The 57,671-nt window shown below is 64.6% G+C and carries 50 protein-coding genes, 4 tRNA genes and 1 pseudogene (1 of these 55 running past the window's edge); 24 read left to right on the top strand and 31 right to left on the bottom strand.

All coding sequences use genetic code 11. The features are described from left to right. From A5785_RS05195 to A5785_RS05145, 10 genes are all read right to left on the bottom strand, one after another. A protein-coding gene (locus tag A5785_RS05195; protein ID WP_005205060.1) for an undecaprenyl-diphosphate phosphatase crosses the window boundary here: on the bottom strand, window positions 1-229 show its start. 665 nt of this gene lie to the left of the window's left edge; 229 of the gene's 894 nt are visible here — the first part of the coding sequence; the start codon lies at window positions 227-229; its stop codon lies off the left edge, out of view. Between the two features lie 102 nt (window positions 230-331). Next, window positions 332-763 (bottom strand): DUF4233 domain-containing protein, encoded by a 432-nt coding sequence (locus A5785_RS05190; protein WP_005205062.1) that lies wholly within the window; start codon window positions 761-763, stop codon window positions 332-334. After that, complete coding sequence (gene folC / locus A5785_RS05185; protein WP_197500801.1) at window positions 760-2,205, bottom strand: bifunctional tetrahydrofolate synthase/dihydrofolate synthase; 1,446 nt, start codon at window positions 2,203-2,205, stop codon at window positions 760-762. Before folC ends, A5785_RS05190 begins: the two co-directional genes overlap by 4 nt. A gap of 167 nt (window positions 2,206-2,372) precedes the next feature. After that, window positions 2,373-5,021: a valine--tRNA ligase gene (locus A5785_RS05180; protein ID WP_064864792.1), complete on the bottom strand. Its 2,649-nt coding sequence runs from the start codon at window positions 5,019-5,021 to the stop codon at window positions 2,373-2,375. Window positions 5,022-5,099: 78 nt separating this feature from the next. Then, window positions 5,100-5,735 (bottom strand): molybdenum cofactor guanylyltransferase, encoded by a 636-nt coding sequence (gene mobA, locus A5785_RS05175; RefSeq protein WP_064864789.1) that lies wholly within the window; start codon window positions 5,733-5,735, stop codon window positions 5,100-5,102. A 127-nt stretch (window positions 5,736-5,862) separates the two neighbouring features. Beyond that, on the bottom strand, window positions 5,863-7,143 hold the full coding sequence (gene clpX / locus A5785_RS05170; protein WP_064863244.1) for an ATP-dependent Clp protease ATP-binding subunit ClpX: 1,281 nt from the start codon (window positions 7,141-7,143) through the stop codon (window positions 5,863-5,865). 343 nt (window positions 7,144-7,486) lie between these two features. Then, window positions 7,487-8,176 (bottom strand): ATP-dependent Clp protease proteolytic subunit, encoded by a 690-nt coding sequence (locus A5785_RS05160; protein WP_005207743.1) that lies wholly within the window; start codon window positions 8,174-8,176, stop codon window positions 7,487-7,489. Between the two features lie 60 nt (window positions 8,177-8,236). Further along, complete coding sequence (locus A5785_RS05155) at window positions 8,237-8,842, bottom strand: ATP-dependent Clp protease proteolytic subunit (RefSeq protein WP_064863254.1); 606 nt, start codon at window positions 8,840-8,842, stop codon at window positions 8,237-8,239. A 269-nt stretch (window positions 8,843-9,111) separates the two neighbouring features. After that, window positions 9,112-10,509 (bottom strand): trigger factor, encoded by a 1,398-nt coding sequence (gene tig, locus A5785_RS05150; RefSeq protein ID WP_064863243.1) that lies wholly within the window; start codon window positions 10,507-10,509, stop codon window positions 9,112-9,114. 42 nt (window positions 10,510-10,551) lie between these two features. Continuing rightward, window positions 10,552-10,625 (bottom strand) — tRNA-Pro (locus A5785_RS05145). 285 nt (window positions 10,626-10,910) lie between these two features. On the opposite strand from A5785_RS05145, the gene A5785_RS05140 reads away from it, so the two are divergent. From A5785_RS05140 to A5785_RS05130, 3 genes are all read left to right on the top strand, one after another. Beyond that, a tRNA-Gly gene (locus A5785_RS05140) sits at window positions 10,911-10,981 on the top strand. Between the two features lie 144 nt (window positions 10,982-11,125). Further along, entirely contained in the window at window positions 11,126-11,323 is a 198-nt protein-coding gene (locus tag A5785_RS05135; RefSeq protein ID WP_049697046.1) for a hypothetical protein, read from the top strand. A gap of 247 nt (window positions 11,324-11,570) precedes the next feature. After that, entirely contained in the window at window positions 11,571-12,278 is a 708-nt protein-coding gene (locus tag A5785_RS05130; protein ID WP_064864782.1) for a L,D-transpeptidase, read from the top strand. A 78-nt stretch (window positions 12,279-12,356) separates the two neighbouring features. Here A5785_RS05130 and sthA read toward each other — a convergent pair whose 3' ends face one another. Beyond that, window positions 12,357-13,817, bottom strand: a complete 1,461-nt coding sequence (gene sthA / locus A5785_RS05125; protein ID WP_064864779.1) for a Si-specific NAD(P)(+) transhydrogenase — start codon at window positions 13,815-13,817, stop codon at window positions 12,357-12,359. A 52-nt stretch (window positions 13,818-13,869) separates the two neighbouring features. Next, on the bottom strand, window positions 13,870-14,847 hold the full coding sequence (locus A5785_RS05120; RefSeq protein WP_005207748.1) for a PE-PPE domain-containing protein: 978 nt from the start codon (window positions 14,845-14,847) through the stop codon (window positions 13,870-13,872). Window positions 14,848-15,071: 224 nt separating this feature from the next. On the opposite strand from A5785_RS05120, the gene A5785_RS23460 reads away from it, so the two are divergent. Further along, a complete protein-coding gene (locus A5785_RS23460) occupies window positions 15,072-15,215 on the top strand; it encodes a hypothetical protein (RefSeq protein WP_168431298.1) in 144 nt (47 codons plus the stop codon). A gap of 103 nt (window positions 15,216-15,318) precedes the next feature. Here A5785_RS23460 and A5785_RS05115 read toward each other — a convergent pair whose 3' ends face one another. Continuing rightward, window positions 15,319-16,122 (bottom strand): Fpg/Nei family DNA glycosylase, encoded by an 804-nt coding sequence (locus A5785_RS05115; protein WP_064864776.1) that lies wholly within the window; start codon window positions 16,120-16,122, stop codon window positions 15,319-15,321. A gap of 81 nt (window positions 16,123-16,203) precedes the next feature. Further along, window positions 16,204-16,677, bottom strand: a complete 474-nt coding sequence (locus tag A5785_RS05110) for a ribose-5-phosphate isomerase (RefSeq protein WP_064862478.1) — start codon at window positions 16,675-16,677, stop codon at window positions 16,204-16,206. Between A5785_RS05110 and A5785_RS05105 the strand changes: the two genes are divergently transcribed. Continuing rightward, window positions 16,651-17,706, top strand: a complete 1,056-nt coding sequence (locus A5785_RS05105) for a M48 family metallopeptidase (protein ID WP_197500797.1) — start codon at window positions 16,651-16,653, stop codon at window positions 17,704-17,706. The genes A5785_RS05110 and A5785_RS05105 overlap by 27 nt on opposite strands. A 39-nt stretch (window positions 17,707-17,745) precedes the next feature. Here the strand turns inward: A5785_RS05105 and A5785_RS05100 are convergent, their stop codons facing one another. After that, window positions 17,746-18,354, bottom strand: a complete 609-nt coding sequence (locus tag A5785_RS05100; RefSeq protein ID WP_064864773.1) for a mycothiol-dependent nitroreductase Rv2466c family protein — start codon at window positions 18,352-18,354, stop codon at window positions 17,746-17,748. Between the two features lie 154 nt (window positions 18,355-18,508). Between A5785_RS05100 and pepN the strand changes: the two genes are divergently transcribed. After that, on the top strand, window positions 18,509-21,082 hold the full coding sequence (pepN, locus tag A5785_RS05095; RefSeq protein WP_064864770.1) for an aminopeptidase N: 2,574 nt from the start codon (window positions 18,509-18,511) through the stop codon (window positions 21,080-21,082). Between the two features lie 21 nt (window positions 21,083-21,103). Here pepN and A5785_RS05090 read toward each other — a convergent pair whose 3' ends face one another. Together A5785_RS05090 and A5785_RS05085 are read right to left on the bottom strand one after the other, a co-directional pair. Beyond that, the gene (locus A5785_RS05090) at window positions 21,104-21,796 is read right to left on the bottom strand and encodes a response regulator (protein WP_039856545.1); all 693 of its coding nucleotides are present in this window, start codon (window positions 21,794-21,796) and stop codon (window positions 21,104-21,106) included. A 5-nt stretch (window positions 21,797-21,801) separates the two neighbouring features. Beyond that, window positions 21,802-23,357, bottom strand: a pseudogene (locus A5785_RS05085) (sensor histidine kinase). Window positions 23,358-23,546: 189 nt separating this feature from the next. Between A5785_RS05085 and A5785_RS05080 the strand changes: the two are divergent. Beyond that, a complete protein-coding gene (locus tag A5785_RS05080) occupies window positions 23,547-25,013 on the top strand; it encodes a cation:dicarboxylate symporter family transporter (RefSeq protein WP_039856546.1) in 1,467 nt (488 codons plus the stop codon). 103 nt (window positions 25,014-25,116) lie between these two features. On the opposite strand, the gene A5785_RS05075 is transcribed toward A5785_RS05080, so the two are convergent. Beyond that, window positions 25,117-25,617: a DUF5130 family protein gene (locus A5785_RS05075; RefSeq protein ID WP_005207759.1), complete on the bottom strand. Its 501-nt coding sequence runs from the start codon at window positions 25,615-25,617 to the stop codon at window positions 25,117-25,119. After that, window positions 25,604-25,852, bottom strand: a complete 249-nt coding sequence (ctaJ, locus tag A5785_RS05070; protein WP_005207760.1) for an aa3-type cytochrome oxidase subunit CtaJ — start codon at window positions 25,850-25,852, stop codon at window positions 25,604-25,606. Before ctaJ ends, A5785_RS05075 begins: the two co-directional genes overlap by 14 nt. A 206-nt stretch (window positions 25,853-26,058) precedes the next feature. Here ctaJ and A5785_RS05065 point away from each other — a divergent pair, with 206 nt between their 5' ends. Then, entirely contained in the window at window positions 26,059-26,499 is a 441-nt protein-coding gene (locus A5785_RS05065) for a globin (RefSeq protein ID WP_049697035.1), read from the top strand. An 82-nt stretch (window positions 26,500-26,581) separates the two neighbouring features. After that, window positions 26,582-28,432 (top strand): glycoside hydrolase family 13 protein, encoded by a 1,851-nt coding sequence (locus tag A5785_RS05060; RefSeq protein ID WP_039856532.1) that lies wholly within the window; start codon window positions 26,582-26,584, stop codon window positions 28,430-28,432. A 7-nt stretch (window positions 28,433-28,439) separates the two neighbouring features. On the opposite strand, the gene A5785_RS05055 is transcribed toward A5785_RS05060, so the two are convergent. From A5785_RS05055 to ettA, 4 genes are all read right to left on the bottom strand, one after another. Further along, on the bottom strand, window positions 28,440-29,141 hold the full coding sequence (locus tag A5785_RS05055; RefSeq protein ID WP_064864767.1) for a hypothetical protein: 702 nt from the start codon (window positions 29,139-29,141) through the stop codon (window positions 28,440-28,442). Then, window positions 29,138-29,599, bottom strand: a complete 462-nt coding sequence (locus A5785_RS05050) for an acyl-CoA thioesterase (RefSeq protein ID WP_005207764.1) — start codon at window positions 29,597-29,599, stop codon at window positions 29,138-29,140. The genes A5785_RS05055 and A5785_RS05050 overlap by 4 nt, the downstream gene beginning before the upstream one ends. A 65-nt stretch (window positions 29,600-29,664) precedes the next feature. Then, window positions 29,665-34,476, bottom strand: a complete 4,812-nt coding sequence (locus A5785_RS05045) for an NAD-glutamate dehydrogenase (protein WP_039856547.1) — start codon at window positions 34,474-34,476, stop codon at window positions 29,665-29,667. A 66-nt stretch (window positions 34,477-34,542) separates the two neighbouring features. After that, a complete protein-coding gene (gene ettA, locus A5785_RS05040) occupies window positions 34,543-36,219 on the bottom strand; it encodes an energy-dependent translational throttle protein EttA (RefSeq protein ID WP_269449443.1) in 1,677 nt (558 codons plus the stop codon). A gap of 297 nt (window positions 36,220-36,516) precedes the next feature. On the opposite strand from ettA, the gene A5785_RS05035 reads away from it, so the two are divergent. Continuing rightward, window positions 36,517-37,374 carry a formylglycine-generating enzyme family protein gene (locus A5785_RS05035; protein WP_197500799.1) on the top strand — a complete coding sequence of 286 codons (858 nt, stop codon included), beginning with the start codon at window positions 36,517-36,519 and terminating at the stop codon, window positions 37,372-37,374. Between the two features lie 55 nt (window positions 37,375-37,429). Here the strand turns inward: A5785_RS05035 and ssb are convergent, their stop codons facing one another. Next, complete coding sequence (gene ssb, locus A5785_RS05030) at window positions 37,430-37,870, bottom strand: single-stranded DNA-binding protein (protein WP_005207768.1); 441 nt, start codon at window positions 37,868-37,870, stop codon at window positions 37,430-37,432. 220 nt (window positions 37,871-38,090) lie between these two features. On the opposite strand from ssb, the gene A5785_RS05025 reads away from it, so the two are divergent. Beyond that, a tRNA-Arg gene (locus A5785_RS05025) sits at window positions 38,091-38,167 on the top strand. 106 nt (window positions 38,168-38,273) lie between these two features. Here A5785_RS05025 and A5785_RS05020 read toward each other — a convergent pair. Both A5785_RS05020 and A5785_RS05015 read right to left on the bottom strand, forming a co-directional pair. Beyond that, window positions 38,274-38,774, bottom strand: coding sequence for a hypothetical protein (locus A5785_RS05020; RefSeq protein WP_005207769.1), 501 nt, complete (start codon window positions 38,772-38,774; stop codon window positions 38,274-38,276). Between the two features lie 111 nt (window positions 38,775-38,885). Then, window positions 38,886-39,920, bottom strand: a complete 1,035-nt coding sequence (locus A5785_RS05015) for a linear amide C-N hydrolase (protein ID WP_005207770.1) — start codon at window positions 39,918-39,920, stop codon at window positions 38,886-38,888. Window positions 39,921-40,575: 655 nt separating this feature from the next. On the opposite strand from A5785_RS05015, the gene A5785_RS05005 reads away from it, so the two are divergent. Beyond that, window positions 40,576-41,100, top strand: coding sequence for a GNAT family N-acetyltransferase (locus tag A5785_RS05005; RefSeq protein ID WP_005207771.1), 525 nt, complete (start codon window positions 40,576-40,578; stop codon window positions 41,098-41,100). 27 nt (window positions 41,101-41,127) lie between these two features. Here the strand turns inward: A5785_RS05005 and A5785_RS05000 are convergent, their stop codons facing one another. Further along, on the bottom strand, window positions 41,128-42,375 hold the full coding sequence (locus tag A5785_RS05000) for a uracil-xanthine permease family protein (RefSeq protein WP_039856549.1): 1,248 nt from the start codon (window positions 42,373-42,375) through the stop codon (window positions 41,128-41,130). 325 nt (window positions 42,376-42,700) lie between these two features. Between A5785_RS05000 and A5785_RS23215 the strand changes: the two genes are divergently transcribed. From A5785_RS23215 to A5785_RS04965, 8 genes are all read left to right on the top strand, one after another. Further along, window positions 42,701-42,838 (top strand): hypothetical protein, encoded by a 138-nt coding sequence (locus A5785_RS23215; RefSeq protein WP_156527355.1) that lies wholly within the window; start codon window positions 42,701-42,703, stop codon window positions 42,836-42,838. Between the two features lie 106 nt (window positions 42,839-42,944). After that, complete coding sequence (locus A5785_RS04995; RefSeq protein WP_064862091.1) at window positions 42,945-44,657, top strand: ABC transporter ATP-binding protein; 1,713 nt, start codon at window positions 42,945-42,947, stop codon at window positions 44,655-44,657. Between the two features lie 119 nt (window positions 44,658-44,776). After that, complete coding sequence (locus A5785_RS04990; RefSeq protein ID WP_039856536.1) at window positions 44,777-45,361, top strand: PadR family transcriptional regulator; 585 nt, start codon at window positions 44,777-44,779, stop codon at window positions 45,359-45,361. Window positions 45,362-45,402: 41 nt separating this feature from the next. Continuing rightward, a complete protein-coding gene (locus A5785_RS04985) occupies window positions 45,403-47,481 on the top strand; it encodes an NADPH-dependent 2,4-dienoyl-CoA reductase (RefSeq protein WP_064864765.1) in 2,079 nt (692 codons plus the stop codon). A 100-nt stretch (window positions 47,482-47,581) separates the two neighbouring features. Further along, window positions 47,582-48,091, top strand: a complete 510-nt coding sequence (locus tag A5785_RS04980; RefSeq protein ID WP_005207782.1) for a nitroreductase/quinone reductase family protein — start codon at window positions 47,582-47,584, stop codon at window positions 48,089-48,091. 54 nt (window positions 48,092-48,145) lie between these two features. Then, entirely contained in the window at window positions 48,146-48,964 is an 819-nt protein-coding gene (gene cmrA, locus A5785_RS04975) for a mycolate reductase (RefSeq protein ID WP_005207783.1), read from the top strand. 7 nt (window positions 48,965-48,971) lie between these two features. Continuing rightward, entirely contained in the window at window positions 48,972-49,547 is a 576-nt protein-coding gene (gene def, locus A5785_RS04970) for a peptide deformylase (protein ID WP_005207784.1), read from the top strand. A 130-nt stretch (window positions 49,548-49,677) separates the two neighbouring features. Further along, window positions 49,678-50,328 carry a hypothetical protein gene (locus A5785_RS04965; RefSeq protein WP_005207785.1) on the top strand — a complete coding sequence of 217 codons (651 nt, stop codon included), beginning with the start codon at window positions 49,678-49,680 and terminating at the stop codon, window positions 50,326-50,328. Between the two features lie 25 nt (window positions 50,329-50,353). On the opposite strand, the gene A5785_RS04960 is transcribed toward A5785_RS04965, so the two are convergent. After that, entirely contained in the window at window positions 50,354-51,925 is a 1,572-nt protein-coding gene (locus tag A5785_RS04960; RefSeq protein WP_064864881.1) for a helicase HerA-like domain-containing protein, read from the bottom strand. Between the two features lie 114 nt (window positions 51,926-52,039). Between A5785_RS04960 and orn the strand changes: the two genes are divergently transcribed. The 3 genes from orn (at window position 52,040) to A5785_RS23455 (ending at window position 53,083) form a co-directional block, all read left to right on the top strand. Further along, complete coding sequence (gene orn, locus A5785_RS04955) at window positions 52,040-52,639, top strand: oligoribonuclease (protein WP_005207787.1); 600 nt, start codon at window positions 52,040-52,042, stop codon at window positions 52,637-52,639. 103 nt (window positions 52,640-52,742) lie between these two features. Beyond that, window positions 52,743-52,815, top strand: a tRNA-His gene (locus tag A5785_RS04950). A gap of 106 nt (window positions 52,816-52,921) precedes the next feature. Continuing rightward, entirely contained in the window at window positions 52,922-53,083 is a 162-nt protein-coding gene (locus A5785_RS23455) for a hypothetical protein (protein WP_005207788.1), read from the top strand. A gap of 27 nt (window positions 53,084-53,110) precedes the next feature. On the opposite strand, the gene A5785_RS04945 is transcribed toward A5785_RS23455, so the two are convergent. Further along, window positions 53,111-53,854: an SDR family oxidoreductase gene (locus tag A5785_RS04945; protein WP_064864763.1), complete on the bottom strand. Its 744-nt coding sequence runs from the start codon at window positions 53,852-53,854 to the stop codon at window positions 53,111-53,113. Between the two features lie 186 nt (window positions 53,855-54,040). Between A5785_RS04945 and A5785_RS04940 the strand changes: the two genes are divergently transcribed. Further along, window positions 54,041-54,877: a helix-turn-helix transcriptional regulator gene (locus tag A5785_RS04940; protein ID WP_064864762.1), complete on the top strand. Its 837-nt coding sequence runs from the start codon at window positions 54,041-54,043 to the stop codon at window positions 54,875-54,877. 18 nt (window positions 54,878-54,895) lie between these two features. Here the strand turns inward: A5785_RS04940 and A5785_RS04935 are convergent, their stop codons facing one another. Then, entirely contained in the window at window positions 54,896-56,038 is a 1,143-nt protein-coding gene (locus tag A5785_RS04935; protein ID WP_064864878.1) for an acyl-CoA dehydrogenase family protein, read from the bottom strand. A gap of 70 nt (window positions 56,039-56,108) precedes the next feature. Beyond that, window positions 56,109-57,314: a L,D-transpeptidase gene (locus A5785_RS04930; RefSeq protein ID WP_005207792.1), complete on the bottom strand. Its 1,206-nt coding sequence runs from the start codon at window positions 57,312-57,314 to the stop codon at window positions 56,109-56,111. Between the last annotated feature and the right edge of the window lie 357 nt (window positions 57,315-57,671).

Raw genomic sequence — 57,671 nt, 5'->3', positions numbered from 1 at the left:
GCCAGTAGAACAGGATCAGGGCCAGTGCGGTTGCGACGTGCAGCGCGACGACGAAGGCGAGAAATGGCGTGTGTCCCGAACTCTTCGACTCCGTGACCAGTTTCGCCCAGTCTCCACCGAGCCAGGCGGGGACGAGGATCGAATGCCCGAGGCTCGACACCGGAAACAGTTCGGTGACGCCCTGCAGAAGCCCGAGAATCGCCGCTTGCGGGTAGGTCAGGTCAGTCACGAAAAGCGCTCCCTCAGTGTCGACAAGTTCTTGTCTCCCGGGACGCCACAGTAGCGAAATCCGTTGTGCCGCGCGCTAATCGGACAATTGCGGCGGGGCGCTTCAGTTCTCGATCGGCTCCTGGCCGTAGAGCAGACCGCGGTCGATTCGACGCTGCACGTCGCCCTTGATGTAGCGGATATAGAGCCAGACGCAACCGAAGATCACGCCGATCACCGCGATCGACCAATGGAAGACACCGCCGATGATCACGAGAACCTGCAGTGCCAGGTTGATGTTGAGCGCTTGTGGTCGCTTCTGCATTCCGACTGCGAGCACCATCAACAGCGTCACCACACCGAGATACGTCCCCGACACCCAGGTCAGGCCGTTGCCCACCCGCGCAACGATCGGGAACGTCAGGATCATGACGATGACCTCGAGCACCATGGTGCCCGCCATCACGCCACGCAGGCCCTTCCACGGGTCGTTCGTCGGTGCGGTGAACTTGGGCGTGGCCGCGGATTCCGGTGTGTTGCTGCCCGATTCGCTCATGCGGGCTCCTTCCCGAACAGCGTTCGTCCGGCGCCTGCCGTCACCACCGACCCGGTGATGACCACTCCGGCGCCCGACACCGGTTCGCCGTCGGACTCCTCGGCGAGTCCGATCGCTGCTTCGACGGCGTCGGGCAGGAAGGGTTCGACGTGCACCCGCTCCTCGCCGAAGACCTCACGCGCGGTCTCGGCGAGTGTCTCGGCGTCGACGGCCCGCGGCGAGCCGTTGTTGGTGACGACCACCGCGTCGAGTACCGGCTCGAGTTCGGTGAGGAACCCCGCGGCATCCTTGTCGCCGAGCATCCCGATGACGCCGACGAGACGTCGGAAGTCGAACTCCTCGGTGAGTGCGTGCGCGAGTGCGTGGCCTCCGTGCGGATTGTGCGCGGCGTCGACGAAGACGGTCGGCGCGCTGCGGACACGTTCGAGCCGGCCGGGACTGCTGACTGCCGCGAAACCCGCGCGCACGGCGTCGATGTCGAGTTGACGGCCCGGTCCCGCACCGAAGAATGCTTCGACGGCGGCGAGCGCGATCGACGCGTTCGATGCCTGATGCTCGCCGTGGAGCGGCAGGAAGACCTCGTCGTAGACACCGCCGAGGCCCTGCAGACGCAGGAGTTGCCCACCGACGGCCGTGACGGATTCGAGGACCGCGAACTCGGAGTTCTGCCGTGCGACGACGGTGTCTTGGGCGACGGCCTCGCGCAACAGCACGTCCATCACCTCCGGCTGCTGCGGCGCGATCACGGTCACCGGATCAGTGACGACCAGATCATCCTTGGCGGGCTTGATGATGCCTGCCTTCTCCCCCGCGATCGCCGCAAGCGAATCGCCCAGGTAGTCGGCGTGATCCATCGCGATCGGGGTGATGACAGCGACCGTCGCGTCGACGACGTTCGTCGCGTCCCAGCGCCCGCCCATCCCTGTTTCGACAACGGCGACGTCGACCGGCGCCTCGGCAAAGTACGCGAACGCGATGGCTGTGAGCACCTCGAACTTGCTCATACGCGGACCGTCGGCCGCTGTCGACGAATCGTCGACCATCGTGACGTACGGCTCGATATCGCGGTAGGTGTCAATGAAGTCGCGCGCCGAGATCGGACGGCCGTCGACGGCGATCCGCTCGGTGACCCGCTGCAGGTGCGGACTGGTGTACCGACCGGAGCGTCGATGCAGCGCGACCATCAGCGCGTCGACCATCCGAGTGACCGACGTCTTGCCGTTTGTGCCCGCGATGTGGATCGCGGGATAGGCGTGCTGAGGTGACCCCAGCAGATCCATCAACGCCGCGATACGGGTGAGCGACGGCTCGATCCGCGTTTCCGGCCACCGCGTGTCGAGTTCGTTCTCCAACTCGGCGAGCTCGGCGAGATCCGACGGACTGTCGACGACGATGATCGGGGTGTCATCGAGGTCGTCGCCGAGGAGCGAACCGAGATTCATCGGATCGGGCTCGACGTCGCCGTCCTCGTAGCCGGCGAAGTCTGCCGAGGTGAAGATCGGTTCTCCATCATCTTCCAGGTAGTCCCTGTCTGAGGAGTGGCTGTCTGGGGAGTCCGTGTCTGGGGAGTAGTCGTCGTCCCCCCGGCCCGACCGGCCGTCGCGCGAACTCATGACCCGCCCAGCGATGCCAGTTTCGCCCCGAGCCGCTCGACTTCTTCGGTCGCGACCTGCTGCCGTTCCCGAATCTTGGCGACGACGTTGTCGGGAGCCTTCGCGAGAAACTGCTCGTTTCCGAGCTTGGCCGTCGTCTGTGCGAGTTCTTTTTCGGCGGCGGCGAGGTCTTTGGCCGCACGTTTGCGTTCGGCCTCGATGTCGACCGTGCCGGAGGTGTCGATCCGGACGGTGACCGTCGCCGACGACAGCCGGACGTCGACCGTGGCGGTCGCAGAGAAGTCGTCGCCTGCACCGTCGAGACGGGCGAGTGAGTCGAGGTAGGGCCGCACGTCGGACAGTCCCGCGGCATCGAGGCCGTCGATCTCGGCCGCGACCCGTTGCCCCGGCCGGAGTCCCTGGTCGCTGCGGAAGCGTCGAACCTCGGTGATCAGTCGCTGGAGGTCGTCGACTTCGGTTGCCGCAGCGGCGTCGGCCGGACGCCCCGACCGCGTCGGCCACGACGCGATCACCACGGACTCTCCACCGGTCAACGTCTTCCACAACACCTCGGTGACGAATGGCATGACCGGCGACAACGCGCGCAGCAGCGGGTCGAGGACAGCGCCGAGCACCAGGGCCGTCGACCGCGAGCGCTGCGGATCATCCTGTGCGAACTGCACTTTCGCGAGCTCGAGGTACCAGTCGCAGACCTCGTCCCACGCGAAGTGATACAGCGCCTCGCATGCCTTGGAGAACTCGTACGAGTCGAATCCGGCGTCGACCTCGGCGAGTACCTCGTCGAGGCGCCCGAGAATCCAGCGGTCGGCGACGGTCAGGTCGGCGGCGTCGGGTAGCTCGCCGTCCGCAGGCACCTGCGCACCGTTCATCAGGGCGAACTTGGTGGCGTTGTACAGCTTGGTCGCGAAGTTGCGCGACGACTGTGCGTGGTCCTCGCCGACAGAGATGTCCGATCCGGGATTCGCGCTACGGGCAAGCGTGAACCGCAGCGCGTCGGCGCCGAAACGGTCGACCCAGTCGAGGGGATCGATGCCGTTGCCGCGTGACTTCGACATCTTGCGGCCGTGCTCGTCGCGCACGAGTCCGTGCAGGAACAGGTTGTGGAACGGCACCTTCTTGTCGGCGTCGAAATCCTTGCCGACGTAGGTACCGAACATCATCATTCGGGCGACCCAGAAGAACAGGATGTCGTAGCCGGTGACGAGCACCGAGTTGGGATAGAACTTCTCGAAATCAGGGGTGTCGTCCGGCCAGCCGAGCGTCGAGAACGGCCACAATCCCGACGAGAACCACGTGTCGAGCACGTCGGTTTCCTGCACATAGCCCTCGGGCGCCTGCTCGTCCGGTCCGACGCAGACGACCTCACCGTCGGGGCCGTACCAGATCGGGATGCGGTGACCCCACCAGAGCTGGCGCGAGATGCACCAGTCGTGCATGTCGTCGACCCAGGCAAACCAGCGCGGCTCCATCGACTTCGGATGGATGACCGTCGATCCGTCACGCACGGCATCGCCCGCGGCCTTCGCCAGCGACTCGACCGCAACCCACCACTGCATCGACAGCCGTGGCTCGATCGGCTCGCCGGTCCGCTCGGAATGACCGACGCTGTGCAGGTACGGCCGGACCTCCTTCACGATGCGGCCCTGCGCGGCGAGCGCCTCACGGATCTTGACGCGCGCCTCGAAGCGGTCCATACCGTCGAATTGCGTTCCTGTATCAGCGATGCGAGCTTCTTCGTCCATGATCGTCGGCATCGGCAGATCATGTCGGGCACCGACCGCGAAGTCGTTCGGGTCGTGCGCGGGAGTGATCTTGACTGCGCCCGTACCGAATTCGGGGTCGACATAGTCGTCGGCGATGACCGGGATCTTGCGGTCGAGGAACGGATGCTCGAGTTCGGTTCCTACGAGGGCGGCATACCGTTCGTCGTCGGGATGCACAGCGATCGCCGTGTCGCCGAGCATCGTCTCCATTCGAGTCGTCGCAACGACGATGTGAGGCTCGGAGTCGTCGAGCGACCCGTAGCGGAAGCTGACGAGCTCGCCCTCGACGTCGGCGTAGCTGACCTCGATGTCGCTGACCGCGGTCTTGAGCACCGGCGACCAGTTGACGAGACGCTCGGCCTGATAGATCAGCCCGTCGTCGTACATCTTCTTGAACACGGTCTGGACTGCCCGGGACAGGCCCTCGTCCATGGTGAAGCGTTCACGGGTCCAGTCGACGCCGTCGCCGAGTCGGCGCATCTGCTCACCGATGTTGCCGCTGATCTCGGCCTTCTCCTGCCAGACCCGCTCGATGAAGGCATCGCGACCGAGATCGTCGCGGGTGAGTCCCTCGGCAGCGAGTTTGCGCTCGACCATGGTCTGCATCGCAATGGCGGCGTGGTCCATGCCGGGCAGCCACAGCGTCTCGAAGCCCTGCATGCGTGCGCGGCGGGTCAAGGCGTCCATCAGGACGTGCTCGTAGGCGTGCCCCATGTGCAGCGACCCGTTGACGTTGGGCGGCGGGATGACGATGGAGTACGCGGGCTTGTCACTGGAAGCATCCGGCGTGAAATACCCGGCATCAACCCAGCCCTGGTAGAGCTTCGACTCGTGGTCGGCGGGGTCCCAGGATTTCGGCAGTGCAGGCGTCGAGTCGGTCACCCTTCAATCTTAGGGAACGCCGTCGTCGCTCTTCACACCGTCTCCGACTGTCTACTCATGCGGCCTCGCAGGCGCGCCTCAGCCGATCGCTTCGGCGCGCGCGGCGTCGGCTGAAACCCGCACTCGGTGGACATCTTCCGGAGAGTTCACATTGGTCAGCCACAGGGGGTCCGAGACGGTGACCCGATAGGTCGCCAGGGCGTCGAGAGCCGCTGTCATTCGACGCTCCCCCGTTGCGACGAGTTGGCCGATGGCGTCGGCAGCGTCGGTGCGGTAGATAGCGGCCATGGGATGGTCGCGTTCGGCGTCGTGGGCGACGACAGCACCCGCGGAGTCGGTCACCGCCTGGCTCAGTTCGTCGATGAGGCCCGGCTCGATGAGCGGCATGTCGGTCGCCGACACGAATGCGTGCGAACGGCCGGCTTCGCGAGCGGCAGCCAGTCCGACGGCGAGGCCCGCCAACGGACCGGCGCCGGGCTGTTCGTCGGTCACCCACACCGCTTCCGGGCCGCCGGTACCGTGCAGCAACCGATAGGCCGCCGAGTCCTCCGGGGCCACGACGAACACCGGTTCGCACCGTTGCGAGATCACGCGTACGACACCCGCGAGCATGGGTTCGCCGTTCCAATCGAGTGCCGCCTTATCGCTGCCCATGCGGCGTGAACGGCCACCCGCCAATACGATTCCGGCGATCTGATCTTCGGTGAGTGTCATCTGACCAGTCTGTACCACCCCCGGTCCCACCGTCTTCAAGACGACGAAACGCGGGGCTGCAAGACGACGAAACGCGGGCCCCGTCTGTGTCCAGACGGGGCCCGCGTGTCAGAGAGTTGCTGCGGTGTCAGGCGCTCTTGTCGCGACGCTCGGCAGACGTGTCGGACCGCGGCACGATCGTCGGCAGCACGTTGTCGTTCACCGTCTCGGCGGTCACGACGACCTTCTCGACGTCGTCGCGGCTCGGGATGTCGTACATGACCGGAAGTAGCACTTCCTCCATGATGGCGCGGAGCCCACGTGCACCCGTGCCGCGATGGATAGCCTGGTCGGCGACTGCCTCCAACGCATCCTGCGTGAACTCCAGCTCGACGTCGTCCATGTCGAACAGCTTGGTGTACTGCTTCACCAATGCGTTCTTCGGTTCCGACAGGATCGAGACAAGTGATTCCTTGTCGAGGTTGGTCACCGACGCGATCATCGGCAGACGTCCGATGAACTCGGGGATCAAACCGAACTTGATGAGATCCTCTGGCATGACGTCGGCGAAATGATCGCTCGTGTCGACCTCGGCCCGACTCGCCACTTCATTGCCGAAACCGATGCCGCGCTTGCCGATTCGCTCGGAGATGATCTTCTCGAGTCCCGCGAATGCTCCCGCGACGATGAACAACACGTTGGTCGTGTCGATCTGGATGAACTCCTGGTGAGGATGCTTGCGGCCACCCTGCGGCGGCACCGAGGCCTGCGTGCCCTCGAGGATCTTGAGGAGCGCCTGCTGCACACCTTCGCCGGAGACGTCTCGGGTGATCGACGGGTTCTCGCTCTTGCGGGCGATCTTGTCGACCTCGTCGATGTAGATGATGCCGGTCTCGGCGCGCTTGACGTCGTAGTCGGCAGCCTGGATCAGCTTGAGGAGAATGTTCTCGACGTCCTCACCGACATAACCGGCCTCGGTGAGCGCAGTGGCGTCGGCGATGGCGAACGGCACGTTGAGCATCTTGGCGAGCGTCTGCGCCAGGTAGGTCTTGCCGCAGCCGGTTGGGCCGAGCATCAAGATATTCGACTTGGCGAGTTCGACGACCTCGCCGGTGCGCGAGTCCTTCTTCTCCCCTGCCTGAATACGCTTGTAGTGGTTGTACACAGCCACCGCGAGCGTGCGCTTGGCCGTGTCCTGACCGATGACGTAGTTCTCGAGGAAGTCGCGGATCTCTGCCGGCTTGGGCAGCTCGTCGAGCTTCACGTCGCCGTTCTCGGCGAGTTCTTCCTCGATGATCTCGTTGCACAGGTCGATGCACTCGTCGCAGATGTACACGCCGGGTCCAGCAATGAGCTTCTTGACCTGCTTCTGGCTCTTTCCACAGAACGAGCACTTCAGCAGATCGCCACCGTCTCCGATTCGTGCCATCTCGCGCCGTACCTACTTCCCTTGCTTGCCGTGCTGCCGTGTCGTCGTGTGGATCGTGTCGGTCTGAATCGTGTCGGTCTGATCGTCGTCGTCTGGATCGTGTCGCGCTGAGCTCGTACCATCGTCGCAGACCTCGTACCGGGGCAGTCGGATGCGGACCATCGCCTGGCAGGATCGTCCGATATCACGACGGTACCCGCGTGTCGACATAACTTCGACCGATAAGAGCAAATGTCGCGATCGAAATCCGACCGACCCCCGACAACCTCCCGCCCCCGCGGTGCGGCACTCAAGCATGCACCCTGTGCCGCACCGTCATCGGGGAACCCCGAGGGGTGTGTCGCTACTTCTTCATCGACTTCTTGCGGTACTCGAACACCTCGTCCACGATCCCGTATTCCTTCGCCTGGTCGGCGGTGAGGATGTTGTCACGGTCGGTGTCCTTGCGGATCTTCTCCTTGGACTGGCCGGTGTGACCCGCGAGGATCTCGTCGAGGCGGTTGCGGATGCGCTCGATCTCGGCGGCCTGGATCTCGAGATCCGACACCTGACCCTGGAACGCTCCACCCGTACGCGGCTGGTGGATCAGAATGGTCGCGTTCGGCAACGCCGCACGCTTTCCGGGGCTACCGCCCGCGAGCAGGATCGCCGCAGCCGACGCCGCCTCTCCGAGGCAGACGGTCACGATGTCGCAGTGGACGTACTGCATCGTGTCGTAGATCGCGAGCATGTCGGGCACGCTGCCGCCCGGCGAGTTGATGTACATGGTGATGTCGCGGTCGGGGTCCTGCGATTCGAGAACCAGCAACTGCGCCATGACGTCGTTGGCGACCGTCTGGTCGATCGGCGTTCCGACGAACACGATGCGCTCTTCGAACAGCTTCGCGTATGGGTCGTACTGACGCTGACCGTTGGGGGTGTGCTCGATGAACTGCGGGAGGATGTAACGCATTTCGATGTTCTTCAGCGCGAGGGCCGAAGCGGGAATCCCTGCGGCGACGTCGGCCGGCAGCGAGTCGTACATGTTGGTCATGGTCTGCTCCGTGAAGTGTGAGGTGACGGGTGAACTCGACTGTGGTTGATCGCTTGAGATCTACGACGCCTGGCTGGCGCGCGAGATCACGTGGTCGACGAGGCCGTAGTCCTTGGCCGCCTCTGCGGTGAACCACTTGTCGCGATCGGCGTCAGCCTCGATCTGCTCCACCGTCTGACCGGTGTGCTCGGCGTTCAACTCGTTCATCTGCTTCTTGGTCGTCGCGAACTGCTCTGCCTGAATCGCGATATCGGCAGCCGTACCACCGATACCCGCGGACGGCTGGTGCATCATGATGCGTGCGTGCGGCAGTGCGTAGCGCTTGCCCTTGGCGCCTGCGGTGAGCAGGAACTGACCCATCGACGCCGCGAGGCCCATCGCATAGGTGGCGATGTCGCACTCGGCGAGTTCCATCGTGTCGAAGATCGCCATACCCGCGGTCACCGAGCCGCCGGGCGAGTTGATGTACATGTGGATGTCTCGCGTGGGGTCCTCGGCGGCGAGCAGCAGGATCTGCGCGCACAACCGGTTGGCGATGTCGTCGTCGACCTGGGTGCCCAGGAAGATGATTCGCTCTCGCAGCAGCCGCTCGAACACCGAGTCGCTCAGGTTCAGCCCGGCGACCCCTGAACTCATCGAGGGTGTGTAAATGGTCGGCTTGCTCACGGTTCCCACCTTGTCTGTCGTTTGTGGTCTGTCTCGTCCGCGCCCCGGCTGACCCGGGGCCCGTGTGCTTGTTGATCTCGAGTTGATGATGACCGGGCGCGACCTGTCGATGGCATGCCCTGTCGATCTCGCTTACTCGGGATCGTCCTCACCGACAGTAGTCAATCGAAGGGGCCCGACACCGCCCATGACGCCCCTATTCGCTGAGAGCAGAACAGCCGGACCCGGGCATGGCCCAGTATCCGGCTGTCACGTCCTGCGTCGAAAAGTCAGGCGTCGGAGTCTTTCTTGTCCGTGCCCGACTCGTCAGCGGCCGAATCGTCCGCATCGGCATCGGCGTCGTCGGCGCCACCGCCGAAGAACTCCGCGGTGTCGACGGTGTTGCCTTCGGAGTCGGTCACGGTGACCTCGTCGACGATGCCTGCGAGCGCCTTGCCGCGGCGAACGTCGGCGTACACCGCGCCGACCTGATTGGCCTGGGTGAGCTGCTGGATGAACTCCTGCGGAGCCATCCCGTAACGCTGCGCCTGGAACAGGATCTGCTGGGTCAGCTCGTCCTGGCTGACCTCGGTCTCCTGCTGCTCGGCGATGGCGTCGAGAAGCAGCTGCGTGCGGACCGACTTCTCGGCCGACTCACGAGCGTTGTTCTCGAACTCCTCACGCGTGGTGCCCTGCGCCTCGAGCAACTGCTCGAAGACCGCGTCGTCGTGGCCGATGCTGTGCAGCACCTGCTCGAGCTGCCCGTCGACCTCGGCCTGCACGACGTTCTCCGGCAGCGGGATCTCGACGGTGTCGAGGAGCTTGTCGAGCACGGCGTCACGAACAGCATTGGCCTGATCGAATCGCTTCGACTGCTCGACGCGCTCGACGATCGACTCGCGCAGCTCGTCGACGGTGTCGAACTCGGAGGCCATCTGGGCGAACTCGTCGTCGAGTTCAGGCAGCTCGCGCTCCTTGACCGAGTTCACCGTGACGGTGACCTCGGCGTCGGCTCCGGCATGCTCGCCGGCAACGAGCTTCGTGGTGAAGGTCGTCGACTCGCCGGCCTTCAGACCGACGAGAGCCTCGTCGAGTCCGTCGATCAACTGACCCGAGCCGACCTCGTGCGACAGCCCTTCGGTCGACGCGTCCTCGACGTTCTCTCCGTCGACGGTCGCCGACAGGTCGATCGAGACGTGGTCACCGTTCTCGACGGCGCGCTCGACGCCCTTGAGCGTTCCGAATCGGCCGCGCAGCCCCTCGAGCTGCTCGTTGACCGCGTCATCGTCGTCGGCGACGGCGTCGACCTCGACCGCAAGCGTCGAGTAGTCGGGAAGCTCGATCTCCGGCCGGACGTCGACCTCAGCGGTGAAGCTGATGCTCTCGCCGTACTTCAGCTCGGACAGGTCGATCTCGGGCTGGCCGATCGCCTTGGTCTCGGTCTCGGCGACCGCTTCCGAGTACTTGCCCGGAAGCGCGTCGTTGACGACCTGCGCGAGGATCGAGTCGCGACCGACCCGAGCCTCGATCAACTTCGCCGGCGCCTTGCCCGGACGGAAGCCCGGGATGCGGATCTGCTGTGCCAGCGAGCGGTATGCCCGGTCGAAGTCGCCCGAGAGTTCCTCGAACGGTACTTCGACATTGAGCTTCACTCGGGTCGGGCTGAGTTGCTCGACGGTGCTCTTCACGCCTCAATGCTCCTTATGTGTACGTGCGTACGTCCTGATCTGTCGGGATGACAGGATTCGAACCTGCGACCCTCCGCTCCCAAAGCGGATGCGCTACCAAGCTGCGCCACATCCCGGTGGCCTCGATACACCTCACCGCGGGCCCCGATGACCCGTGTTGAGAGCCATCGGTTCCCTGACGAGCAGGGCCAACAGAAGATAGTACGTGGCCCCTGTTGAGTAACCGAATCCGGTCCTCGACGACGTATGTGTGCTGGGCCGCGCACTTGTGAATACTGACATGTGCATTCGGAGCGACTCGGCCCCCGGGAACCCCTACGTGACACCTGGTCGTCCAGGCGATTTCGATTCCGAACCACTCATTGGGTACAGTCACATGCGCTGCCGCTCAGCGACAGCACGCGGGTGTAGCTCAATGGTAGAGCCCTAGTCTTCCAAACTAGCTACGCGGGTTCGATTCCCGTCACCCGCTCAGACGAGGTCAGAGGGTTTTCCCTCTGGCCTCTTTCTTTTGGGCATCGGCCTCGACTTTCGTCACCTTCTTCGAGTAGCACCTGCGACACACCACCACGATGACGAGTGTGATCCACGCCACATTCGGGTGTAACCTTGCAGCATGTCCTCCAGTTACTCCAAGACCCCGCGCAAGTGCTCTACCTGCGGCGCACCACTGTTCTTCCGCCGCGACGTGACGACGTCCGAGAGTGGCACGCCACGTGTCGACGCCATGCTCGTCTGCCGCAACGAGGGGTGCTCAGAGCCCGCGCTGCATCTCAAGACCGAGCACCCGGACACCCAGAGCCAGCCGGCGTAATGCGCGGCGCCGCAGCCTTTTCGAGACCTTCGGGTTGACGATTCGGAAAAATGTGATGGGTGTCACATAGTGCGGCGGCCTATCCACCGACCTCCCCTTTTACGTTCGCGAAGCACCGATCAGACACCTCAATGGGGCGTCGCATGCGTTTGCCTTTGAAGGAAAGACAACGGTTGTGTAACGATGGTCGCGGCGCCTCGGGGGGGTGCGCCCGTACTGTCCCGAGAGCGAAGGTTTGCGAACTCCCGTGTTGAACACAACGTCGTCCCATCGTCGCCGGAAGAGCGTCGTCCGTGGACTCCTTGCAGCGGTCATCGGCGTCATCGCCGTTGCACTGGCCGCACCGGGCCTCGCCCAGGCCACGCCAGTCACCGTCGTGCCGGGCCTTCCGCCTGTCGAGATCCCCGACAACATTCCGGGACTGCCGACTCCGCCCAAGCCGTCGACTCCTGCGCCGGCTCCCAAGACCACCACGCCTCCTCCTACGACCACGCAGGAGACTCCTAACTTCCCCGCGATCCCCAACGTGAAGACCTCGACCGGTTGGATCGCGCTGGCAACCGATGGTGACCACACCATCTACTGGTGGAAGGACGGCAAGTTCGTCAAGAAGATGCCGATCTCCATGGGATCCAACGCGCATCCGACCCCGAACGGCGTCTACCACACCCGTGAGAAGTACCAGCACATCGTGATGGACTCCTCGACCTACGGCGTTCCGGTCGACTCACCCGAGGGCTACCGCACCGACGTCAACTGGGCGACCCGCATGTCGGGCGACGGCATCTTCATCCACGCCGCACCCTGGTCGGTTGCACAGCAGGGCAACAGCAACGTCAGCCACGGTTGCATCAACATCAGCACCGAGAACGGCAAGTGGGTCTACGACACCATCCCGCAGGGCACCCCGATCGTGGTCCGCGGAACCGTCGGCGGCCAGTACGACGGCAACTGATCTGCCTATCTGAATCATTCAAGACACGAAAGAGGCTCCCGGTCGACGACCGGGAGCCTCTTTCGTGTTGCCTAGACCTCAGACGAGGGTTCCCGCGTCGACAGTCCCGACGTCGAGGTCCATCCGATTACCCTCGGCCCGCACCTGCGCAATCGCGCGCATCTTGTTCGACGCATCGAGCGCGGCAACCTTGTAGCCCTCGGCCAGGGTCGGGTAATTGAAGACGGCATCGACGAGGTAGTCGATCTTGCCGCCGAGACCCATCACCGTCTGGCCGATATGGACGAGTTCGGCGGCATTGCTACCGAATGCGTGCACGCCGAGAAGCGTTCGCTCCTCGGCGTGCACGAGCAACTTGAGCAGTCCGTAGGAGTCGCCCATGATGGCCCCTCGTGCGAGTTCGCGATACCGCGCGACGCCCACTTCGAACGGCACATTCGCTGCCGTCAGCTGGTCTTCGGTCTGACCGACAAAGCTGATCTCCGGGATGGCGTAGATCCCGATCGGCTGCAGGTTGTCGTCCGTAGCACCGACCGGCTCGTCGAACGCGTGATACGTCGCGCGTCTGCCCTGCTCCATCGACGTCGCAGCCAACGCGGGGAACCCGATGATGTCGCCAACCGCGTAGATGTGGTCGACCGCGGTCCGAAAGTCGGAGTCGACGGTGAGCCTGCCGCGTTTATCCGCGGTCAGGCCCGCTGCCTCCACCCTCAATTCGTCGGAAACACCCTGACGGCCTGCGGAGTAGAGCACGGTGTCCGCGGGGATCTTCTTGCCCGACGCCAGGATCGTCAGCGTTCCGGATGGATGCGTCTCGACGATCTGTACCTGCTCCCCGAACCGGAAGGTCACGCCTCGCTCGCGCAGTTGGTACTGCAGCGCTTCGACGATCTCACGGTCGCAGAAGTCGAGCATGGTGGGCCGTTGCTCGATCACGGTGACCTTGGTGCCCAGGGCCGCGAACATCGACGCGTACTCGATGCCGATGACACCCGCTCCGACGACGACCATCGATCGCGGAACCCGATCGAGTGCCAGGATCTGGTCGGAGTCGACCACGGTGGTGCCGTCGAAGTCCACCGAGGGAGGGCGCGCGGGCCGCGTACCGACGGCGATGACGAACTTGTCGGCGCTCACGTGTTTGAGATCGCCGGTGGCGTCCTCGACCGCTATTTCGTGAGGACTCGTGAAGTACGCACTGCCGAGCAGCATGGTCACACCATTGCGAGCGAGCTGGCTCTGAATGACATCGATTTCTTTCCCAACAACGTGCATGGTGCGCGCCGAAAGATCCGTGACCGTTATATCCGATTTCAATCGATACGATTCGCCGTACATTTCGCGTTGGTTGAGGCCGGTCAAATACAGGACCGCCTCGCGAAGCGTCTTTGATGGAATCGTGCCGGTGTTGATGCAGACGCCGCCAACCATGTTGCGCCGCTCCACAATTGCTGCCCGCTTACCGAGCTTCGCCGCGGCGATGGCCGCTTTCTGCCCGGCCGGTCCAGAACCGATGACAACGATGTCGAAATGATCCACGGGGTCCGTCTTTCGCTCGTTTGACGCCTGACGACCCGTCGCGGGTCTGTGATCAGTGTCGCTCAGCGACCGGGTTCGCACGACTCGAGGCGCAGACCGGGGCAAAGGTTGCACCGACCTGCAACCACCGGGCCAACTCCTGGCAGCCCGTCGTCTCCGGATCTGTGACGAGGCGCCGATACGGCTCCCGGCTGTACGCGGTGTGCCTGCCACCGTCGCGGTTGGTGATCACAAGGCTGTGCCACACGATGAGAGCTGGGAGGTATCGACGCACCGCGTGCCATGCGGCCCGAACGCGGCGAACGTCCCGGCTCCACTGGGTAGGTCGAAGTGACGTACGCGCGGCATTCTGAAAAGCGTTGTCCCGCAGGATCGCGAGCATGTCGAGAATCCATCGGACCGGTCGATGGAACTCGAGCGTTGGCGTCAGATCGGCGATGTCGCGGATCAGCGAATCGGGTTCTGCGTTGCAGATCATGTCGGTAGGTGCGCCGACCCACCACGCGGGAATCTGATCCGGCAACCGCGGCCCCTCCCCCGCGACGCCCCATCCGGAACAACCGGTGACCACGCCGGGCGGTTGGTGCGGATCGGCGACGAAACCAAGCCCCAGAACACGATTCAGTGCCGGATCACCGTCGAGTTGCAGTTCGTGCACACAGCGTCGGACGACGACGGCGCCCTGCGAATAGCCGACGATCATCACGACTCCGCTGGTCTGCTCCAGCTGGTGACGCAGCGCCAGGACACCCTCGGCCACACTGTCTGCGTAACTCATGCCGTCTCGACCGTTCGCAGGCCCGTAGCTTGCCGGGTAGCCCACCCACCGGGGCATGAAACGGGCGTCGAGATCATCGGTGACGGCGGCGAGCATCCCGGTAACCGCTGTTCGCGAATCCCCTTGGTACGACTCACCGGTTCCCCCGACCGCGAGGACCGTGATGCGATCGCCCGTGGACGCCGGGGCCGCTGCGTCATACCCGGTCAGATCACGTGCGTCTGCCGCCTGCGTGGGATCTGTGCACTCCATGTGTTCCATCGTCGGCGTCGCCGATGAGAACAGCGCCCAACGACACTGAACTTTCTCTGTGAGACCGCAGGTCAGAGTCGTGCAGATCACGTCAGATCAGGTTGATTTACACAGAATTAACGCGAACACTGGATAGGGCAGTCCGTGAAGCGACCATCTCGACGGTCGAACAACCGACTGCACCACCGAACAAGACGCCCGATACGAAGAAAGCAGCAATTCCGATGTCTTTCGCACGATTCCGTGCACAGCTCCACAATTCCTCTGACCGTCGCAGGCTCTACGACCGGATCAACCGGGTAGCCGCCGATTCGCAGCGCGACGAACTGTTGATCATGGCGCAGCGCGCCGAGCAGCGCACTCACTGAGTCACACATCCTGAGCCCGTAGTCACTGACTGCGGGTTCTGTCTTGTCCTCCGGCTCTTCTGCCCGACATCCGTTGTGCCTCGAGTCACTGCCGACCAGCCGGTCACGACTGGCAGACCGGACACCAGAACAGGTTTCGACCTCCCAGTTCGCTGTGCGCGATCGGCGTTCCGCAGATCCTGCACTTCTCTCCCGCGCGCCGGTACACGTAGGTGCGCGGGCGGTTGGTGGCGTACGACGGGGCGCCGTGATCGTCCTCGGGACGTATCACGTGGATTCGCCCGCGGCGGACCCCGACCTTCATCAGCGCCACCAAGTCGCTCCAGAGGGCATCGAACTCATCCGCGGTGATCGACGTACCCGGCCTCATCGGGTCGATTCCGTTGCGGAACAACACTTCTGCGCGATACACGTTGCCCACTCCCGCAATGACCTTTTGATCCATCAGGAGCGCGCCGATCGGTCGACGCGACCGCGCGATGGCCGCGAACGCCCGCGACGGGTCGGCGTCGGACCGTAGCGGGTCGGGGCCGAGCCGCGCGACGAGTGCGTCGAGGTCTGCGGGCGTGTACAGCTCGCACGCGGTGGGGCCACGGAGGTCGACGCCGGTCGACTCTCCGACGAGCCGCATCCGCACCTGCCCGACCGGCTCACCCATCGGGACAGGCAACTCGGTGAACGCGCCGTAGAGCCCGAGGTGGACGTGCAGTAGTTGGTCACGTCGACCATCTCGGTAGCGCTGCACGAGGTGCTTGCCCCACGCTTGAGCGTCGGCGAAGACCATTCCGTCGACGACGCTGGCTCCCTCGGCGAACCGACCCTGTGGCGAACTGACCGCGACGCGCTGACCGTCGAATAGTTTTCGTTGGCGCCGCGCGATGCGGTGCAGGGTATGGCCTTCAGGCACGGCGCCCTCTGCTACAAGTCATCGCCGTCTGCCGGTCATCGCCGTCTGCCGGTCATCGGTGTCAGCGAGGGTTCTCGACGATCAGGACTCGGGCAGCGCCGGCGCGACGCCGGTCTCCTCGTATTCGCTGAGGATGTCGATTCGACGCTGATGACGCGGTTCCTCGGAGAACGGCGTGTCGACGAAGGCGTCGACGATCGCCAACGCCTCCTCGGTGGTGTGCATGCGGCCACCGATACCGATGAGCTGGGCGTTGTTGTGCTGGCGGGCGAGTTGGGCGATCTCGACGTTCCAGGCGAGCGCACACCGTGCACCCTTGACCTTGTTCGCGGCGATCTGCTCGCCATTGCCGCTACCTCCGAGCACGATGCCGAGGCTGCCCGGATCGTCGACGGTCTTCTGGGCGGTGGCGATGCAGAATGCGGGGTAGTCGTCCTGTGCGTCGTACACATGAGCGCCGGAATCGATCACTTCGTGCCCGTTTGCCTTGAGGTGTTCAGAGATCTTGGCCTTGAGTTCGAATCCGGCATGGTCGCCACCGACGTATACGCGCATAGCGACCACTATAGATTGAAGGCCGTGGACGACTCATCGCCTATTCCGAATGTGCCAGGACTTGCTGATCCGGCGCCGACGACATCCCACTACGACCCCAACCGACGGTGGCTGACGCCGGCCAAGTACGCGGCAAAGCCGCGACTACATCCGTGGGAGATCCCGACGCTCGTCGTGCTGATCCTGCTGTCGCTGATCGGCTACGTGACCATCTTGGTGCTGGTGATGTTCGGTGTGTTCAATCAGTTCGCGCTGCTGGCACTCGCGCTGCCATTGCTGCTGTTCCTCATCCGAGGCATCACCTATGCCACTCCCCGCGCCAACGGCGTTCAGATGACGCCGACGCAGTTCGTCGAGGGATACCGGATGGTCGTCGAAGCGGCGGCCCGCTACGGACTCGAGTACGTGCCCGACGCCTACGTCGTGCTCGGCAACGGGCAGATCAACGCGTTCGCGTCAGGCCACGGTTTCCGACGCTACGTCGTCGTCTACTCCGACCTCTTCGAGATCGGCGGTAGGGCACGAGATCCCGAGGCGCTGCGATTCATCATCGGCCACGAGGTCGGTCATATCGCCGCGGGGCACACGTCGTACTGGCGACAACTCGCGACGAGCATCGGCATGCAGATCCCCATACTCGGCTCGCTGCTGTCGAGGGCCCAGGAGTACTCGGCCGACAACTTCGGCTACTACACGCAGCCCGACGGTGCGCCGCGGGCAATGGGCGTGCTCTCGGCGGGCAAGTACATGCTGCGCGCCGTCGACTTCGACCAACTGGCCGACAGGGCAACACACGAGAAGGGTTTCTTCATCTTCCTCGTGAATCTGCTTGCGTCACACCCGGTTCTCACGTGGCGCGCGGCAGCACTGCGTGATCGCACGCGCGCCGGCGCGATCCTGTTCCGCCCGAAGACCATCGTGCGAGGCGTCGGCAGCGGCAACGCGGTCCCCGTCACGCCACCGCCGCACCCTGCCGCCGTGGCCGCAGGGTCGCTGCCGAACGGGCTCGAGGCTCCGCCCAAGTTCTGAGACCGGGGTTGGTTCTCGCATCAGGCGACGAGAGCCGGTTCAGTCGAACTGCGGATCCTCGTCGCGGCTGCGCTTGAGTTCGAAGAAGTGCGGATACGACGCGAGTGCGACGGCGCCATCCCAGACGGTGCCCGCGGTCTCACCGCGCGGAGTCCGGGACAAGACCGGGCCGAAGAAGGCGACGCCGTTGACGTGGATGGTCGGCGTCCCGACGTCGTCACCGACCTTGTCCATGCCCTCGTGGTGGCTGGTGCGAATCCAGTCGTCGTACTCGGTGGAGTCCGCTGCCTTCGCGAGCTCGGGATCGAGGCCCAGTTCATCGAGCGTCTCGGCGATCACGACGTCGAAATCCTTGTTGCCCTGGTTGTGGATTCGGGTGCCCATGGCCGTGTAGATCGGCGCGAGGATGTCGTCGCCCTTCACCGCTACGGCCGCGGCTATGACGCGGACCGGCCGCCAGGCGTTCTTGAGCGCTTCGCGGTAGTCGTCGGGGATGTCGCGGCCCTCGTTGAGGACGGCGAGACTCATCAGGTGGAAGTTCACGTCGACGTCGCGCACCTTCTCCACCTCGAGAATCCACCGCGAGGTGATCCAGCACCACGGGCACAGTGGGTCGAACCAGAAATCAATACGATCCTTTTGCGACATCTGCACACATTCCCTTCGACATGGCCAACGCGTATCGGTCGTTCACACCCAACAGGTCGTTGAAGAACCATCAGGTCTTTGCACCAGCAGCACTTTCAACCAACGACCGTCCGCAACGATTCCACGCCGACGTTACGCGGCTAAGCTGGCGATTGTGACTGCCCCGAATCTGACCCGAGACCAGGCGCGAGAACGTGCCACCACCATCGACGTATCCCACTACGACGTAGAACTCGACCTCACCGACGGCAGCGGCAAGCCCGGAGAGAAGACTTTCCGCTCGACGAGCACCGTCACCTTCACCGCGACACCCGGCTCGCAGACCTTCATCGACCTCGTCGCGCCGACGCTCATCTCGGCCACGCTCAACGGAAAAGAACTCGACGTCAGCGGCTTCGACGAATCGGTGGGACTCACCCTCGCCGATCTCGCCGCGGACAACGAGCTCGTCGTCGTCGCCGACTGCGCCTACTCACACACCGGTGAGGGGCTGCACCGTTTCGTCGATCCCACCGACGATTCCGTCTATCTCTACTCGCAGTTCGAGACCGCCGACGCCAAGCGGATGTTCGCCTGCTTCGACCAGCCCGATCTCAAGGCGACCTACACGATCACCGTGACCGCGCCCGAGGACTGGAAGGTCATCTCCAACGCGCTGACCGAGTCGATCGACGGCGGAGTGCACCGCTTCGCCGAAACCCCGGTCATGAGCACGTACCTCGTCGCGTTGATCGCGGGGCCGTACGCGGAGTGGACAGACACCTACACCGACGACCACGGTTCGATCCCGCTGGGGATCTACTGCAGGGCGTCCCTCGCGGAGTTCATGGACTCCGAGCGTCTCTTCACCGAGACCAAGCAGGGATTCTCCTTCTACCACAAGAACTTCGGCATCCCCTACGCCTTCGGCAAGTACGACCAGCTCTTCGTGCCTGAGTTCAACGCAGGCGCAATGGAGAACGCGGGCGCCGTCACGTTCCTCGAGGATTACGTCTTCCGGTCGCGCGTGACCAACTACAACTACGAGCGACGCGCCGAGACCGTCCTGCACGAGATGGCGCACATGTGGTTCGGCGACCTGGTCACCATGAAGTGGTGGGACGACCTGTGGCTCAACGAATCCTTCGCCACGTTCGCATCGGTGCTGTGCCAGTCGGAGGCAACCGAGTACACCAGCGCGTGGACGACGTTCGCCAACGTCGAGAAGTCGTGGGCCTATCGCCAGGATCAGTTGCCCTCGACGCATCCCGTTGCCGCCGACATCCCTGACATCGCCGCCGTCGAGGTCAACTTCGACGGCATCACCTATGCCAAGGGCGCATCCGTGCTCAAGCAGCTCGTCGCCTATGTCGGAGTCGACGACTTCCTCGCGGGTCTGCGCGACTACTTCACCGCGCACAAGTTCGGCAATGCGACGTTCTCGGATCTGCTTGCCGCGCTGGAGAAGTCGTCGGGTCGCGACCTCTCCGACTGGGGCAGCCAGTGGCTCAAGACCACCGGCATCAACGTCATCCGGCCCGACTTCGAGGTCGACGACTCGGGCGCGTTCACCCGCTTCGCCATCATTCAGGACGGCGCAGCTCCCGGCGCAGGCGAGACACGCGTGCACCGCATGCGCGTAGGCATCTACGACGACAACGCATCCGGCGCTCTCGAACGCGTCCAGAGCGTCGAACTCGACGTCGAGGGCTCGGTCACCGAAGTCGCCGATCTCGTCGGCGTCCCGCGCGGAAAACTGATTCTGCTCAACGACGACGACCTCACGTACGCGTCGGTGCGCCTCGACCCCGAATCGCTCGAGACCGCCACCGCACGCATCGGCGACATCACCGACTCGATGCCACGCACGCTCGTGTGGTCGGCCGCCTGGGAGATGACCCGCCAGGCCGAGATGAAGGCGCGCGACTTCGTGGCGCTCGTCGAGCACGGCATCGCCGCGGAGACCGAAATCGGTGTGGTGCAGCGTGTTCTGCTGCAGGCGACCACCGCGATCGAGTCGTACGCCGACCCGGGGTGGGCCGCGACCGTCGGCTGGCCGGGTTTCAGCTCCCGACTCCTCGAACTCGCCCGCGCGGCAGAGTCGGGTTCCGACCATCAGCTTGCGTTCATCAACACCCTGCTCGCGGGACGACTGTTCGACCAACAGATCGCGGTGGTGCGGGCGCTCCTCGACGGCGACGACCCCGCCGACCACGGTCTCGCAGGTCTGACCATCGACACCGACCTGCGGTGGAAGCTGGTGCTCGCGCTGGCGACTGCGGGAGCCATCGACAGCGACCCCTCGAATACACCCGTCATCGACGCCGAGGCCAAGCGCGACAACACCTCTGCGGGTACACGGCAGGCCGCCACCGCGCGTGCCGCGCGTCCGCTTGCCGAGGCGAAGGCCGACGCGTGGTCGCAGGCGATCGACGACGACACGCTCTCGAACATCTACACGCGAGCCGTCGTGGCCGGGTTCGACCGTCCGGGCCAGTCGGAGTTGTTGTCGCAGTACGTCGACAAGTACTTCGCCGCGGTTCCGGAGGTCTGGAGCCGTCGATCGAGCGAGGTCGCGCAGACCGTCGTCAACGGCCTGTATCCGTCGTGGGAGATCACACCCGAGGCGCTGGCGAAGGCCGACGAGTTCCTCTCCAACGATCACCCGGCAGCACTCAAGCGGTTGATCATCGAGGGTCGCGCCGGTGTCGAGCGCTCGCTTCGCGCACGAGGTTTCGACGCCGAGTGACAGTTCATACCGAGTGACCGATCACCTCGTCCAGGTGTAGCGAATCTGGGGGCGGCCCGCCCCGCCGTACTCGGTGACCCTGCGCACCGTGCCGGCGTCGGCGAGCCGCTCCAGATACCGCCACGCGGTGACTCGCGAACTGCCCACTTGCGCAGCGACTTCCGATGCGGTCAGGCCGTCGGGCGCATCGCGGACCGCCCTGCCGACAGCGTCGGTGGTGTCGGGCGCCATGCCCTTGGGTGCGCCGCGCCGAGGATCGGCGGTGCGCAACGCGGCAAGCGCACGGTCAACGTCTCGCTGGCTGACCGCGTCGCCGTCGCCCGCGACAGTGTCGCGGTAGCGCAGGTAGTGCTCGATCTTCTCGGCGAAAGCCGCGTACGAGAACGGTTTGAGCAGATAGAGCAGCGCGCCGTGCGCCACTGCTCGTCGGACTGTGGGCAGGTCGCGTGCCGCCGTGATGGCGATGATGTCGGGATCGGGCCGCAGCCCGGACAGCGCTGACGCGAGGTCGATTCCGCTCGCGTCGGGCAGTCCGAGATCGAGCAGCACGAGTTCGACAGGCGCACCCGCCGCCACGGCCGCGGCCGCCGCACGGTGCGCGTCCTGCGCGGTGCCCGCCGTCGCGACCACTTCGAATCCGCCGATCCGGGCGAGGTAGTCGCGATGCGCTTGTACGAGCAGCGGCTCGTCGTCGACGATCATCACGCGTATCACCACGACTATTCTCCGCTCGGGATCTCGACAGTGACTACCGAACCGTACGTGTGCTCGGATCGCACGGTGCCGCGATGTCGGTTGACGATGTGACTCACCAGGGCAAGGCCAAGCCCTCTGCCCTGTGCATCGCCGCCGGGTTTCGTCGAATATCCTCTACTGCAAGCCCTTTGGAACTCGTCGTCGGTCATCCCCGGACCGCTGTCGGCAACGACGATCTGTAGTGATCCGTCGGTCGAGGCCACGGTGACCTCCACCCACGGGTCATGTGGATCGCAGGCATCCAACGCATTGTCGATCAGGTTTCCGACGATGGTGATCATCTCGTCGGTGGTCAGCGGGGAGGCATCGACCGAGTCGAGAGCCGACTCCTCCGTCAACGTCATGGAGATTCCTCGTTCTGCTGCCTGTGCCGACTTCCCGAGCAGCAGCGCGCTGAGGGTGGGATCGCTGATCGTGTCCGAGACGCGATCGACCAACCGTTGCGACAGAGCAAGATCCGCGGTCGCCAGGTCGGCGGCGCGTTCCGCGTGGCCGGTTTCGATGAGCGCGACCATGGTGTGCAGCCGATTGGCCGACTCATGCGCCTGCGACCGAGTGCCTCGGCGAAACGCGAGAGCGAATCCAATTCGCCTATGGCAGCCGATAATTCGGTTCGATCTCGGATCGTGACGACGGTCGATCCGGGCCGCGTCGACACCGGAGCTCGATTGACCACCAGCACCCGGCCCTGATCGACATACAGCACGTCGGTGAGAGGTTCTGTGCCGAGCAGGAATTCGGGCATGTCGTCGAGTTCACCGACGTCGCCGCCACTCTCGCCGGCCAACAACCGACGTGCCTCGTCATTGCACAGCGCGATCTCGCCGTCGTCGATCACCACAAGCCCCTCCTTGACCGAATGGAGCACCGCGTCGTGATGGTCGTACATGACGCGTAGTTCTCCCGGGGCCAGACCACCGGTGAGCCGCAACAGCCGCCGTCGGATGAGCCAGAGTCCGCCGAGAGCGGCGACGATGGCCACCAGCCCGATCGACGCGATCAACGGCAGTTGGTCCAGCCACTCGTCGGTGAGCGTGGACTGCGTGATCCCGACGGCAACCATCCCGACGATCACGCCCTGGTCGTTGCGCACAGGCGCGATCGAACGAATCGACGGCCCCAGCGTCCCGGTGTAGGTCTCGGTGTAGACCTCGCCCCGCAGCGCCTGGCTGGTCGAACCCAGATACCGCTGCCCGATGAGCGCAGGCCTTGTATGGGTGTAGCGCACACCGTTGGTGTTCATGATGGTGATGAACGAGAGGCCGGTGACCTAACGGATCTCCTCGGTGACCGGCTGCAGGCTCGCGGTCGGGTCGGGAGAAGCCAGCGCGCGGGCCGTCGAAGGGGCATCAGCGATGCTCACCGCTACGGAGGTGACCTGCTCACGCGCGGCACGCACTCCGTCGAGCCGGGCATCGAGCAGGGCGAGTGCCGCCGCAGCCACCACGATCACCACGACGACGGCCAGCTGCAACGCCACAGCCTGACCGGCGAGTGTCCGGGGACGCCACCGCAGCATGTCCGCACCATCCCTTCCGCGACCGCCCCTATGGCGACCGCCCCCTACGTCAATCGCCATCGAGTTCACCACGGTGATCGCCTGAACGAAATGAACTCAATGGTGACCCACATCACGGTTCTGACCAACAATCTTCCACAGCGGGTGCGCTTCGAAGACGTCGACCTGCATCACAGGAAGGACAGCACGATGAATCTGAGACGACGACACCCAGACGGCGCGTTGGCGACCGACGAGATCGCGACAACGCCGCCCAAGAAGCGTGACAAGACGCATTGGCTGTACGTGGCGGTCATCATTGCCGTTGTCGGAGGTGTGGCGGTCGGCCTCATCGCTCCCGGTGTCGGCAAAGACCTCGGGGTACTCGGCACCATGTTCGTCAGCCTCATCAAAATGATGATCGCGCCGGTCATCTTCTGCACCATCGTGCTGGGCATCGGTTCGGTCCGAAAGGCCGCGACCGTCGGCAAGGTCGGCGGACTCGCCTTCGTCTACTTCCTCGTGATGTCGACCATCGCACTCGCGATAGGACTCGTCGTCGGAAATCTGATCAAGCCCGGCGACGGCCTCAACATCACGGCGACCGCGGACAAGGGTTCGGCATTGGCCGAGAAGGCCCACGAATCCGGCGGACTGATGGCGTTCGTCGAGGGGATCATCCCCGATTCGCTCCTCTCTGCGCTCACCTCGGGCAACGTCTTGCAGGCGCTGTTCGTCGCGCTTCTCGTCGGCTTCGCCCTGCAGGCCATGGGTTCGAGCGGGGAGCCGATCCTCGCCGCCGTCGCCTACATCCAGAAGCTCGTGTTCAAGATCCTCAGCATGATCCTGTGGCTCGCCCCGATCGGCGCGTTCGGCGCGATCGCCAACGTCGTCGGGCAGACCGGCTGGGCCGCGGTCGGGCAGCTGTTGATCCTGATGATCGCCTTCTACCTGACGTGCCTGGTGTTCGTGTTCGGCGTCCTCGGCGTGATCCTGCGGTCGGTCGCAGGCGTGTCCATCTTCCGACTCGTCCGCTACCTGGCCCGCGAGTACCTGCTGATCTTCGCCACCTCGTCCTCCGAGTCGGCGCTACCCCGCCTGATCGCCAAGATGGAACACCTCGGCGTCGAGAAGTCAACGGTCGGCGTCGTCGTTCCGACCGGCTACTCGTTCAACCTCGACGGCACAGCGATCTACCTGACGATGGCGTCGATCTTCATCGCAGATGCAATGGGTGCACCGCTGTCGATCGGAGCGCAGATCAGCCTGCTGGTCTTCATGATCATCGCGTCGAAGGGCGCCGCAGGCGTCAGCGGCGCCGGGCTGGCAACTCTGGCCGGCGGCCTGCAGGCCCACCAGCCGGCCATGCTGAACGGAGTCGGACTGATCGTGGGCATCGACCGCTTCATGTCCGAGGCTCGCGCCGTCACCAACTTCTCGGGCAACGCGGTCGCGACAATCCTCGTCGGATCGTGGACGGGGACCATCGACAAGAATCGGGTCGACGACGTCCTCTCCGGCCGCGCACCGTTCGACGAGAACGACATGGTCGACGACCATCTGGGAAGCTCCCCCACACGACCCGATGCGAAGAATGAAGACTCGACCACCGCCGCGCCGGCTGAGAAGGTGTCGACAGAGAAGGCACCGGTCACCAGAGACCTGGTCGCACAGTAGGCACCGACACAGCAGCGACAACACAAGAGAATGGCCCGGTGGTTGCTCCCGGGCCATTCTCTTTGGTCTTGTCCAGCTGCCGAAGTTCTTCGGTGTCGCAGCTTCAGATGGGTGCTGCTGCCGTCGCCATCACGTGCAGCGCGGAGACGAGTCCGTCGATGAGCTCGTTCTGACGGAAGCTGCCGATGGCGGCGGTCACGCCAAGATCGGCGACGCGATCATTGATGCGGTCGGCAACCTCGCTGCCCGACACCACCACGACGTCATGCGTGTTGGGCGACACCGCGAGCAGTGTGCCGTATGCGGGCTCGGGAGCTGCCTTGAGCAGCACGTTGCGCGCATCGGCGACCGGATCGGTTCCGAGTTCTCCGATGTAGACGGAGAAGCGGACCAGCGCCTTTTCGGTCGCGGCGTGGATCGCGTCGTCGAGTGCGATCAGTTCGTCGCGGGAGAAGGGAGGGGTCGTCGCGGTCTGACCGGGAAAGCGGGTGGACGAGACGCGCCCGCTGTTCGTGATGACCGTGCCGACGGGCAGCGCGGAGGCCGCGACGACCTCATGCGATGCTTCGGAACCTGTCGTCTGCGAAATCTCACCACTTGGCACTGGCCGAGCCTCCATCCACATCATTCGGTTCCGCGTGACGCGGCAACGCAATCGATTCGATCTCCGTTGCGGAGAAGAGCAGCGGTCCGCGGTCCCACTTCTGGTCGAGCGTGTATTCCTGCTGCTTGGGATACTTGACGCCATTCGAGAATGCCATCGAGACCACGCACGCCAGGGCGAAGATAACCACCAGGACCGTGACAGGCACTCCGATATAGGCGATCCAGTTGTCCATGAGACCCTTCCGATCGGTAAACCCTCTTGCCGCACGGCCGGTGAGCGCGCGATGACACGTTCACGCCGCACAGGTCGTGTGATCAATTTAGCCCACACCACAGCCGTTCGGGCACCGACCCCTACGGTCTGTCGTAGACGCGTCCGGAGCGCTGTCGCGGGCGCCTTCTCGCGGCAATGTTGAGACCACAGCGCACGGTGGGGACAATAGGTCGGGTGAGCGGCAACATCCCTGCCGGCGGCCAGCCGGCGAACACCCAGGTCCATCGTTCGTTCTACGACGAGGTCGGTGGCCACGAGACCTTCGAGAAGCTGACCAGCGTCTTCTATCGAGAGGTCGCCGCCGACGAGATCCTCCGGCCGATGTACCCCGAAGAAGACCTCGGACCTGCCGAGCGTCGACTCCGCATGTTCCTCGAGCAGTACTGGGGAGGCCCGCGAACCTACTCCGAGGAACGAGGCCACCCCCGACTGCGCATGCGCCATCAGCCGTTCACCATCGGCCCGATCGAGCGCGACGCCTGGCTGCGCTGCATGCACACCGCCATCGCATCGATCGACGACGACACCCTCGACCCGCCCCACCGCCAGGCGCTCGTCGACTACATGGAGATGGCCGCACAGTCGATGGTCAATTCACCCTTCTGATCTGGTCAGCGTCAATCCGACAGATCGGACACGACGCGCCGATGTCACCTGGTCTTCTACGGGAAAACACAGGTAGGGCAGAATTGTCGCGGTGAGCGACGAGACACCCGACGACCTCAACGACGACGCACTCGGCGCCGACGACCAGGACGTCATCGAGGCTGACGGCGTCATTGAGACCGACAGGGTCCTTGAGGCAGAAGGAGTCGCAGCGGTAGCGACCCAGCTCGACCCTGCCGACGACACCTGGTGGCGTTCGGCGATCTTCTACCAGATCTATCCGCGGTCGTTCTCCGATCTCGACGGCGACGGCGTCGGCGACCTCGCCGGTGTCATCGACAAGCTCGGCTACCTCGAACTGCTCGGCATCGACGCGCTGTGGTTGAGCCCGATCATGCGCTCCCCCATGGCCGACCACGGTTACGACGTCTCGGACCCGCGCGATATCGATCCGCTCTTCGGCGATCTGGCGACGTTCGACGAACTGATCGTCGAGGCGCACGACCGCGAGATCCGCGTGACCATGGACCTCGTCCCCAACCACACCAGCGACCAGCACCAATGGTTCATCGACGCACTGGCGGCCGGACCGGGCAGTCCCGAACGTGCGCGGTACATCTTCCGTGACGGGCGGGGCGAGAACGGCGACGAGCCGCCGAACAACTGGGTCAGCATCTTCGGCGGACCCGCGTGGGACCGTGTCACCGAGCCCGACGGCACGCCCGGGCAGTGGTACCTCCACATCTTCGCGCGCGAGCAGCCCGACTTGAACTGGGAGAACCCCGAGGTCTTCGACGACCTCGAGAAGACACTGCGCTTCTGGCTCGACCGCGGGGTCGACGGCTTCCGCATCGACGTCGCACACGGCATGGCCAAACCCGCCGACCTTCCCGACATGGACGTCGAGGCCGCGGGACTCCTGGTCAACCGAGACGACGACCCGAGGTTCAACAACTACGCGGTCCACGACATCCACCGAAAGATCCGCGCGGTCATCGACGACTACCCCGGCGCTGCGAACGTCGGCGAGATCTGGGTCGACGACAACGAGCGATTCGCGGAGTACCTGCGCCCGGACGAACTGCATCTGGGTTTCAACTTCAGACTCGCCAAGGCACCTTTCGACGCAGCCGCCATCCGAGATGCGATCGAGAACTCCCTCGACGCCGTGCACAGCGTCGGCGGAACACCGACCTGGACGCTGTCGAATCACGACGTCGACCGAGAGGTGACCCGCTACGGTCTGGCCGGTGCGATCCCCGACAGCGAGACTGCCGACGGCGAAACACCGGACAGCGACACTTCTGACAGCGAGACACCAGAAGCCGAGACACCCGAAGCCGAGACACCGGAAGCCGAGCCGGCGCCCCATGCCGACATCGAGCTGGGCACTGCGCGGGCACGGGCGATGGCGCTCGTCGAGTTCGCGCTTCCCGGTTCGATATTCATCTACAACGGCGCAGAACTCGGCCTCCCCAACGCCGACCTGCCCGACGACGCGCTGCAGGACCCGGTCTGGGAACGCTCCGAACACACCGAACGCGGGCGGGACGCATCACGGGTACCGCTGCCGTGGGAGGGCTCCGAGCCGCCGTTCGGTTTCTCGACGAATCCGCAGACGTGGCTTCCGATTCCAGAGTCGTGGGCGGAGTTCACCGTCGAAGCCGAGCTCGAGGACATGAACTCGACGCTGTCGCTGTACCGCACGGCCATCGAATTGCGTTATGAGCGTGAAGAATTCGCAGGCGATGACATCGAGTGGTACGGCGCCCCGACGGGGTGCCTGGCATTCCGACGCTCCGAGGGACACCTGGTGTGCGCGCTGAACACCACCAGCGAACCGGTCGGGCTACCGCCGGGAGAACTCATCCTCACGAGCGCACCCCTCGTCGACGGCATGCTGGCACCCAACGCCGCCGCATGGCTCGTCTGAGAACAGCTCAGACAACCGTGACATCGAGGTCGCGGTGCCTGCGCTGGTACACCGAACCGTAGCGCGCGTCGATCCGAATCCACGCTGCCGAAATGCGCACGCGCACAGGTTCGGTGGCGCCGATGGCGTCGATCGGTGATGTCTCGGTGACCTCGTGGCCGTCGGCGTCGCGCACGAAACCCATTGCGGTGAGCGCGAACAACGAGCGCAGCGAGACCGTGGCATTCAGTGCCCCGTCGGCCGACGAGACGTCGAGTACGCCTTGATCAAGCAGGCCCGTCGCAGGCCCGAAGTTGCTGCCCTCTTCGCGTGCGAGGCGTGCTCCCTCGCGCGTCAACTCGACAACGGTCCGCGCTGGGACGTCGTCGAGATGCCGGTAGCCGCTGCGCAGCGGTAGCGCACCACGCCACGCGGAGTCGAGTGACATCCCCGGCTCCACCGGCACACCCGCCGTACCGTCGCTCAACCGGCCCCGCAGTGTGTCCGCGTCGACGACGATGTCCGACGGCGCAGCACTGCCGAAGATCGACCGGGTGACCAGGACGTCGAACCCGGTATGTGCCCAGAACGCGAGTAGCCCGTCAGACCGTTGCACCACTCTGATCACCGCGGCCTCGTCGAGTCGCATGGCGCGCGTCAGGAAGGCCAGTGCGTCCCTGCGGTCGTCGGGGCCGGCAGCGACGACGAACCGCTCGGGTAACGCGGTCACGCGCTGTCGTCCGAGGTGCGGCGAAAACTCTCCAGGTACTCACGCTCGTCCGGGGTCAGTCGCCGCAGCCGCTGTGCGTCGACGTCGAATGCGACGAGTTGGGTGGTCGCGGTGACGGCGGGTTTGTCGGTCGGCGACGCGGCGTCTGGACGCACCTCGTATCCGACGACGAAGTCGACGGCGCGCACCTTCTCGACGAACATGGTCACGACGATCGGCCCCTCGTCGTGGCGCACCTGTTGGCGATACTTGACGTGCAGGTCCGCGACGACACAGCCGCGACGCAGGTCGGCTGTGGGTCGCCCGTCGTAGAAGAGCCAGGGAATCCGAGCCTCTTCGATGAGTGTCACCATGCGCGCGTGGTTGATGTGCGCGAACACATCCATGTCCGACCAGCGGACGGGAACCTTGACCACGTAACCGGCGTCGGTCCTGACTCCCTCGTCCTCGTAGAGCACGACTGTCCTTTCGTTCGCGACACCTCCCCGTGAGAGGGCCGATCGTCGTCAACTGACGAGGTTCGTCACCTGATGAGGCTGCGCAACTGCCGCGCCGCAACCGACAGCGTCGCGAGGTCGAGTTCTGGACCCTGCTCGATATCGGCGAGCATCGAGCGCACCCGAGACAGCCGCGACGAGTGCGACGACTCCCACTCGGAGATCTTCTCGGCCGCGCTCTCGTCGGGTTCGCTGCTCTGCAGGATCGTGAGCGTGAGGGCACGCAGCGCGCCGTGCATGTCGTCGCGAAGAGCCAAGCGCGCCAACGCATGCCAGCGGTCACCGTACTCGAGCGTCGAGACCGCGGTGAGCAGTTCCTCGAGTCCGAAATGCTCCATGATCGCGAAGTACAGCTCGCCGACCTCGACGGGATCGCGGTCGGCGATCTCGGCGGCGTCGACGATGTCGAGTAGGCAGAACCGATGAAGACTGATCGCGACGTCGTGGGCGAGGTCGGTCTCGACACCGAGCTCGCGGTAGTGCTCGACGCGCCGCTCGACGTCGGCGGCCGACTGCGCGCCGAACCAACTGTCGATCAGTGCGGTCAGTTCAGCCACCTGCTCGGCGTAGCGGGTGATCTCCGCCGCCATCGCGAGCGGTTGCGGGCGAAACGCCAGCAGCCATCTCGACGCCCGGAACAGCAGTCGCCGCTCGTAGAGCATCATCTCGTCGATGGCTTCCACCGGAGCGTCGGCATGCAGGATGCGCGCGAAGAGATCCGAGAGTCCGAAGACCCGGTCGGCAACCACGTACGCCCGCACGGCCTCCTCGGTCGTCGAGCCCGTCGATTCTCCGAGCCGGAACAGGTGCGTGATGCCCGCCCTGTCGACGACTTCGTTGACGAGGACGGTGGTGACGATCTCGCGATGCAGTCGGTGCGCACGGATGCCGTCTGCGAAACGTTCGCGCAGCGGAAGCGGGAAGTACTCGGCGAGCAGACCCTCGAACACATCGTTCTCGGGCAGGTCACCCCCCAGGAGGTCGTCCTTGGCGATCAACTTCACGTGCGACATCAGCGTCGCGAGTTCGGGCGAGGTGAGCCCGCGGTGCACATCCGAATGCAGCCGCTTGATCAACTGCTGCGGTGTCGGCAGCGCCTCAAGAGCCAAATCGACGCCGCGCGAGGCGATCTCGTGGAGCAGGCGGGCATGCACATCGACGCGCTCGAGCGAGTACGCGCGACAGAAACCGAGCTCGGAGTTCTGCGACACGTTGTCGGCCAACACCAGATCGGCGACCTCGTCGGTCATCGACTCCAGCAGCGGATCACGGTCGGCAGCCACGAGTTGGCCGGTTGAGACCGCGGAGTCGAGCAGGATCTTGATGTTGACCTCGTGGTCGGAACAATCGACGCCCGCCGAGTTGTCCATCGCATCGGTGTTGATGCGCCCGCCAGCGAGGTCGAACTCGATCCGACCGCGTTCGGTCACGCCGAGGTTGCCGCCTTCGCCGACGACCTTGGCGCGCAACTGATCTCCGTCGACACGGATCGCATCGTTGGCCTTGTCCCCCACCTGCGCGTCGGATTCGGATGACGACTTGATGTAGGTGCCGATGCCGCCGTTCCACAGCAGGTCCACTGGCGCCAGCAGGATCGCGTGAATCAGTTCCGGAGGCGACAACGCGTCGACACCAACGTCGAGCCCGAGTGCCGTGCGCATCTGTTCACTGATCGGAATCGACTTGGTCTCTCGCGACCAGACCCCGCCACCCTCGCTGATGAGCGAGGTGTCGTAATCGGCCCACGACGAGCGCGGCAACGAGAAGAGCCGTGCGCGTTCGGTATACGACGACGAGGCGTCCGGATTCGGATCGACGAACACGTGCCGGTGGTCGAACGCCGCGACGAGACGGATGTGCTGCGACAACAGCATGCCGTTGCCGAACACGTCGCCGCTCATGTCGCCGATACCGGCGACGGTGAAGTCCTGCGACTGGGTATCGACGCCCATCTCACGGAAGTGACGCTTGACCGATTCCCATGCGCCTCGCGCGGTGATGCCCATCGCCTTGTGGTCGTAGCCCGCCGAACCACCCGAGGCAAAAGCATCCCCGAGCCAGAAATCATACTGCGCTGCAACATCATTGGCGATATCGGAGAACGACGCCGTGCCCTTGTCCGCAGCGACGACGAGATACGTGTCGTCACCGTCTCGACGCACCACCGACCTCGCGGGGATGACCGCACCGGTGTGCTGGTCGAGGTTGTCTGTGACGTCGAGCAGGCCGGAGATGAAATCTCGATACTGCGCAATACCTTCGGCGCGCGTGGCGTCACGGTCCGCGGCGGCGTCACCGGTCGGTGCGGGCGGCCGCTTGACGACGAATCCGCCCTTGGCGCCGACGGGCACGATCACCGCGTTCTTGACGGCCTGCGCCTTGACCAGACCCAGGATCTCGGTGCGGAAATCCTCGCGTCGATCCGACCAGCGCAGTCCGCCGCGGGCAACGGCACCGAAACGCAGGTGCACCCCTTCGACGCGCGGCGAGTACACGAAGATCTCGTGCAGTGGCCGCGGCTCGGGCGTTTGCGGAATCTCCCTGGGCCGCAACTTGAACGACATCACCGGTCGGTCGGCGTCGTCGTCGCGGACGTAGAAGTTGGTGCGCGACGTCGCCCCGATGACGGCCGAGAACGCCGAGACGATGCGGTCGGCTTCGAGTCCGAGGACCTTGCCGATGTCGTCGCTGAGCGCAGCTGCCGCACGGTCGCGCTGCTGTTCGTCGGCGTGGTCGGGGTCGAACGACGCCTCGAACAGCTCGACCAGTCCCCGCGTGACATCGCGGTACTCGCCGAGGGTGTGCGCAACCAGGGTGTTGCTGTACGAGAAGCCGCACTGGCGCAGGTACCGACCGTACGCACGAAGCATCGCCGCGGAACGCCAGTCGAGGCCGCACCTGATGATCAGCTCGTTGTAGGCGTCGACCTCTGCGCGTTGCCGCCAGATCTGCACGAAGGCATCGGTGAACCGCCCGTCGAGGTCGTCGGCGGAGTCGAGATCCACCGACATCCCGTCGGCCAACGCGACACTGAATTCGTAGACGTGGCAGACCTGCCCGTCAGGCCGCACGAGGCGGTACGGATGCTCGTCGACGACGTCGAGGCCGAGGCTGTGGAGCACCGGCAGCACGTCGGTCAAGGTGGCTGCGCCGCCGCACAAATACAGCGTGAACTTCCACAGCGCCCCGGGCTCGCTGCCGGTCTGCGCCAGCGCCACGGCGATGTCGCCGGCGTCGAGATCGGCGACACGGATGAGGTCGGCGAGTGCGTCCGACGGCTCGCGCTGGTCCTTGTAATCCTCGGGCAGCGCAGGAAGCAACCGAAACAGGGCGTCGACGCCGCCGACGGGAAGCCTGGCCGACGCCGCGTCGAGTCCGCCCGCCGCTTCGCGGAACCGCTCGTCCCACGTCCGGATTGACTGTGCCAGTTCGTGTTGGATGGCGCTCTGTTCGGGCGTCCCGATGTCGAAGGTGCCGCGTCGCGCGGCGTCGGATTCGTCGACGCGGACCATCACCTGTAGTTGCGCGAGGGGCATCTCGCTGACACGTGCCGAGTACTCGAGCGCAGTGCCATGCAATTGTTCTGAGACGACGTTCTGCAGCGCCAGGCGGTTCTGCGTGTTGTACCTGTCGCGAGGTAGATAGATGAGCGCGGTGGCGGTACTGCCCTGCGGGTTCACGCGGACGAACGCGCGCAGGGTTCGGGTGGCGACGGCGTCGAACATCTCGCCGATCCGACGGCTCAACTCGGCATCCGACGACGCGAACATCTCCACCAGCGGGTAGTTCTGCAGCAGTTCGATCATCGACTGACCGGCAAACGAATCCTCGTCGACGCCGGCGCGGCGGATCACCTCGTGCACTTTGCCGCGCAGCACGGGGACGTCGAGGATCGTCTGGTGCAGGCCGGACGAGGTGAAGGTGCCGAGGAATCGGTGTTCTCCCACATGCGTTCCGGCGGCGTCGAACTCGGGAATCTGGATCAGGATCGGATAGTTCGACCGCTGCACGCCGGTTTCGAGATAGACCCGCGAGACACGCGGCAATAGCGGCGGCTGCGTGAGCACCCCGAAGTCGCGCGCCTGGGTGAGGTCGAGGAGTGAGTCGCCCCGCCACAGACCCCGGCCGTCGGAGACCGCGCCGTCGATGCCCACCCTGCGGTAGCCGAGTGGCACGAAGTGGTTGCCCGCGAACCAGTCGAGAAGGCGTGAATACTCGTACCGGTCGACGGCGGCTATGCCCGATTGCGCGGTGGTCGGGGCGACGGCGCAGTCGGCACCGCAGGTCGACAGGCGGCCGCGCATATCCACCGCGTCGCGGTCCACGTCGGCCACACGGGCGATGACGTCGACGAGTTCGGTACGCAAGGCCTCGGTGTCGACCTCACCCTTCGCCGACATCGCGACCACGTAGATCCACGACTCCGTTGAGCGGTCTGGTCCGGCGCCGATGTCGCTGAGCGTGCCTGCCTCGTCGCGCGCCACCGCCATCACCGGATGGTCGATGCGGCTGACGGTCAGTCCGTGCGCCTCGACGACGGTCAGCACCGCTTCGACCAGCAGTGGCATGTCGTCGTTGACGACGACGATCTCGGTTCCCGACGGTCCCGAGCTCACGTCGACCAGGCACTGCCCCGCTGATCGCGTCGACGCCAACCCGACGTGTCGACGAACGCGGTTCAGATCGGCATCGTCGATCGCGTCGAGGTCGGTCGCGTCGGTGAGACCACCGCCCGAACCCGTCGTCGGGTGGTGCGCGTCGCCCGGAGGGTTGCTCGCGTTGAGATAGCAGCTGACCGCCGCAGGCAACAGAGCACTCTCTTGAGACAACGCACTCACCTTCACTTCAAGGAGATTGGGAGATGATCTCCGATTCGAGCCCTACCGCGATGGTAGTGACGCGATTCAGTCGCGAGTGAGTTTCCGGTGAGTAACCCGGTGCGGACGCGCGGCGTCGGGTCCGAGCCGGTCGACCTTGTTCGCCTCATACGCCTCGAAGTTGCCTTCGAACCAGAACCATTGTCCCTCTTCGACATTGCCCTCCCACGCCAGAATGTGGGTACAGGTCCGGTCGAGGAACCACCGGTCGTGGCTGATCACCACGGCACATCCCGGGAACGACTCCAGGGCGTTCTCGAGCGAGCCGAGGGTTTCGACGTCGAGGTCGTTGGTCGGCTCGTCGAGCAGGATCAGGTTGCCGCCCTCTTTGAGCGTCAACGCCAGGTTGAGGCGGTTGCGCTCACCACCGGAGAGCACCTCTGCCCGCTTCTGCTGATCGGGACCCTTGAAGCCGAAGGCGCTGACGTACGCACGCGAGGGCATCTCGTTCTGGCCGACCTCGATGTAGTCGTTGCCGTCGGAGACGACCTCCCACACGTTCTTCTTCGGGTCGATGTTGGCGCGGTTCTGGTCGACGTAGCTGAGCTTGACCGTATCGCCGACCTTCACCGAGCCGGAGTCGGGCTCCTCGAGTCCGACGATGGTCTTGAACAGCGTCGTCTTACCCACACCGTTGGGTCCGATGACACCGACGATTCCGTTGCGCGGCAACGTGAACGACAGATCCTTGATCAGCACGCGACCGTCGAAGCCCTTGTCGAGGTTGGCGACCTCGACCACCACGTCACCCAGACGCGGCGGCGTCGGGATCTGGATCTCCTCGAAGTCGAGCTTGCGCGTCTTCTCGGCCTCCGCTGCCATCTCCTCGTACCGCGAGAGGCGGGCCTTGTTCTTCGTCTGACGGGCCTTGGCGCCCGAACGGACCCAAGCGAGCTCTTCCTTGAGCCGCTTCTGCAGCTTCTGGTCCTTCTTGCCCTGGACCTCGAGACGCTCGGCCTTCTTCTCCAGGTAGGTGGAGTAGTTGCCCTCGTACGGGTGCAGCTTGCCGCGGTCGACCTCACAGATCCATTCGGCCACATGGTCGAGGAAGTAGCGATCGTGCGTCACCGCGAGGACTGCGCCGGGGTACGACGCCAGGAACTGCTCGAGCCACAGCACGCTCTCGGCGTCGAGGTGGTTGGTCGGCTCATCGAGCAGCAGCAGGTCGGGCTTGGACAGCAGCAGCTTGCACAACGCGACGCGACGGCGCTCACCACCCGAGAGGTGGGTGACAGGGGAATCGCCGGGCGGGCAGCGCAGTGCGTCCATGGCCTGGTCGATCTGCGAGTCGAGGTCCCAGGCGTCGGCGTTGTCGAGGTCTTCCTGGAGCTTGCCCATCTCCTCCATGAGTTCGTCGGAGTAGTCGGTGGCGAGCAGTTCGGCGATCTCGTTGAAGCGGTCGAGCTTCTGCTTGATCTCGCCCATCCCCTCCTCGACGTTCTGCTTGACCGTCTTCTCCTCGTTGAGGGGCGGCTCCTGCAACAGAATGCCGACGGTGGCCTCCGGGTCGAGGAATGCCTCGCCGTTCGACGGCTGGTCGATTCCCGCCATGATCTTGAGGATCGACGACTTACCGGCACCGTTGGGACCGACGACGCCGATCTTGGCGCCCGGGTAGAAGGACATGGTGACGTCGTCGAGAATGACCTTGTCACCGTGCGCCTTGCGCACCTTCTTCATCGTGTAAATAAACTCGCCAGCCACGTAATGTCCTCACCTGCGGTTTTGTGGTCATCTGCGCTCGAGCTCCGATACCGGAGAGTGCATGCGGGGTATCGCCCTCCGGCGACACGGCAGGCTCTCGGCGCAACGTCGCGTACCACTCTATCGACGTGGCGCGACACTCTCCCACATGGCCGTGATCGAGTCGGACCCGCCCGCCCGCGAACACGGCGCCGCGATCGCCGCAGACGTGCGAACACGATCACTGGCACCATCGAGAGGGTGACCGCCTCTGCGCCGCTGACCGAGCTTGTCGAGCTCACCGGCGGCGTCTTCTGTATGGGTTCGGATCGCTTCTACCCCGAGGAACGTCCCGCACATGAGCGTCGCGTCGGCGCTTTCGCGATCGAACGGCATCCGGTGACCAATGCGCAGTACGCGGCGTTCGTCAGCGACACCGGGTACGTGACCGTTGCCGAGAGCGACATCGACCCCGTCGATTTCCCCGGCTCCGACCCAGCGATGCTCGTTCCGGGTGCCCTTGTCTTCACACCGACGGCCGGCCCCGTCGACCTCACCGACTGGCGAGCGTGGTGGCGATGGCAGCCGGGAGCGTCGTGGCGTCACCCGCTCGGACCCGCGACCGACATCGTCGGGCACGACGACCACCCCGTCACCCAGATCGCGTACGCCGACGCCGTCGCCTACGCCGCGTGGGCGGGCCGTCGACTCCCCACCGAAGCCGAGTGGGAGTACGCCGCACGTGGCGGCGTCGTCGGACACGAGTACGCGTGGGGCGACGAGTTGCACCCCGAGGGTGAGATTCTCGCCAACACGTGGATCGGCAACTTCCCGTACGCGAGCGACGGCTGGAGCGGAACGTCGAGGGTGGGGAGCTATCCACCGAACGGCTTCGGACTCCTCGACATGATCGGCAACGTCTGGGAGCGCACGTCGGACGTCTTCACTCCGCGCCACGTCCCGCCCGATCTTGCGACGGTCTCCCCCGACGGTCGGCCGGACCTCTTGACGCCCACCACATCTCCACAGGTCACGCGTGTCACGAAGGGCGGCTCGCACCTGTGCTCACCGCAGTACTGCCGACGCTACCGACCCGCCGCCCGCTCTCCACAATCCGACGACTCGGCGACGTCGCACCTCGGATTCCGTTGCGCCGCAGACGTTATCGCCTCATGACGAGTCCCGCCCCGATGAACACACCCCTCCCGCATTCACCGTGGCGACCACTCGGTCACGCCGCAGCGCCAGCCGCATCGTCGGGTGCGGCGACGCCCGACGCTTGCGTATCCGCAGACTGAGGAGCCGCGACATCGCCGCGACCGCGGTACTCGACGACGCAGCGTGCGAGGTCGAGGCCGACCGAGTCGGCGATCATCTCCAGCTCCGTGCGCGATTCGCCGCCGCTGGTCGTGTAGCTGTTCGTGTGAATTGCCCCGTGCACGATGACCGGCCGCCCCTTCTCGACCGCGGACGCCACGCCCGCGACCAGCCGCCGCCAGCACGAGACGGTCAGGAACAAGCTGTTCCCGTCGATCCACTCGCCTGTTGCGCGGTCTCGTCGACGCGTGTTGCTGGCCATGCGGAACGAGATCACCTCGTCGCCGTTCGCCATGCGGTTGCGCCTGGGGTCGGAGATCACTCGGCCCACGATCGTCGAATACGTTTCGTACATTTGCTCCGCTCCTGCCGTGAGGTGCCATCCGCTGCAGGCACCGAGTTTCCGAACTCGGGCTGAGATGGCTGACTGTGAGCATTCCGGAGAACAAGCTCCCGACACCGAGCGCGAGACCAAGCTGTGGACAGGACTCCGCCTGTGGATACGGCCAACGTCACCGAATACGGCCGAAGTCAGGGCACCCGGCTCGCTGCCGTACACTCTGCGTGTCGGTTTCGCCTCCGTAGCTCAGGTGGATAGAGCAAGGGCCTTCTAATCCCTAGGTCGCAGGTTCGAGTCCTGCCGGGGGCACCAGTCACATCCTTGCCGGCCTCCGGCCGGTGTGCGCCCACTCGAGTGGTTTGAGAGAGATTCACGCGGGCGCACCGAAGACCGCTCATCACGCCGTCGGGCACGGTCATCAGCAAGATTCGAGCGTCCACACCGGTTGCGCGAACAGCGGTGCGGGCAGCAATCTGATGCTCTCCGGCGACGCCTTCACCAGCACGAGTTGCCCGCCGACTGGCGTCACCGATCGAATGCTGTCGCGCCGCAACAACACCGTCGACGCCGGCGTGTCGACGCGCAGGAACTCATCGTCGGCGCCCGCTCCCCATGTGGCGCCCGGGGCGAGGATCTTGCGGTTCTGGACGTGGCCAGCGATCAGCGCGGCGCCGATCCATGCAACCGAGCACACGAGGAACACGCTCACACCGATCAGCAGTCCCAAGGACCACCCGCTGCCCGTCGCAATACACACCGCGGCAAAGATCGTCGCGAAGACCGCGGCTATACCGACAGTGCGCGCCCAGAGGCGAGGCGCTGCGAGCGACGACAATGTGGCGCGTCGGGCGTCGCCTTGCCGCGCGGTCCATTCGATCTGAATCGGAGGCAGATTGCCTGCACCATTTGTCGGACTCATCCGACGAGCTTGTCATGGCACCACTGTTGGCATCGAGAAGCGCTGGCCTGCGACACCGAAATCGATCACGCCGATGGACGAGTGCCCATCGGCGTGATCGATTCCAGTGGGTTATGCCGTTGCCTTCTGCCCCTTCTCGGCGTCCTCCAACTGCTTGAGAAGCGCGAAGGACAGGAACGTCATCGGACCCTTGTCTTCGAAATGCTCGTTCACGTTGCCTGCGATCCCGCCCTCGAGAGAGAGCTTGCTGAGCAGATCCAGCTTGAGTTGCGGAGCGCCTTCGGAAAGGTCCAGATCAGCGATATCAACCCACACGATGTTCGGCCGAGTGGTGGAGTCGTACACGAATCGCCCGTTGGTGAGATCGCTGACTGTCTGCCAAATCGTTTGTGAGGCATCGGGTTTGCCGGGATCGGGGATACGGAAGGGCTGCGCGGCATTGCGGATCACGCTGAACATGCCCGCGATGGCCTCGAGTTGACTCGCCGGCTTCGGCAGACGGCTCGCGTAGTACGCGGCACGCGCAAAGCGGTGCTCGGCGAGGGTGTCGCCGGGGAGTGGCGCGTCGCCCCCGAGGCCCTCCCACCTCTTCAGCAGTTCGAGTTGCTGATCGTAGGTGGGTGAATTGGTCATCACGTGGTAGGACCGATCGTGATACACCTTGGCGTGACCGTCGAGGTACTCGATGATCACGGAGTCGCCGGTCTTGTCGTCGAGTGCGAGGTGAATCGCGGGCGGTTTGCCGCCGGTGGGGTCGGGCATCTGGATGACCTGCACATCGGTGCTGTTGATCCATTCAACGGCCTCGTCCACGGTGGCGAAGTTGTCGAGGAAGTACTGCAGCCACACCGCCTGACTCAGCGCCGGCCGTGATTCATCACGGGTCCCATAGGTCGATTCGGCCAGCCACAGGATGTGGCCCGCCAACCCCGCCTCGTTGAGACCGTCGACGGAAATGATGTCGTAGGCCGCGGCGATGACACTGCCGTACTTCGACGTCCACGTCAGCTTGCCCTCCACGCCGTCGTCTCGAGAAATACCCTTGGGCTGAGTCCAGAGGTTGGTCATCAGATCTTTGTGAAAATCCATGTTGCGTCCGACGAGAACTGCTCCCGCGGCATCTGGCCAAATCACTCGGGTGCACATTGTGAAACCACCACTTTCAATAGGAAGAGACTGCCTGACCTACAAACAAGCGTGGGCCATATCCTTTACTTTAAGCTGGGTATGCTGGATTCTGTGCCGTATCAGGCACGTCTTGTCACCATTCGGTGGCAATGCGTCCCGAATTGTGCTGTTGTCAGGACCTTGGTCCCAGATATCGACGACCGATGAGTGTCCGTGGCAGAGTCTGGCGATGAGTCTCCTCACGTCCGCATCCAACCAGATGAGGTCGTAGGCAAGTCCAGAAAAGGGCCGAATGTCCCTATCGCCGAACATATTTCGACGATCAGCTCGTCGGTACGGGCCTCGACTCGTCACGTTCAATGCCATGGTTTGCGACCAGATGAGCGTGAATCCGTAACCACTGTGGACCATGTAAATCGACGACTTGCGCTCATTGCTAAATTCGCGACATCAGTGTGTGGAAAACACGTCGAATGAGCGCAATTCCGCGTCGAGGCCACGTAGGGCGGGCGGATTCGCGCCAGGCTTTTACCGTGCCTTGTCAGTCACTTTGTTACCTATCGCCAAGGCGCGGAGGGCGTCGATTCTCTCGCGAGATCTGGCGATCTGCTCGACCGGCCGATCCTGCCGAGTCCAGTTGCCCGCCACCCATCGCTGATAGCGTCATCAACTGATGTCTGAGCACACCCCCGGCACCCAGTGGCACACCCGTAGCGAGACCCCGGCCGACGTACCGACCGTTCGAGAGGTCACCCTCGCCGCGTTTCCGTCCGCGGAGGAAGCCGAGATCCTCGACGGCTTACGGCGTGACCCCGCCTGGATTGACGGACTGTCGATCGTCGTCACCGACGAGACGGGACGTGTCGTGGGGCATGGCGTCGCGACCCGAGGCTACGTCGACGACTCTCCGGTCCTGGGATTGGGGCCGGTGTCGGTGCTGCCGCAATTCCAGAACCGCGGTGCGGGCAGCGCCGTCAACCGTGCACTTCTCGAGGCCGCAAGGCAGATGGGTGAACCACACGTCGTCGTGCTCGGGCACGAAGACTACTACCCGCGATTCGGGTTCGAACGCGCATCGACACACGGGATCACCGTTCCATTCGACGCCCCTGACGATGCCGTCATGGCCCTGACACTCGACGAGACCAAGCCGCTTCCGACCGGAGTCATGCACTACGCCGCGCCGTTCGGCGTGTGAATCATCCTGGAGAACAACACCTCTCAGCTAAGCGCCGCGCGCTCCCGCAGTTCCGCGCCACCCACCGATGAGGTGGATCGTGTGATAGATGAGCAGCGCGCAGACCGCACCGATCGCGATGCCGCCGAAGCTCACGTCGCCGATGGTCCAACTGAAGTCCGCGATGGCGATGATCAGTGGAATAGCGGCGGTGAACTGGTTGATCGGGCGGGAGAAGTCGACGCGGTTGGTCACCCAGATGTGCACACCGATGATCGCGACGAGGCCATAGAGCGCCGTGGTGATGCCTCCGAGGACCCCGGAGGGAACCGACGCGATCACGGCACCGATCTTCGGGCACAGCCCCAGGATGATCGCCGCAGCAGCAGCGACCCAGTACGCCGCCGTCGAATACACCTTGGTCGCGGCCATGACACCGATGTTCTCGGCATATGTCGTGGTCGCCGACCCTCCGCCCGAACCCGCGATTATCGTCGACAGTCCGTCGGCGAACAACGCTCTGCCCATCCGGTCGTCGAAGTTCGCTCCGGTCATCATCGCCACGGATTTCACGTGTCCGATGTTCTCGACCACCAGCACGAGTACCACGGGTAAGAACGTCGGGATCACCGAGAGGTGGAAGGTCGGGGTCTGGAAATCGGGCAGGCCGATCCAACTCGCAGCGTGGATGGCGCTCGTGTCGACCTCGTTGCGGATCAACGCCACCACATAGCCGATCACCACACTCAATACGATGGCCAGTCGTCCGAGCAGTCCGCGCAGGAACGCGATCGATAAGACCAGCAACACCAGCACGATCGTCGCGGTCACCGGCTGCTTCTCGAAGTTCGCCTTTGCCGATGGCGCAAGGTTCAGGCCGATCAACGCCACGATCGTTCCGGTGACGATCGGGGGCATCACGAGGTCGATCCATCGGACGCCCGCGAAGTGCACGATGACGCCGATCAACGCGAGCAATGCACCCACAACGACGATTCCGCCGAGCGCAGACGATTGCCCGTTCGACGCCGTCGCCGCGAGCACCGGCGCGATGATCGCGAAGCTCGAACCGAGATAGCTCGGCAGCCGGTTACCGGTGATGATGAGGAACAGTGCGGTACCGATCCCGGAGAAGAGCAGCGTTGTGGCAGGCGGGAATCCGGTGAGCACGGGTACGAGGAACGTCGAGCCGAACATGGCGACGACATGCTGCAGGCCGATACTCACCGTCTTGGGCCACGACAGCCGCTCCCCCGGTCCGACAACGTCGTCGACGTCGACGCGTGTCCATCCCATGTTGTCGGCCAGTCGTCGCGACGTCGTGGTGGCGCCGGAGCCCCCGCGCTCGCTCCCTCCACCGTTGTCGCCGTCGCCATCACGAGTTTCGTCGTTACGCACGAGAATCAGTCTGCGGGATCGCAGAGCGCGACGCCGGGTTACCGACATACCGAGACTGGCGACCGCGCATACCCGGGCCCCGAGCCGATCGGTAACCCACTGTCGGACAGCACTTTTGCGTTGACAGCCGCCTCCCAGCGTCGCCGCAGGGCGCGGTCAGCGAAGCTCCATAGTGTTCTCCTCGTCGGCAACGCCGCCGGCAGGTAGTCACGAAGGAGATCCCATGCCTATCAACACCCCTCCGCAGCAGAACAACAACGGCCCGCGCCAGGCCCCTGCCCCGCAGCCGCCGCGTCGCCGTCGTCGCCAGCGCTTCTGGAATGCACGCGCGCACCGCTGGGACTGGCGCTGGGTCTACTGACCTTCCGGCCCATGGGAGCCGACACGGACGTCCGACGCCGCCATGAGCGCCATCGACGCCCGAGTCGGCTCCTGTTCTCATGCCTACCGACACAGAAGGACGTCCGATGAACGCGCGACAAGCTTTTCGACGCTTCTCTCCCGCAGTACGAGGCGAGGCCAGACGATTCGCCCTCGCGGGAACCCTGCTCGGCATCGCTGCGGCATGCGAGGTGGTTGCCGTCTTCGTGCTCGCAGATGTCATCGACGGCGCGCTCGACTCGAACAGCGTCACCACGTTTGCACGCCTTGCGCTCCTCTGGCTCCTCATCACGGCAATCTCCTGCGGCGGAGACTATTTCGGTCAGGTCGTGTCCGTGGGCATCTCCGAACGCGTCGTGTTACGGCTGCGTGATCAACTCTTCGACCACGTCCAGCGCCTTCACCCCGTCCAGCATCGACGGCTGGGCCTGGGCAATCTCGTCACCCGGCACACCGGCGACCTCGAAGCGGTCGAGTACCTGATCGGGACAGGCGTGATGCAGTTCGTGATCGCGCTGGCCCACACCATCGGCTTGGTCGTCGCCGCACTCATCATGAGCTGGCAGGTCGCGCTCGTCGCGCTGGCCGCAGTCCCGGCGCTGTGGGGTCTGTCCGCATTCTTCGCCCGTCGGCAGGAACGCGTCACCCGCGACGAACGAGGCGCCAACAGCGACATCGCCGACTCCGTCGAAACCGCACTCCTCGGCCACGAGACGGCCGTCGCCTACAACCAGCAGGGGCGCGAACACGCTCGACTCCACCGGCACGGGGTCACCTGGATGAGCGCCCGCCTTGCGCAGACCCGCGTCGAGGCCGGACTGGGCGGCATCTTGAGCTTCGGGCAGGTCGTCGTCACGTTGGCCATCGCGATCGTGGGCGTCTGGCAGGTACGCCAGGGCCAGCTCAGCGTCGGCGGGCTGCTGGCCCTCACCGGCTATCTCGGGATGCTCTATCCCAAGATGCAGGAGCTGGCCGACATCCGGATCGCCATCGCGTCCGCGGTGATCAGCGCCGAGCGTGTTGCCGAGGTCCTCGACGTCGCACCCGTCGAACGCGTCGAACTCGCTGACATCCCCGCGACCGTTCGATCACCACTACGCCCGACGACGCCGGTCGGCATCGCGCTGCGCGACGTCACCCTGGCGCGCGAGCACCAGACGGTCCTCGACGCCGTTGACCTCGACCTCGCGCCGGGGACCATCACCGCACTGATCGGACCGAGCGGCGTCGGAAAGTCGACGCTGGCGTCGCTGCTGTGCCGATTCGAACATCCCGACTCCGGGAACCTGACCATCGGCGACGTCGATTACGACGACCTGACCGGCCGCTGGATTCGCGATCACATCACGTTGCTTCCCCAGCAGCCGATCATCAAGGGCGCCAGCATCTCCGACAACATCGCCTACGGCCGGCCGGCCGCGACTCGCGAAGAAATCATCGCCGCCGCGGTGGCCGCCGACGCCGACGAGTTCATCCGCAGATTGCCCGACGGCTACGACGCCCGGCTCGACGACGGCGGCCTCACGCTCTCCGGTGGTCAACGGCAACGTATCGCGATCGCCCGTGCGATGCTCCGGAACACTCCGGCGCTCATCCTCGACGAACCGACGTCGGGTCTCGACGCCGCGACCACGAGCCGAATCCTCGACCCCCTCCGGCGGCTTGCCGACGGGCGCACCACGCTGCTCATCACGCACGACACTCGGGTCACCGCGATCGCCGACCGCATCATCGAACTCCGCGACGGGCATCTCTACGACCTGAGCCGGTGGATGGAACCGGAGAACGCTCCGGCGTGACGCGATAGTGCACACGCATCCGACCTGTATGTACGCGGGAAATACACTCGGCCGGTTATGCAACAAGAACCCTATGCACACTATTGCATAGTGCGTAGGTGCATTGGTACGGTCGAGTCGTGGCACTCGAACACGCGATCATGGTGTCGCTCTCCGAACGCCCGGGCACCGGCTACGAGATCGGCAGGCAATTCGACCGGTCGATCGGCTACTTCTGGTCGGCGACGCACCAGCAGATCTATCGCACACTGGGCAAGCTCCACGCCGAGGGCATGGTGAGCTTCGAACCCGTCGCCCAGGAGGGCAGACCGGACAAGAAGGTCTACACACTCTCCGACGCGGGCCGTCAGGCACTGCGCGAGTGGGTTTCGTCGCCGACGCCCATGCAACAACTCCGCGACGACCTCGGACTCAAGATCCGAGCAGCAGAGCACGCCGACCTCACCGACGTCATCGACGAACTCCGCAGGCACCGCGCCGAACACCTTGCGCGACTGCACCTTTACCAGTCGTTCGAGAAGGACGACTACCCCGACCCGCAGGCACTGACCGGCCGCCGCCTCCATCAGTACCTGGTACTCCGCGGCGGCGTACGCATCGAAGAAGGCTTTGTCGGTTGGTGCGACGAAGTCATCACCGCGCTCGACGCCGAGCAGCGTCGAACATCCACCGCGTCGACGCCATCCGTCGGCAACGAGTCCTGACCACCAACCCACCCCATCCCCGACGACCCAGGAGAACGCAGATGTCAGCCCCATCCGCGAATACCAGCTCGAGCCAACCGAATCCGTATTATCCGCGTCTGTTCGAGCCCCTCACCGTCGGCGGGATGACGTTGCGCAATCGCATCGTCATGGGGTCGATGCACACCGGCCTCGAAGACCGCGTGTGGGACACCGACAAGCTGGGCGCCTACTACGCCGAGCGCGCACGCGGCGGTGCCGGCCTGATCATCACGGGCGGCTTCGCGGTCAGTCGCACCGGCCAGCTCCTGCCTTTCGCGGGCAAGATGACCAACGTGCTCGACGCCAAGCGGCATCAGCGCGTCACCCGCGCGGTGCACGACGCGGGCGGCAAGATTGCCATGCAACTCCTCCAGGCGGGCCGCTACGGCTACACGCCACTGAAAGTTGCTCCGGGAAGCGAGAATTCGCCCATCCACCCCTTCAAGAACCTGCCGATGCCCGAGTCGGTCATCCGGCACGTGATCCGCTCGTACGGGCAAGCCGCGAAGCTGGCGCGTCAGGCCGGCTATGACGCCGTCGAGATCATGGGCGGCGAGGGCTACCTGGTCAACCAGTTCCTGTGCCCGCACACCAACGACCGCACCGACAAGTGGGGCGGCTCCACCGAGAACCGGCAGCGCTTTCTGGTGGAGGTGATCACCGAGATCCGACGCCGCGTCCCCCGCGACTTCCCGGTCATCCTTCGGCAGTCGATCGCCGACTTCGTCAAGGGCGGACAGACCTGGGACGAGATCGCCCTCATGGCGCGCAAGGCCGAGGCGCTCGGCGTCGACGCCATCAACACCGACATCGGATGGCACGAAGCCGGCGTGCCGACCATCGTCACCTCGGTGCCACGCGCGGCGTTCGTCAAGTTCACCGAACGACTGCGCGACGAGGTCTCGATCCCGCTCATCGCGAGCAACCGCATCAACACCCCGGAGGTGGCGGAGGAGATCCTCGACCGCGGCCGCGTCGACGCGGTGTCGATGGCTCGCCCGCTCCTGTCCGATCCCGAATTCCCGGTGAAGGCCATGACCGGTCGCGCCGACGAGATCAACACCTGCATCGGCTGCAACCAGGCATGCCTCGACCACGCGTTCGTCGGGAAGAAGGTGTCGTGCCTGCTCAATCCGCGTGCCGGACGGGAAACCACGCTGACCCTCGGCGCGACGCGTCGGGCACGCAAGGTCGCCGTGATCGGCGCCGGACCGGCCGGACTGTCGGCCGCGGTCACCGCCGCACAACGCGGCCACCGGGTCGAGCTCTTCGAGGCCGGTCCGACGATCGGCGGCCAATTCTCCATCGCCGCAAGGATTCCCGGTAAAGAGGAGTTCGCCGAGACGCTGCGCTACTACACCCGGCAGCTCGAGCTCAACAACGTCCGCGTCCATCTCGAACAGCGCGTCGACGCCGAGCACATCATCGCCGAGGGCTTCGACGAGGTGATCGTCGCCACCGGCGTCACCCCACGCATACCCGACATCCCCGGTGTCGATCACCCGATGGTCATGTCGTACGCCGAGGCAGTGCTCGGCCACCGCGAGATCGGCAAGCGTGTCGCGGTGATCGGCGCGGGCGGCATCGGTTTCGACATCACCGAATTCCTCACCGTCGACGACTCACCCTCCCTCAACCTCAAGGAATGGGAACAGGAATGGGGAGTCAGCGAAGACCTCGACGTTCCCGGCTTCCTCACCACGCCCCGACCGCTTCCGGTAACCCGCGAGGTCTTCCTGGTGCAACGCAAGCGCGGCAAGCAGGGCAAGACACTCGGCAAGACCACCGGGTGGGTACATCGGGCGAGTGTGAAAATGAAAGGCGTAGAACAGATCTCGGGTGCAACCTACGACAAGATCGACGACGCCGGACTTCACCTGAGTTTTCACGATGACGACGGCTCGGTCCGTGAGACGCGCCTCCTCGAGGTCGACAACGTGGTCATCTGCGCGGGACAGGAGTCCGTCCGCGACCTCGTCGACCCGCTGACCGTGGCGGGCATCCGAACGCACGTCATCGGTGGCGCCGACCTGGCCGCCGAGCTCGACGCCAAGCGCGCGATCCGTCAGGGCACTGAGGTCGCAGCGGGTATCGAGTAAACCGCTACCAATCGATCGACACCCAGACCGATTCGACGTACGTGCAGCCGCAAAACTGAGAAGCTGTGTGGGTCGCACGTCCGTCGATCGAAGGAGTGGCATGGCGTCTCCGTTTGCCGAGCGGCGTTGGGGCTCGACGTCGAGTCCACTGCGCGGCCCGATGACCGCTCTCGCGAAGACGAGCGTCGGCTCGTGGGTGGTGCGTCGATCGGCCGGTGTCGACCGGCGTGTCCTGCATGCCTCGAAGGGGCGGTTCACCGTACTGGGGCCGATCGGGGCTCCCACGCTGCTGTTGACGACCACCGGCGCAAAGTCCGGGCTGTCGCGGACATCGCCGCTGCTCTACGCCCGCGAGGGCGACGACATCTTCGTCGTCGGGTCCAATTTCGGCCAGGAACGCCATCCCGCCTGGACGGCCAATCTCCTCGCCAACCCCGCCTGCACGGTCAACACGGCAGGCGTCGAGGTCGACGCCGTCGCGACGCTTCTCGACGGCCCCGAGCGCGAGCGGATCTACCGCCTCTTCGAGAGCGACGTCACCGACGTGTACTCGGTCTACCGCGATCGCACCGATCGCGAGATCAGGGTGTTCCGGCTCTCGGCGAGCTGACCAGCGCACAGCCACGCGACCGGTTCGCGATCGAGCCACGCCGGCGGCGCTACCATGACCGCCATGCCCATTGCGTCTCCCGTCGTGTCCGCACGCGCCGTCGTCACCGGCGCGTCCTCCGGAATCGGAATGGAACTCGCCCGCGAACTCGCCAGTCGCGGGCACTCACTGATCGTCGTGGCGCGTCGCGGGGACATCCTCGAAGAGCTCGCAGTCGAGCTGCGCACGCAACACGACGTGCAGGTCGAGGTACGACCGAGCGACCTGTCGGATCCGACTGCCGTCGAGATCCTCTCCGCAGAACTCGCCCAGCGTGAGGTCTCGGTGCTCTGCAACAACGCGGGCATCGCCACGTTCGGTCCGGTCGCCGAGCTCGATGCCGACTACGAGCGCGCCCAGGTCCGGCTCAACGTCAACGCCGTGCATGACCTGACCCTCGCGGTGCTCCCCCAGATGGTTGCTCGCGGCTCGGGCGGCATCCTCATGGTCGGTTCGGCAGCTGGCAACATGCCGATCCCCAACAACGCCACCTACGCGGCGTCGAAAGCCTTCGTGAACACTTTCAGCGAGTCGCTGCGTGGCGAGGTCGGCGGTTCGGGTGTCCACGTCACCCTGCTCGCGCCAGGACCTGTCCGTACTCAGACACCGGACCCCGAGGACGCGTCGATCGTCGACAAGATGGTGCCCGGCTTTCTGTGGCACGACAGCGCGGAGGTAGCCAAGATGAGCCTGGATGCGTTGGAGCACAACAAGATGCGCGTTGTGCCCGGAACGCTGTCGAAGGCAATGTCGGTCGCGGGCGGCTACAGTCCGCGGGCGCTCGTCGCTCCCATCGTCGGCACGTTCTACAAGCGACTCGGGCCAGAGTCCTAGGAACCCGATGCCACTCGAAGAATTGCTCCGCATCGGTACGCCGCGCCCGATCGTGCGGTGGGGCGACCCTGTCCTGCATACGCCTGCCCGTCCGGTGACCGACTTCGACGACCAGCTGCAGCATCTGATCGCCGACATGTTCGCCACCAATACCGCGGCACCGGGTGCGGGTCTTGCCGCGGCCCAGATCGGCGTCGACCTCGCGGTATTCGTGTACGACTGCGGCGACGAGACAGGCAGGCGACGTACGGGCGTGATCTGCAATCCCGAGCTCGAACTCCCCGAGGGCCGCGACAGGGAACTCGCGACGCTGGGCGAGGGATGTCTTTCGCTGCCGGGTGCCCATGAGGATCTCGCCCGTCCGAAGGTCGCGACGTGTCGAGGCGTCGACCAATTCGGCCAACCGGTCACCGTGACAGCGGGCGGGATACTCGGCCGCTGTCTACAGCACGAGACCGACCACACGCGCGGCATGGTGTTCGGCGATCGCTTGACCGCCAAGGCTCGCAAACGACTCTTCCGCGACGCCGATGAGGTTGCCGATCGGTACCCCGACGATTGGCCCGTGTCGCCAATGGTGTGACCCGGCTCGCGATGACCGGCTCTGCCCTTCACCGGGACAAATCGAGAATCTGATAGTTAGCCAAATCACACAGTGCTAGTTTCTGAGAACTTACTCACAGGTAGGTGCTGGCTCGTTCTCAGGAGGTCTCATGCGTCGCTTCACCCGTCTACGTCGGACAGTCATCACGGCCGCAACGCTATCCGCAACTGCCGCAGCCGTTTTCGCCACTTCCGTACACGCGGAGGCGGCCCCTTCGCTCTACATCAACCACAAGCACACCACGGTGACCACTCACCTCAAGAATCTCGGCGTCGACGTGGTCTTCACAACCACAGAGCGGACGAAGGCCGAGTCGATGCCACCGTTCGCACTGGAATCCACGATCCAGTCGGCGCAGACACGTGCCGCGTGGAGACTGGCCGACCTACGTGTAGCAACGCTGCAAATCAAGATGATTCCCGACGGACCAGCGACCGGAAACGCCACGCCGACGGGCCAGGGACCGATGGACGTCAAGGTCACTCAGAAGCTCAACATTCAGATCCAGCGGATCGAACCGCTTGGGATCAAGGAGTTCAATCTCGTCGGTGCTCCGTGTACGACAAGCACCCCCGCTGAACTGGTGCTGACCGGCCAGATCCCCTTCTCCGAGGACGAGGGCACCGATTTCTTCGCACCCCTCACCCTCAAGGGCGACCTGACGATCCCACCGCTGGCAGGCTGCGGCGCGCTCACACCGCTGCTCAATCCCATCGCATCCGGCCCGGGCAATGCGGTGACGGTCCAACTAGACCTGTAGCACTCAACGGTGCCGGGCGTCGTCCTCAACGCCGACGACGCCCGGTACCGAAGATCGCTCGACTGAACTCGCGGCCCGCCTGGCCGGCAGCGTTGCGCAAGAATCTCTGCATCGGCTCGCTCGTCAGGATTTCGGTGATCATGCCGGGCTCTTCGGGCACAGGAGCAGGTACAGGTGCCGGGGTCGGCGCAGGCGCCTGCGCGGGCGGCGTCGGTGCCGGAGCGTCGGGCGACTCACCGGGCGAGAGCATCTTCGCGGCGAGCATTTCGTAGGCCGACTTGTTGTCGATGGCCGTGCCGTAGGTGTGGTAGAGCGGACTCGCTTTCGCTGCGGCCGTGATATCTGCTGCCGCAACAGCTTCCATCGACGACCGGGGCGCTCGAATGACCGTCCACGCGACCGGCGTCGGCGCACCTTTCTCCGACAGCACGGTCACGATCGCCTCGCCGGTCCCGAGTGACGTCAGCGCCTGATCGAGCTTGTAGACGTCCGATACCGGGTAGGTCTTGACTGTCTTGCTGAGCGCCTTCTGATCGTCGGGGGTGAATACGCGCAGCGCGTGCTGGACTCGGGCGCCCAATTGGGACAGCACATCGTTGGGAATGTCGGTCGGCAACTGCGAACAGAAGAACACGCCGACGCCCTTGGACCGGATCAACTTGACCGTCTGCACCACCTGCGCGATAAAGGCTTTCGACGCGTCGTTGAACAGCAGATGCGACTCGTCGAAGATGAAGACCAGCTTGGGTTTGTCGACGTCGCCGACCTCGGGGAGGGACTCGAACAGTTCCGCCAGTATCCACATGAGGAACGTGGAGAACAGGACCGGATTGGCGGCTTGATCGCCCAACTCGAAGAGAGTGATGATGCCGCGGCCGTCCGGAGCGAGCCGCAGCAGATCCTGCGGATTGAGTTCCGGCTCACCGAAGAACGTATCGCCGCCTGCCGCTTCGAGATTCGTCAGTGCGCGCAGGATGACTCCGGCGGTCTGCGTCGAAACCCCACCGATCGCCTTGAGTTCTGGCTTACCCTCATCGCTGGTCAGGTAGGCGATCACCGACCGGATGTCTTTGAGGTCGAGCAGGGCCAGGCCGTTCTTGTCTGCCCAATGGAAGATCAGTCCGAGCGTCGATTCCTGGGTGTCGTTGAGCCCCAACACCTTACTGAGCAGAATCGGCCCGAACGCAGTGATCGTCGCACGCACCGGCACCCCGATCCCCTGCGATCCGAGCGACACGAACTCGACCGGATACGCCGTCGGCGACCAGTCGTCGCCGGTCTGCGCCGCGCGTGCGGTGATTCTGTCGTTGGACACCCCCTGCCGGCTCAGCCCCGACAGGTCGCCCTTGATGTCGGCCATCACGACCGGAACGCCATTGGCCGACAACTGTTCTGCGATGAGTTGCAAGGTCTTGGTCTTACCCGTGCCCGTCGCTCCGGACACCAGCCCGTGACGGTTCATCATCGCCAGCGGGATACGAACCTTGGCCGTCGAGTCGACCTGGCCGTCGACAGATACCGTGCCGAGTTCAAGCGCTGTCGAAGCGAACTGGTAGCCCTGTGCGATCGTCTGGGCGGCCTGGGTGGGATCGGTCACGAACATGTCCTTCCGGCGGTTGGATTGCCCGAGCACGACAGTGGTCACAGCTCTGGCGGGTCGGTGCACTACAGCAAACAATAGCCGCGGATCGTCGCCCGCTAAGGTTGATGCGTGCAGGACAAACTGGTGTGGATCGATTGCGAAATGACCGGCCTCGATCTCGAGAAGGACAAACTGATCGAGATCGCCGCCCTGGTCACCGACAGTGACCTCAACATTCTGGGCGACGGCGTCGACGTGGTCATCCACGCCGACGACGCCGATCTCGACGCGATGCCCGACGTCGTGACCAAAATGCACGCCGACTCGGGACTGACCGACGAGGTTCGACGGTCGGCGATCACCGTCCCGGAAGCCGAGGCGATGGTCCTCGACTACATCCGCGCGCACGTGACAACGTCGGGCGCAGTCCCCCTCGCAGGCAACTCGATCGCCACCGACCGGGGCTTCATCGCCCGGGACATGCCCGAACTCGACGCCTACCTGCACTACCGCATGGTCGACGTCAGCTCGATCAAAGAACTCACTCGACGCTGGTACCCGCGCGTCTACTTCAATCAGCCCGAAAAGGGCCTCGCGCACCGCGCCCTTGCCGACATCCGCGAGTCGATCCGTGAGCTCCGCTACTACCGGGCTGCGGCCTTCGTTCCCCAGCCAGGCCCCGACGTCGACACCCTCACGACGATCGTCAAGGATCTCGGGCCTGCCTGAACACGCAGGTCAGTCAACCGATTGGAGTTCGGAGCGTCCGAACCGCTAGAGTATGACCTTGGCTCTGGGACCCAGTGTTCTTCCTGGGTTTCCGATGCCGATGGTGAGCGTAGTTCAGTTGGTAGAGCACCAGGTTGTGATCCTGGCTGTCGCGGGTTCGAGTCCCGTCGCTCACCCCGCAGGTCAAGGCCCTGCCCACGGATCAGTGGGCAGGGCCTTGTGCGTTCGGTGAGCGCGTCGTCGTAGCGTGGAGTTCACTTTCATGCTCTACGATCTGCACCCGTGCTGGAAGATCTGAACAAGGCCGCGAAGAAGTCGGGGCTCCACGTTGCGCCGGGCAAGAAGAAGGACACGTACTCGGTACGAAAGTCCAAGAGCGGCAAGCTCATCGCCAAGAACGTCGACGCCGACGAAGTCAAGAAGATCATCAAAGACCGCAAGTGACCCCCACCAACTCAGGGACGACTCTGGTCAACCAAGGTGGGCCAGCATCGTCACCAGTTGGTCGTGTTCTCCCGACACCTCGGAGAACCGCAGCGGCTTGACCCGCTCGACCAGAATTTCGCGGTCAGCGGTCGGCAACAGTGCCATCACCTCGGTGAGGAAGTCGTCGAGTGGCATGGCCCAGTCGGCTTCGGCCTGTCCGGGCATGAGGTCGGTCTGCACTGCCGGCGGGACCAACTCGAGGACGTCGATCCCCTTGTTCGCCAATTGAATTCGAAGGCTCTCCGAGAGCGAGTGGATGGCAGCCTTCGTGGCGCTGTAGGTAGGGGCACCGACCATCGGGGTGAACGCGAGACCCGACGACACCGTGATGAACGTGGCTCCGTCCTTACCGGTGAGTGCGTCGGTGAAGGCCGCGACCAGACGTAGCGGCCCCAGGATGTTGGTGTCGACCTCGACGGCCGCCGTCTCCAGGAAGTCGGGGGTCGTAAGGTCCTCGGCGCGCATGATCCCCGACATCGCGACAACCACGTTCAGGTCGGGGAAGCGTCGGTTCACGTCCGCGGCCGCGCGGTTGACGTCGTCGGTGTCGGTCGTGTCGATGCGGACCGCTTCGATCCCGGGGTGCTCGGCGACGATCTGGTCGAGGAGTTCGCTACGCCGCCCGCCGACGATGACCGTGTTGCCCGCCTCCTGCAGCCTCAGAGCGAGACCGAGTCCGATACCCGACGTCGCGCCCGCGATGAAAATGGTGTTACCGCTTGTCTTCATGTCGTCTCCTCGTTGCCGTGTGGTCCGGCCGTGTGCCGTTCCTCGGTCGTGTCACCGAGTTCACTCCCCTGTCGCGACTCCGACAAGGCACCCGATATCCGGGGACCGACGATCCCTGGTTCACCTCCGGCTGATCGGTCACCCTGGAGAGATGACCGAACATCCACGGCCCTTTGAGCGTGCCCGGTGAGCACCGTCGATCGGGCGGGCCTCGCCGAGTTCCTCCGTCGGCGCCGCGAGTCGTTGCAACCCGCAGACGTCGGTCTCGGCGTCGGACAACGCCGCAGAGCCCGCGGGCTTCGACGTGAGGAGGTCGCGGCGCTCGCCGGAATGTCGGTCGACTACTACACACGACTCGAACAGCAACGCGGCCCGCATCCATCGGACCAGATGGTCACAGCCATCGCGCGGGCACTGCACCTGTCCCTCGATGAACGCGACCACCTGTTCCGCTTGGCAGGACACAACGCGCCCGACCGACTCAGCCGCGACGATCACGTCTCCCCCGGCATGCTGCGCATCATCGACCGCCTCACCGACACTCCGGCGATGGTCGTCAACAGTGCCGGTGAGACTCTCGTACAAACCCCGCTGGCCGTCGCACTCGTCGGGGACGACAGTGCCTTCACCGGGCTCAGCCGCTCGATCGCGTATCGGTGGTTCACCGACGCCGATACCCGTGGGCGGTTTCTCCCCGAGGATCACGCCCTACACGCACGGGCGCACACGGCCAGGCTGCGGGAGGCCGTCACCCGGCTCGGACCTGATTCGCGTGCAGCTGAAGTCGCCGACGCCCTACTAGCCGAGAGCGCCGAGTTCGCGGAGTTGTGGCACCGCCACGATGTGGGCGTCACGCTGACCGATATCGACAAGCGGATCGTCCACGTTTCGCTCGGTGTCATCGAGGTGCAGTGCCAGACGCTGTTCGATCCGAGCAGCGCTCAGGCACTCCTGGTCTACACCGCTGTCCCGGGCTCGTCCGACCACGAGAAGTTGGCGATGCTCGCAGCGTTCGCCGACTGAACCGCCGACCACTCGGCCTCAGAGGCTGCGCGAGATGATCTCCTTCATGATCTCGTTGGTGCCCGCGTAGATCTTCTGCACACGCTGATCGGCCCACATCCGCGCGATCGGGTACTCGTTCATGTACCCGTAGCCACCAAAGAGTTGCAGACACTCGTCGGCCACCGCCATCGCCCGCTCACTGGTCCACCACTTGGCCATCGCGACTGTCGGGATGTCGAGCTTGCCGTCGAGATGCTTGATGATGCAGTCGTCAGTGAACACACGGGCGATCCGCGCCTCGGTGGCGACCTCTGCGAGCTTGAACTTGGTGTTCTGGAATCCGAAGATGGGTCGGCCGAACGCTGTGCGGTCCTTGGTGTAGGCGAGTGTGTGCTCGAGCGCGACCTCCATCCCTGCCGTCGACGCGACGGCGATGATCAGACGCTCCTGCGGAAGCTGCTGCATGAGCTGGATGAAGCCCTGCCCCTCGTCGGTGCCGAGCAGGTTCGACGTCGGTACCCGCACACTGTCGAAGAAGAGCTCCGAGGTGTCCTGCCCGCGCTGCCCGACTTTGTCGAGCACGCGACCACGCCTGAACCCGGGACGATCAGCCTCGACGAGTACCAGCGAGATTCCCTTGGCGCCCTCGCTCACGTCGGTCTTGGCGACGACGATGATGAGGTCGGCCTGGCCGCCGTTGGTGATGAAGGTCTTGGAGCCGTCGATGACGTACTCATCACCCTCGCGGATCGCCTTGGTCTTCACGGCCTGGAGATCGGATCCGGTACCCGGCTCGGTCATCGCGATGGCGCCGACGACCTCGCCCGACGCCATCTTCGGGAGCCAGGTGCGCTTCTGCTCCTCCGACCCGTAGGCGAGGAGGTAGTGGGCGATGATCCCGTTGTGCAGACTCGCACCCCACGATGAGTCCGCGATGCGCGCCTGCTCTTCGATCAGCACCGCTTCGTGGGCGAACGTTCCGCCGCCTCCGCCGTACTCCTCGGGAATCGACATGCACAGCAGGCCGAGTTCACCTGCTTTGTTCCACAGCTCACGGTCGACGTGGTGCTGCTCGATGAACTTCTCGATATTCGGCTTGATCTCCTTCTCGCAGAAACTGCGAGCGAGATCGCGCACCGCTGTCAGGTCGTCGGTTTCCCACGGGGAACGCTCGGCCATGCTGTACACCTCGATCGTCGGCAAACAATGTCACCGCCGATCGTAACAGTGACTGGTGTCACGGTAGGTGCTAGGCGTTGCCCTTCGACCAGACCGCCCAGGGGACATTCCAGTCGCCGAGTCCGTCGGTGCCCGAGAGCGTCCCGCCCGCGGTGTTCTTGACGATCACCGGGTCGCCTCGCAACGTGTTCTGCATGACCCACAGCGCGTTGTCGGGACTGAGATTGAGGCACCCGTGGCTCGTGTTGGTGTTGCCCTGCGCCCACACCGACCACGGTGCGGAGTGGAAGAAGATTCCGCTGTAGGACATACGGGTCGCGTAGTCGACCGGGGTGCGGTAGCCGTCTGCGGAACCGACGGGGACGCCGTAGGTCGAGGAGTCCATGATCATGTTGTCGTGCTTGTCGGACACGAGGTACACACCGTTGTCGGTCTCGGTACCCGGCTTGCCCATCGATGTCGGCATCGTGCGGATGTCCTTGCCGTCGCGATTGAACACCACCTGCTTGGTGCGGTCATCGGCGGTCACCACCATCGAACGACCGACGGTGAAGTTCGACTTGAGATTCTCCTGCCCGAAGACGCCATCACCCAAATCGATGCCGTAGGTGTTCACCGCAACGGAGACCTTGGTTCCCGGCTTCCAGTAGTCCTTGGGCCGCCAGCGAACCTCGGTATCGCTGATCCAGTAGAAGGCGCCCTCGACCTGAGGCGTGGTGGTGATGGTGATCGCGCGCTGGGCGGCCTTGCGATCAGCAATGGGTTCGTCGAACTTCACGGCGACCGGTTGCCCGACACCGACGGTCTCGCCGTTCGACGGGGTCAGGTACGCCTGTGTCAGATTGGCAGGTGCTCGCGTGGTGAACGAGACGCGCTTGGTGCTGGTGCCGCCGATACCCTTTGCGTCGGCCTGCACTGTGTAGTTGCGCGCGTAGCCGAGAGGCTCGGCACTCGTCCATCGCGTCGCGTCCTCGCTGAGGCTTCCACGCAACGGCGTGCCGTCGGCCTTGTCGATCCGCACATTGGTCAGTGCGCCCTCGCTGGCCTGAACCGTGATCGGCGCACCGGGCTGAATGCCGACCGCCTGATCGATCAGTGGCCTGTCGGCCCACTCGGTGATCTCGACGCCCGGCATGAGGAGATCGCCGAAAAGTGCTGAGCTCTGCACATTCTCGGAGTATTTCGCCGTCTGCGAGCACGAGCTCAGCAGCGCGGCCACGGCAACCACCATTCCAACGATCATCAACCCGCGTCGCTGGATACGACCGCTCACCATGTGACTCCTGCCCGATGTTCTAACGATCCGCGGGCCTCCGTTGTGTGGAGCCGCAGATGTGGATCAAATGACTGTGCGCGATGGCGCGCCACCAGTGTACGAGATACGACGAATGCCCGAGTCGCCCGACATGACCATTAGCCCGCCATGCCGTACGACCGAACGACAGAGACCAGTGTCCGGCGCAAAAAGCGATCGCCCCGGACGGAACCGGGGCGATCGCGGTAGTTGTTGTGCGCCATCAGGGACTCGAACCCCGAACCCACTGATTAAGAGCCCACTAGTGTCGCGTGTCGTTAATTAGTTTATGGTTCGTGGTTTGAGAGAATTGGCTATGGCGAATTCTGCGGCCCCGGC

The sequence above is a fragment of the Gordonia sp. 852002-50395_SCH5434458 genome (assembly GCF_001665905.1).
GTDB lineage: Bacteria > Actinomycetota > Actinomycetes > Mycobacteriales > Mycobacteriaceae > Gordonia > Gordonia jacobaea.
Note: the sequence above shows the minus strand (reverse complement) of the source record. Positions and strands in the feature narration are given on the sequence as shown.

What these genes read in the sequence shown, in the direction of transcription:
- A5785_RS05190 (WP_005205062.1), bottom strand. Translation starts at nt 763, where the DNA reads ATGAGCGAATCGGGCAGCAACACACCGGAATCCGCGGCCACGCCCAAG.
- folC (WP_197500801.1), bottom strand. Translation starts at nt 2,205, where the DNA reads ATGAATCTCGGTTCGCTCCTCGGCGACGACCTCGATGACACCCCGATC.
- mobA (WP_064864789.1), bottom strand. Translation starts at nt 5,735, where the DNA reads ATGACACTCACCGAAGATCAGATCGCCGGAATCGTATTGGCGGGTGGC.
- clpX (WP_064863244.1), bottom strand. Translation starts at nt 7,143, where the DNA reads ATGGCACGAATCGGAGACGGTGGCGATCTGCTGAAGTGCTCGTTCTGT.
- A5785_RS05160 (WP_005207743.1), bottom strand. Translation starts at nt 8,176, where the DNA reads ATGACCAACATGTACGACTCGCTGCCGGCCGACGTCGCCGCAGGGATT.
- A5785_RS05135 (WP_049697046.1), top strand. Translation starts at nt 11,126, where the DNA reads ATGTCCTCCAGTTACTCCAAGACCCCGCGCAAGTGCTCTACCTGCGGC.
- A5785_RS05120 (WP_005207748.1), bottom strand. Translation starts at nt 14,847, where the DNA reads ATGGAGTGCACAGATCCCACGCAGGCGGCAGACGCACGTGATCTGACC.
- A5785_RS23460 (WP_168431298.1), top strand. Translation starts at nt 15,072, where the DNA reads ATGTCTTTCGCACGATTCCGTGCACAGCTCCACAATTCCTCTGACCGT.
- A5785_RS05105 (WP_197500797.1), top strand. Translation starts at nt 16,651, where the DNA reads ATGGTCGCCACCGACGTATACGCGCATAGCGACCACTATAGATTGAAG.
- A5785_RS05110 (WP_064862478.1), bottom strand. Translation starts at nt 16,677, where the DNA reads ATGCGCGTATACGTCGGTGGCGACCATGCCGGATTCGAACTCAAGGCC.
- A5785_RS05100 (WP_064864773.1), bottom strand. Translation starts at nt 18,354, where the DNA reads ATGTCGCAAAAGGATCGTATTGATTTCTGGTTCGACCCACTGTGCCCG.
- A5785_RS05080 (WP_039856546.1), top strand. Translation starts at nt 23,547, where the DNA reads ATGAATCTGAGACGACGACACCCAGACGGCGCGTTGGCGACCGACGAG.
- ctaJ (WP_005207760.1), bottom strand. Translation starts at nt 25,852, where the DNA reads ATGGACAACTGGATCGCCTATATCGGAGTGCCTGTCACGGTCCTGGTG.
- A5785_RS05035 (WP_197500799.1), top strand. Translation starts at nt 36,517, where the DNA reads ATGGGTTCGGATCGCTTCTACCCCGAGGAACGTCCCGCACATGAGCGT.
- ssb (WP_005207768.1), bottom strand. Translation starts at nt 37,870, where the DNA reads ATGTACGAAACGTATTCGACGATCGTGGGCCGAGTGATCTCCGACCCC.
- A5785_RS05020 (WP_005207769.1), bottom strand. Translation starts at nt 38,774, where the DNA reads ATGAGTCCGACAAATGGTGCAGGCAATCTGCCTCCGATTCAGATCGAA.
- A5785_RS05015 (WP_005207770.1), bottom strand. Translation starts at nt 39,920, where the DNA reads ATGTGCACCCGAGTGATTTGGCCAGATGCCGCGGGAGCAGTTCTCGTC.
- A5785_RS05005 (WP_005207771.1), top strand. Translation starts at nt 40,576, where the DNA reads ATGTCTGAGCACACCCCCGGCACCCAGTGGCACACCCGTAGCGAGACC.
- A5785_RS05000 (WP_039856549.1), bottom strand. Translation starts at nt 42,375, where the DNA reads ATGGGATGGACACGCGTCGACGTCGACGACGTTGTCGGACCGGGGGAG.
- A5785_RS23215 (WP_156527355.1), top strand. Translation starts at nt 42,701, where the DNA reads ATGCCTATCAACACCCCTCCGCAGCAGAACAACAACGGCCCGCGCCAG.
- A5785_RS04995 (WP_064862091.1), top strand. Translation starts at nt 42,945, where the DNA reads ATGAACGCGCGACAAGCTTTTCGACGCTTCTCTCCCGCAGTACGAGGC.
- A5785_RS04985 (WP_064864765.1), top strand. Translation starts at nt 45,403, where the DNA reads ATGTCAGCCCCATCCGCGAATACCAGCTCGAGCCAACCGAATCCGTAT.
- A5785_RS04980 (WP_005207782.1), top strand. Translation starts at nt 47,582, where the DNA reads ATGGCGTCTCCGTTTGCCGAGCGGCGTTGGGGCTCGACGTCGAGTCCA.
- cmrA (WP_005207783.1), top strand. Translation starts at nt 48,146, where the DNA reads ATGACCGCCATGCCCATTGCGTCTCCCGTCGTGTCCGCACGCGCCGTC.
- def (WP_005207784.1), top strand. Translation starts at nt 48,972, where the DNA reads ATGCCACTCGAAGAATTGCTCCGCATCGGTACGCCGCGCCCGATCGTG.
- A5785_RS04965 (WP_005207785.1), top strand. Translation starts at nt 49,678, where the DNA reads ATGCGTCGCTTCACCCGTCTACGTCGGACAGTCATCACGGCCGCAACG.
- A5785_RS04945 (WP_064864763.1), bottom strand. Translation starts at nt 53,854, where the DNA reads ATGAAGACAAGCGGTAACACCATTTTCATCGCGGGCGCGACGTCGGGT.
- A5785_RS04935 (WP_064864878.1), bottom strand. Translation starts at nt 56,038, where the DNA reads ATGGCCGAGCGTTCCCCGTGGGAAACCGACGACCTGACAGCGGTGCGC.
- A5785_RS04930 (WP_005207792.1), bottom strand. Translation starts at nt 57,314, where the DNA reads ATGGTGAGCGGTCGTATCCAGCGACGCGGGTTGATGATCGTTGGAATG.